Origin of the sequence: Sphingobacterium sp. BN32, from assembly GCF_030503615.1 — a bacterium.
Taxonomy (GTDB): Bacteria; Bacteroidota; Bacteroidia; order Sphingobacteriales; family Sphingobacteriaceae; genus Sphingobacterium.
Window position 1 is genome coordinate 3,863,990 of the sequence record NZ_CP129963.1, and the last position, 57,671, is coordinate 3,921,660.

The window sequence follows — 57,671 nt, forward strand, 5'->3', positions numbered from 1 at the left end:
TGGATGAGGAGGGGAACGGAATTGTCGGAGCATCTATTCGTTTAAAATCAGACGCAAGAAAAGCTTCATCAAGTGGTGAAAAGGGAGAGTTCGTCCTGCCAATAACCTCGCTGAATGAAATACTAGTGATTAGTTTTCTAGGGTATGAAACTCGCGAGGTGAAAGCTAGCCTAGATCGATCAAAGATGAACATTGTGCTTAGCAAACGTGAAAATACAGTAGACGAAGTGGTAGTTACGGGGATGATGACCTTTAAAAAGGAATCCTTCTCTGGTGCTTCTTCTGTTTATAAACAAGAGGAATTGAAACAGGTAGCAAATACCAACGTTGTCCAAGCGATAAAATCTCTGGATCCTTCATTCTTAGTGATGGAGAACAATTTATCGGGTGCCAATCCCAATATCCTTCCGAATATCGAGTTACGTGGTACAACCAGTATCTCTAGCGACAATCTTCGCGATGAGTTCACCGATGATCCTAACCAACCCTTATTTATCCTAGACGGTTTTCAGACTAAGCTCCGCAACATCCTTGATCTTGACATGAATAGAATTGCTTCAATTACCATATTGAAAGATGCAAGTTCTACTGCAATTTACGGTTCTAGAGCCTCCAATGGAGTTGTTGTAGTAGAGACTGTAAAGCCTTTACCTGGAGAGGTTCGTTTAAGTTATACAACGGATATGAACATGGATATAGCTGATTTAAGCAGCTATAATATGATGAATTCTTCCGAGATTTTGGAATTTGAAAAATTATCCGGCGCATACCAATCCGACATCGCACAACCGGAATTTCAATATACGCATTGGGATCCATTGTATAATAAAAGGCTACAGCAAGTGCAATCAGGAATCGATTCATATTGGTTAAAAGACCCTATCCGTACTGGTTTTGCACACCGTCACTCTCTTTATGCAGAAGGGGGATCAGAGAACCTAGTATTCAATATCGGTGGAAATTACAAGAAAAATAATGCTGTAATGAAAAACTCCGGTCGTGAAGAATGGGGCGGTCGTTTAAATCTGACTTACAGAAAAGATAAACTGAGTGTGAACAACAACTTGAGTATTCAAGGATATAAGGCTGACGAATCTAACTATGGAAGTTTTTCAACTTGGGTCAATACTAAACCATATTTTGAAAAGTATGACTCGTCAGAAAAATATTTAGAATATATTAAAGGAGATGGACTGACATCGATTGAAACAATTATCCCGAACCCTTTATATAATGCAGGTCTCAATAGTTTTGACGGACAGAAAAATTGGGGTATCACCAACAACTTACAGTTAATTTACGAATTAGATCAGTCATGGCGCTTTCAGGCCTCCATGCAAGTCAATAAAGAGGCAACCGACTTCGCTGCCTTTGTCTCTCCATTAGATAGCCAATTTGATAAGGTCAGTTCCTTAATAAAAGGGCGATATGATTCAAAGAAAAGAGATCAATTCTCTTACACGGCAAATGCTATGGCGACCTATTCGAAGACTTTCAATAAGCAAACCTTCACCGGGAACCTGCGTTTGGAAGTCGCAGAAAATAACAATACTTTATTAGGATTTACAGCAGTGGGATTCCCACTTTCTAGCGATGGTAACCCAGCATTTGCTTATGCTTATGAGCCAAATAAATCGCCAAAATCCTCAAAATCTGTGAGTCGTAGAAATTCGATAATTTCGGCGTTCAATTATAGTTACGACAATCGTTATAATGTGGATGCCTCGTTTAACTATGATGGGTCTACCTCTTTCGGACGTGCGAATTCATATTCTCCATTCTTTTCACTCGGTGGAAGCTGGAATATGCATAGAGAGTCGTTCTTAAAAGACAATCCACATGTAAACTTGTTGCGTCTTCGTGCAAACTACGGTGTCACCGGTAATCAAAACTTTAACTCGACAACATCGATTTCTACTTACAATTATATGTCAGCGTATAGTTATTTCGGACAGGGAGTTGCACTAGCGACTTTCGGTAATGAAAATCTGAAATGGCAGAAAACAAATCAGTTGAGCGCAGGGATCGATGCCACCCTTTTCGAAAACCGCTTCAATCTAACAATTAATGCTTATCGAAAAAAAACCAATGACTTGGCTGTACCTGCGGATCTTCCAGCATCGACAGGATTGTTATCCTATCCATTCAATGCTGGTGACCTAACGGTGGAAGGTTTTGAGTTGACTGCGAAATACAACGTAATACATCGCCCACAAGACCGTTTCGTTTGGAACATCGGAATTACCGGCGCTAAAAGTAAACAAACCTACAATAACTTCAACACCATACTAGAAGGACTAAATGCCTCCCTACAAAATTCAAAATCTTTGGAACGCTATCGCGATGGCTATTCGCCAAATGACCTTTGGGCTGTTCGTTCCTTAGGCATAGATCCAGCGACAGGCCGAGAAATCTTTATGAAAAAAGATGGTTCTCAAACATTCGATTATGATGCAAAGGATATTAAGGCTATGGGAAATGGAAACCCGAGGCTGCAAGGGGTATTAAGTACCAATCTGAACTATAAAGGTTTTACGCTATCGGCATACCTGCGCTACATTTGGGATCAGGACATCATGAACACCGCTTTGTTTAACAAAGTCGAGAATATCAGTCGTACAGACATTACGCAATTCAATCAAGACAAGCGTGCCTTGTATGATCGTTGGAAACAACCGGGAGATATTGCCCAATTCCGAGCAATTAGTTTCACCGATGTTACCCCAATATCTTCAAGATTTATACAACAAGAGAATTCCTTGTCGCTTGAATCGCTATCCTTAGCGTATGATTTTAGAGACTACGCATGGATCAATAAACTTGGTTTATCAGGCTTGCGCATATCGGGAATAACCAATGAGGTGTTCCGATGGTCTACTGTACGTCGCGAACGTGGTATCGACTATCCTTATGCCAAATCTTATTCTTTAACTATTAATGCAAGATTCTAAGATGAAAACAAGCAGAAAAAACAAATCACTTACTATTCTCCTAGCAATATTTGCTATAGCGCTTATGGCATCATGCCAGAAATGGTTAGATGTTAAGCCGGAAGATAAGTTTACGGAAGAACAAATTTATAAAACTCCTGAGGGCGTTGCTGAGGTAATGAACGGTATTTACTTGCGTTTGGGTGAAGAGAAAAGTTATGGATCCTACCTCACGATGACCATGATGGAAGTATTAGCACAGCGATATCGAGTAAACTCAGACACTAACCCTTTTTACTACTACAATAGCCGCAGCTATAATGAGAAAAAAGTAAGGGACGGATTAGCAGATATTTGGACACAAATGTATGTTACGATTGGTAACATCAATGACTTTATCCGAATCCTCCCCACTGTTGACAACGGGTTGACGCCGCAACAGAAGGATCAATATTTGGGTGAAGCAATTGGTCTTCGTGCCTTCCTACATTTCGATGTGTTGCGAATGTTCGGCAACTACTATGACGAGACTACGAAATTAGACCAAGCGATCCCATATTATCGCAACCTCTCTACTACTATTGAGCCGTTTTCTACCTCAGAGGAGGTAATTGCTTATATTTTGGAAGATATCGCACAAGCAGAGCAGTTATTATCAAAAGATCCGATTATCGGAGGAAGTAGTTTAGTCAACTATAATAACAATCGCTTCAATTTCTATGCGGCGAAAGCTTTGAAAGCAAGGGTATACCAATGGGCTGGCGATAAGGAAAAAGCATTTGCGGCAGCGAAAGAAGTAATCGACGCGCAGGATGTTTTCCCTTGGGTCAATCACGCTGCAATTACTATTGCTGGCAAAGACACCGATCGTAAATTCTTCTCGGAAATCATCTTCTCAGTTTTTAACCCCAACTTGTATACCATCTATCAAAATCATTTTGACGGAAATCTTTTAGAAGGGGAACTCTTAGCAACTGGTTCAGACAACTCAGTGAGCAAAGTCTTTGAGAACTACGAAGGAGACTATCGTTACACTTACCTATGGCCATATGCGACATCAGGTATTGGTTACCGAACTTTTGTGAAATATGTGGACTTAGTAAATAAAGATAACAAAAGCCGCTTCATGGTTCCGCTGATTCGCATGTCTGAGATGTACTACATTGCTGCAGAATCTGCAGCTGACCCCACCGAAGGTTTGGGCTATCTGAATACTGTAAGGCAGCATCGAAACATTATTACGGACATTTCGAATCCTGCAAATCTGAAAAATGAGATTACGAAAGAATATCGTAAAGAATTTTACGGAGAAGGGCAGCTTTGGTTCTACTACAAACGTAGTAAAATTACTAGCGTTATGAGCATGAACTCTAATGGTAGCAATACGACTATTCCATTGGTCGATTATCAATTCCCTATTCCACAAGTTGAATTAAATGGCCGATAAAAAAACAATTATGAAATTTATACCTATCTATATATTACTCGCTATCGTCTTTCTTTCTTCGTGTAAAGAAGAGGGCTTGATGACCTATGATGTAAAGGAGAGTGGCAGCAGCCTATATTTCACTGAAAAAATTGATAGAAAGTCGAAAGACACCTTAATGAAGGTTATTTCTCTCGGCAGAACGGCCGACGAATTGAAGGACAGCGTTATTACCATTCCTGTCAGTATTTCAGGACCGGCAATGAGCTTTGATCGTCCTATCAACATCGAGATCCCTGATACAGCAAGCATGAAATTGGGTGTACATTTTGATTATGTGACCCCTCCGATGATAAGAGCTGATCGTGTTACAGACCTGATCACCCTTGTATTACATCGTACGCCAGATTTAAAACAGGAGCGCGTATATCTTAAGTTGGATCTTAAAGCAAATGAGCATTTTAATCCACAAATCCCGATTAAAATAAACAGCAATATAAAACAAGATATAACGAGCTATTCGTTATCGTATGATGATATGTTCCCTGTTCCTCACTTATGGACAACGTTTCCCAACAAAACGGCTTTTATAGGTTATTTCGGACCTTATTCTAAAAGGAAAGTTGAATTGATTTTGGAAGTCTTACAACTCGATCCGGAGCTGTTGTATAATCCTTTGACTCCACCGGCAGTGGCACAACTGATTAATTGGTCAAGCTACATGAAATATTGGTTAAACAATCAAAAGGCCAATGGAAACACGCAGTATGACGAGAACAACAAGGAAATTGAAATGGGCCCTAACGCAAGATAAACACAATGAAACACATATTTTATACAAGCATATTTTTAATTATTACGCTTTTTTCAAGCTGTAATAAAGATCTAGGGCACTACGATTATGTGGATGCAGACTCGCTCCTTGTAACGAATTTAGAGGAATCAATGACAATAAAAATCGGTGATATCCTAAAGTTCAGTCCAGAACTTAAATCTACTGTCCGTACTCTAGATGAAAGTCAGCTTACTTTCGAGTGGTCGGTATTTGATCGTTCGAATCCCGATGCCAAACAGCGTCGAAAGATTATCAGTAGAGAACGAGATTTGAACGTTGTGCCTAAATTGGCAGTTGGCGACTATCCGGGTTATTTTACCATTCGTAATGAGGTAACTCAAAACATTTGGACTTATCGCTTTAAATTGAGTATTACGGGAGCATTTGGTAAATATGGATTCTTTGTTTTGAGTGATCAGGATGGGAATGCTCATTTGGATTACTTTCAGGATAACCCTGAGAAATGGAACAGCTTTCCAATTGCTTACCGAGATTTTAATCGATTATTACCAAATGAGATTGATGGAAAGACGCTAGAATTAGTGGGAAAACCAAAATCGCTAACAAGTGCCTCCAACCTGGATCAGGTAGTTCGGCTAGGTAAAAACTATCTATATGTAAATACAGAACAACATACATACAAGATCAATGTCTCCGACGGTATGCTATACAATACCATACTCTACAACTTCATCAATGAAACGGCAGCAGGGCTACCTTCCTCTGCGGATAAGGTTATCGGCGTCAGTTCTGGTCAAAGTTTCGCAATCAAGGATAACAACATTTACTCCTTGTACAATGTCATGCAGAAATTCTATAATGTTCCGATAAATAGCTATCCAAGCGGTGGCACTTTTAAGATGTCAGAGATGCTGGCGATGCCGATGGGCAATTCAGGAGGCAACATGATGGTATTCAATATGGATAAAAAAAGCCTGATGAAACTTAACCTCCTTGCGGCAAATGCAATTCCTTTAACATCGGAAGGTTCTGGAGTGGATGTATCCAATTTGCAGATGGATTTGGTTTGGTTAGGACAAACCTCCGCGTTTGGCGGACAGGCAATCGCAATCTTGAAAGATGAGTCCAAGTATCATTTGCTTCGCATGACTTTTACAGAGTCTGGAGGTTTTGTAGTAAACTCCATGACAGATATCACGGATACATTTACAGATATTGCGCAGGCGAAGCATTTTGCTGTAGACAACCTTTATGGTTATATTTTCTATGCAACGGACAACAAAATCTATCAATATGATATGGACTCCAAAGTATTTAAACTAGCGAAAGAATTCTCAGGAAGAAAGATCAGCCTTATCAAGTTCACAACTTTCTCTTCAAATTTGAAAGTAGGTGGAGTTGGCTTTAACCGACAATTGGAACGGTTGGAACCTGTGGCATACAGCTTGATTGTGGGCTCCTATCAGGAGAACAAGCCAAACGATTCAGGACGCGTAGATTTCCTTCGAGTAAACGGCTTAATGGGCGCTCTAACCGAGTCTATTAAACCTTTTGAGGGTATGGGAAAAGTTGTTGATGTTGTTTATACAGACATCATGTAATTTATGATATTTGCGGTCAAGTAAATTGACCGCAAATATTAATAATCATCACCCCCAAAATCACTATGAAATCAACTATTAATTTTTTAACACTTTCTACACTCCTTTTCGCTTTTCTTTCAACAAAAGCACAAGATAAACAGCTTGGCGATCTGCTGGGCGAACGATTCTCCATTGCCGGCTTTACTCATCAGGGCGCAGATTATTGCCTTGGCAAAATTCAGGATCAACGTGGCTATACCTTCGTTGAATTGAACAAGCTACCTGCTCAAAAAGCCAGCATTATCCTCAAAGACAATAAAGGCAGATTAGACACTTCTATCGCAAGACTAGACTCGCAAGGCAAGATTAAGCAGATCGACCTTTTCGACAGCTTATACGGCATTAAAAGAGCTTCCAATCCAAAGTTGATTGCCAAGATTCCTTTCGAAAACAAGAACGGGTCCATACTGCTCAAGCTTAGCATCAACGGTAGCAGCAAACCGCTCAATATGCTCTTTGATACCGGAGCCGACGGCATGGCACTTAGTGAAAAAAAAGCCAATGAAATAGGATTAAATGTAACGAGGGAAAACAATGCTTCCGTAGTTGGCGGGACGCAGCAAATCAAGGTGTCTGAAGGCAACTACATCGAGATCGGCACGCTCAAAATGGAAAACATGTCTATCGCTATCTTTCCAAATAGACCCGACGATCACTCGGACGGAATTATTGGCAACAGCATTCTGAGACGCTATATTACCCATATCGATTACGATAATAACGAGCTATCCCTTTACGAATTTGGCGATTTCAAATACCAAGGCGAAGGAAAGCTCATTCCGATCACTTTTCCACAGGGCGTTATTCATCTCCATGCGGACCTTTCGATAACGGGCGAAGCTCCTATCCGTGGAGATTTCGTTTTCGACACAGGTGCCGGCTATAACCTAATAGCCTTCCGACCGTTCGTGAAAGCGCATAAATTGCTAGTCTCAGGATTCAAATCCGAGGTCTCCTCAACGACCAGCAGCTTGGGAACAGTAACCCCAACCTTCACCGGACTAGCCAAATCTTTGGCCTTAGAAAACGTGGAACCGATGGTCAACTTCCCTGTTACCCTAATGGGTGGCAGTTCAGGCAATAAGGATTGGAACCCCGGAGCGGATGGATCCTTGGGCGTACGTGCAATTAGTCGATACAACCATACCATCAACCTGCTGGATGGCGAAATATTCCTGAGCAAAAACAAGCTTCATAGTTATCCTGCGGATTTCCTTATACGCGACTACCTTTTCGGATGGAACAACCAAGGAAAACTGATATTGCTTGAAAAAATAGGAACCGCAAATAGCCCCGAAAAAGGAAAAAGAGTAGCCGTGATAGATGGAACAGCCGATAGTAAACTGGCTAAAAACAGTAAATCCATCGAGAAATTAAGAGGGATCCCTAAGGATAAAAAAATAACCGTTTCGTTCGACGATGAAACAAAAATCACAATAGAATAGATATTCCCCAAAAAAACAACGCATATAATGAAAAAAACAATCTCTTTAATAGCAAGTTTGCTGATCAGCATCTTTGTATTTGCTCAAACAAAACCTGCCAATATCACCGGAACCGTCGATAAAAACGACATCGTCCGCGTATCTTTATTTAAAGTGCTCAACGGCCGCCTCGTAGAAGTGGCTTTGAGTATCCCTGATTCCGAAGGTCGCTTTGGTTTCCGATTTACACCAGAATATGAAGGTTTCTATGTAATCGGAAGCGGAACTAGCACAAGACCTCAAGGAAATTTTAAATTCTATTTCCGAGGCAATGAAGACCTTGTCATTAAGCTACAGCGCGATGATTACGAATTGATAAGCACAAATAGTAAAGAAATAAAAGCACTAAATCAGTGGGATGTAGCCGTGGCAGAAATCCAGGCAAAAGCCAACAGGTTGGGTGGACAGAGCACCTACGTCGATTTCTTCCCTCAGGTAGAAGAAATGTCCGCTAAATTGGCGCAATACAAAAAAGACCCAAAAACTGGCAATAAAAACTTTGATAAGCTCTTCCCTAGCTATGTAGATTACGACTTTGCTTATTATGCTATCAGCTATAACTATCTCCCGCGTTCAGCGCATCCGGATCAAGACGAGTTTACGCCATATTACCAAAACTTCAATGTCGATAACTACCTCAATGATTTCTTGCTGCAATTGCCCTATGGCGACCGCTTCTTTAGCAACCTCATTCTGCAGAAGAACAAAGGGAAAAACCTTGCTGACGAATCCTTATTGATCGCCAGTATACCTTCTGACGTCTTAAAAGGACAATTCATCGTGAGCAAAATGGAAAGAGCCCGTTCGATGGAAGAGTTCCTAATCTCGAAAGAAGCCTATAAACAATACATCACATTGCCAGAGCAAATTGCTCGTGTCGCAGCCGTAGAGTCAAAATTGGCAGAATCCAAAACGGGAGCAACGGCCGTTAGCTTCAGCTATCCTGACGTAACGGGCAAACAGACGGCCTTGAAAGATCTGCGCGGAAAAGTCGTGTTGATCGACATGTGGGCAACCTGGTGTGGTCCATGCCGTGCCGAAGAACCACATTGGGAAAAATTGAATGAAGAATTTGCAGGAAAAGACGTTGCTTTCGTAGGCGTATCGGTTGATAAGGAAAAAGACAAATGGGAAACTTACGTGAAAGAGAAAAAGCTGAAGGGTATACAACTGCATGCCGGACCAGGCAATATTCTATCTCAATCCTACAAAGTAGATGGTATCCCTAGATACATTTTAGTCGACAAGAAAGGAAATCTTATTGCAGCGGATAGTCCGCGTCCTTCTGACCCGAAACTGAAAGAAATGATCAGTAAAGCATTAGCGAATTAAACCATCGCCCTGTTTTACTAGGGAAAGGATGATACCTAAGATATAGGAAGCCCCTTTCATAACCACTATTAACCCCAATCATTCCCTATTCGAAAGGCTTTTGATAGGGGTTTGTATTGGGTTTGAAAGGGTTTTAAAAGGGTTATGAGTAAACCAAGTCTCAAAGGATGCTGCTTGTTGATAGGAAGAAACCCTCACAAAAAAAGCTGCCTTTCGGGCAGCTTCCTCATTCTTAACAATACGTTCTTAAAAAAACTTAGAAAACAGGTTGGGCTTCTTCCAACTGTTTTTATATTCCTTTGCCAATGCGGCCGGGTTATCGAATGAAAGCACATAGTTCAATGTTCTATGCGCTTCTTTCAGATTACCGGATTGGTATTGCGCATGCGCTTTTGCCAGGTATACATTCTCCGACAGTTCATCGTATCCCCATCCTTCCTGATCGTAGATTGCCTGAAACTGATCGCTGTACTGCTCCACAAGTTCCCTATTGCTCAGCTTATCCTGCAACTGAATACCATAGCTCAACCATAGCGTATATTCCGAGGCTTCCAGTGTCTGTCCTACGAACTGATTATACTCTTCGAACATAGCTGCACCTTCGCGATATTGAGCCAGTAGATAGTGGCTCTTAACGATCATATAAATTGTCTTCGCCTTATCAAAGTCATTCAACAAAAACGAACGCTTGTTCTCCATGTACAATCGCGCTGCTTTATTGACTTCAGCATAATTCTCCGCCTCGTTATTGATCTGCATCAATTGATATTGCGGATTTGCCTCGTCTGGGAAACGGCTTCCTAGTTCCGCATAATAGCGACGTCGAACCTCCGTAGGTTCATCCGCGAAATGATTATATAAAACGCCTTCGACTAGATTTTTGGCGTATTCAAAGTCCCGAAAATCATAGTCTGAGATATCAGGGTTCTCGTTGTAGTGCCCATAGATTTCGAACAGCAGCTCCTCAGCTTCTGTTTTGATATCCTCTGAAAGACCTAGCTTTTCATGCACGACGATTTGCGAGGCGCGATGCTGTATGTAGTTGTAATAATACACCATATCCTCGTTATAAACACTGAAGAAGTTATGAATCGCGACGTTTGCCCCCTCATAGTCCTCCCCTTTTATCAAAGAATCGACCAGGGTGTTGTGCAATTCGGGGAATTCCGAATACTGCAGGCCTTCCTGCGCAATCTCCGCCGCATCTTCATAACGTTGAAATGCCGCCAGAACAATCGCATAGTTATTGCAGTTCATCGCCATATTGTGGCGGTCGCCTAGCGTATCGCTATCAAATTCGCCATCATCAAAATAGCGATGGAATGCCTCATAAGCCTGTTTATAGATCGCTAGTTCGATCTTTCGAAATTCCATCTTCGTCTCCTCGTCCACGTTAAGTCCCACAATGAAATTCGCCATATCGACCCCAGCATTGTAAAGGTCTCGTGGTTTATCTGTAAAAGTGGGCACCGAAGAAGTGATAAGCTGATGTGCCAAAAACTTAGACTCTACCATACGACGCCAACTATAAACATTTAGATTTAACGTGCAGGCTTGGTCTAATAATTTAATTGCTTCGATATAGTCCCCATGCTCGTATAAGTAGGTGCCTGCAAAATGAAAGCTCCCATATTCCTTGGGGTTGCTCTGCATTAGAGCGCCGGCATGGCGAAAATAAAAATCCTCCTCCTTGCCGATCATATCTGCATAATTACGCTCAATAATCATCTGATAATAAAAAACATCAGGATTGCTATAGGATTGGTTGATCAAACCTTCAAATCGGTGATACCATTTAACCAGCCCTTCTTGTGTCGGCGTATCGGAATTGTCGCCCTCAATGAGCTTCATCATGATTTTTAGCGATAGGTCCACCGCCTGGTTTTCATAAGCAATCTCTGCCAGATCCAAATAGCTTTGGTTATTGTGGCTCACATAACGGTCGATTTGATCGGCTATCATCTTGATAATTTCAGCAACCGTCGCAAGTTTGGAATAATCAAGCACATATATTTTCTTCAACCAGAAGTAAGAAATATTCTTATCCAGTACATCCCGGTTATCAGCAAATCTTTCCTTAAAAAAGGCTATTCCGCGGTCAATCGTAGCTAAAAGATGCTCCGTCTCGGCTAGCGATTCGTATATCTTGATTAAAAAATCAAAGCCATAAGGTGCCGAATCATTATCTGCCAACAGTTTTTGTGCATAGGCAATAAACTCATCCTTATTCTCTTCGGTTATGTGCTTCTGCGGACGTGCAATCTGCCAAAGCACATATTGATTGTCCAAAGGATAATTCAATATATTATATAGCGCTTTATTGTTGGAAGGGTCTATCGTTAAAATTCTTCGTAGATAAGGTATAACCTGCTGTTGTATAGCCACGTAGGCCTCTTCGTGTCCTTCCCTATAGGCAAGATCATGGTGTGCAACAGCCATCAAAAATAACACATCCAAATCGTCCGGAGAGGAAGCAAGCGACTTCTCCCCCTCAGCGATACAGGTTTCTAATTCGTTGGCATAAAATAATTGTTCTAATTCTTCGTAGTTCATATTCATAAAAGAGTACGCTATATCTATAAAATTCGTATACGGAGCGATTAAAAAAAATGTCGGCCGCTACTTTTTGTGTAGCAAATTACACAATCTAAACTCAACAGTACATGGCCTATTTCAGGGATATTTAGGAATCAGGGAGAAAAATCTCATCTAAGGTTAAAATCAACGCAGCTATGGTAGATGTTCACTTACTAATCCTATCTTTATGGAAAGGTTCAATTTCAAAAATTTAAAGAGCAGGAAACTGAGATGAACAAAAGAGAAGAGATCATTCGTAATTACATTAGCGGTTACAACAATTTTGACATCCCTCGGATGTTGGCAGACTTTGCTGATGATATTCAATTCGAGAATATACAGAATAATGTAACCACAGATACGTTGGAAGGAAAGGATGCGTTCCGCGAACAGGCGGAAATGGCAATGGAATATTTTTCAGATCGCAAGCAGACCATTACTTCGATTCAACATTTCAGCGATTACTCCGAAATTGAAATTGACTATGAGGCTACCCTGGCGGTGGACTTCCCGGGCAGCGTAAAAAAGGGTGATAAGATTAAATTGAAAGGCAAGTCAATCTTTACCTTCACCGAAGACAATAAGATACAAAAACTACTGGATATCAGTTAATGTCCACCCTTATTGCTTCTGCTTTATCCTTATTCGCTTTAAAAAGCATCAACAACGGCACTCACAAACTCCAGTTCATCGGCCGATAAATTCAGGTCGATAGCCTTCGCATTTTGTACCGCTTGCTCCGCGTTTCTCGCTCCTGCCAAAGCTACCGTAATCCCAGCACGTTCGATAGTCCAGCGCAATACAAGTTGGCTAAGGCTAACCTTTTTATCATCAGCTAGTGGCTTTATACGCTCTAAAAGTATGTTTGCTTTTTCAATAAAGTCGGGTTGGAAATGTGGAAGACTAGCCCGATGGTCGCCTTCTTGGAAGGTATAGCCCGCATGGATCTTGCCGGTCAATAAACCACGCTCCAAAGGACTATATGCCAATACCGATTTACCGTGTTGAATACAATAAGGAACTGTCTCATCCTCCACAGCTCGGTTTACCATGCTAAATGGGATTTGGTTGGACACAAGGGGTATCGTGCGTTCTGCTTCTGCCATCTGCGCAGCATTGTAGTTGCATACGCCTACATAGCGAACCTTACCCTGCTCCACCAATCGCGATACCGCCTCGAATGTTTCATCAATCGGCGTCGTTACGTCGGGCCAGTGGATCTGATACAGATCGATATAGTCTGTGCCTAATCGTTTCAAACTTTGTTCGCATTCGTAGATTACCGAGTCTTTGCCGGCATATTTATAAATTTCGATTGGTTCACCATCGTTGTTTTTACTGTGAAATGCAAAATCACCCTGATCTGAATCCCAGCGCATTCCAAATTTCGTCAATAGTTGAACCTGATCGCGCGGCAGACCTTTGATGGCTTCGCCAACAATCTCTTCGGAGGTCCCCTGTCCATAGATTGGTGCAGTATCGATGGAAGTTACGCCTAAGTCATAGGATGCTCGAATGGCTTCGATTGCATCATTTCTGTCGGTTGAACCCCACATCCAGCCGCCCGCAGCCCACGCACCAAAGGTAATCGCAGACACGCTTAATTCGCTATTGCCTAATTTTCTGTATTCCATAAGTTCGTCGCTTTTATATTATTTAACGTTGATTGATGTTTTGTCTTATGCAAGTCGAGTATAAAGATGAGTATCGCCCATTGTTAGAACCTGAATTAGACTGTTTTTGTTTCACCTAACTCGATCAAAACAAGCTGATTACCCATCGTGTTGCTTAACAAATTTATTCAATAATAAATAGGAAAACAAAATTCTGTTTCGCATTGCCAGACCTCCCTCAGGAAAGCGAATTGAGATGGAAATCTTATATTTACATAGAATTTAGGAAAGGAATAACGATTATGAGAGCGATTTTAAAAACTTTAGCAGCTATGCTTTTAGTATTGGCATCCTGCAATAATCAGTCGAAAGAAAACCCAACAACAAATTCCGACAGCGTGGAAACAAAGCAGCCGCAAGCTCCGGCAAACAATGCGATTCCCTATGTCGTAGCGCAGAATTATTTTGTAAAAAATACCGTTGGGGAAGATCGAAATGGGATTCATAAGATAGAAACGCAAGCAGCTTTCGACGATCTGTTCTCGCCCGCAGCGAGCATGGGGAAGGACGGCAAACCGACGCCTATTGATTTCGATAAACAATATGTCATCGCTATTATTTCATCGACCTCCGATCTGACACCGACCATCGATAGTATCGCGGTGGAAAAGCAAGGTGAGGAAATTGCCGTAACCTACAAAGAAGTGCTAGGCGAAAAACAGAGCTTTACTGTTCGCCCGGTAGCCATATTGCTTGTCGACAAACAATATCAGGGCAAGTTGAAAACAGAAATACAGAAAGAGATTTAAGTTTTATTTCAGGTCTTTTTTATCGCTGTATATTTCATCGAGAAGCTCATACAACTCGGGATGATCTTCTTTTAATTGCTTGGGCTTTTGGAAGAAATACTCCGAAACTACCGCTAGGAACTCCGCCTGATTGGTTGCAGCATAATCGCGTATATCTGATTTATCTCTCCGTATGAGCGATATCGTTTCATGCATCTCCTTCAACCAGGGGTTGATCAGTTCTTTGGGGATCAAGTATTCCGGAACACCATCGACTTCGCCATCTGCTTTATCGATCAGATGCACAAACTCGTGAATAGCGGTGTTATTATTCGAATTCTGCTGAAAGCCGGCTAATAAAGCAGGAAGCGAAAGAATCATCTTGCGATGCATCGCACCATCCCCTACCATGCCCAGTATTTTGCGTTCGTCTTCCTGGGTATTATATTTTTCGTTAAAGACTTCCGGATAGATCAACACCTCATCTAAATTCTCATACGACCAGGAATTGAAGTGGAATAATGGAATGGTGGCACTGGCAGCAACCAATACCCGATGCTCATCTGTGATTTTAGCGCCCTTTTCCGCGCTTATCTTAGTCGTCTTAAGGAAATACTCCACCCTGTCGACAAAAGTGTTTTGCTGCTCCTGATTTAGCTTCGTAAAGAACTTCACATCCTCGGTCAATACCTTCAAGATGGTATCATGGGAGGGAATGACAGCATTGACAACCTTTTTGTTGCTAACATTGCGCCATACGAAATAAACGAGGATAAGTCCGAAGACGAAGATAAGAACGGTGACTAAGATAGGTGAGTATTCCATGCTGTTGATTGTGTTAAGCTAAAATAAGGGGATTCTTTAGCATTTCCTAAGCAAAAGATAGGGCTAAAAAAAAGCTGTCCTTTTGAGACAGCTTTTTTATATAGTATTTTGTTGGGCTTACATCATGCCGCCCATACCGCCACCCATTGGAGGTGCACCAGCACCGCCGATGTTTTCTTCAGGCTCGTCTGCCAATACACATTCTGTTGTCAATAACATTGACGCTACAGATGCTGCATTTTCTAAGGCTACACGAGATACTTTAGTTGGGTCGATAACACCCGCAGCGATTAAGTTTTCGTATTTGTCAGTGCGTGCATTGTAACCAAAGTCTGCTGATCCTTCTTTTACTTTTTGAACGATTACAGCACCTTCGATACCTGCGTTAGCACAGATTTGACGTAATGGCTCTTCGATCGCACGTTTGATAATGTCGATACCGATTTGCTCGTCTTCATTGTCTCCTTTAAGGTCGCTTAATGCTTCAGTCGCACGGATGAAAGCAACACCACCACCAGCAACAATACCTTCTTCTACTGCTGCGCGAGTAGCATGTAAAGCATCATCAACACGGTCTTTCTTCTCTTTCATTTCAACCTCAGTAGTTGCACCTACATATAATACCGCAACACCACCTGATAACTTAGCTAAACGCTCTTGTAGTTTCTCACGATCGTAGTCAGATGTAGTCGTCTCAATTTGAGAACGGATTTGTGCAACGCGTGCTTTGATATCTTCAGCAACACCAGAACCATTGATGATTGTTGTGTTATCTTTGTCGATAACCACTTTCTCAGCTTGTCCTAAGTAAGATAACTCGGCGTTTTCTAATTTATATCCTCTTTCTTCAGAGATAACAGTACCACCAGTTAAGATTGCGATATCTTCTAACATCGCTTTACGACGGTCACCGAATCCTGGAGCTTTAACAGCAGCAACTTTCAGTGATCCACGGATTTTGTTAACTACTAATGTAGCTAAGGCTTCACCGTCTAGATCTTCCGCAATAATTAATAATGGTTTTCCTGTTTGTACTTGTTTTTCCAAGATCGGCAACAATTCTTTCATGTTGCTGATTTTCTTGTCGTAGATTAAAATGTAAGGGCTATCTAATTCCGCTTCCATTTTATCAGAGTTTGTTACGAAGTATGGAGATAAGTATCCACGATCGAATTGCATACCTTCAACAGTTTTAACTTCTGTTTCTGTACCTTTTGCTTCTTCGACAGTGATAACACCATCATTTCCTACTTTTTCCATAGCTTCAGCAATTAATGAACCGATGATTTCGTCATTGTTTGCAGAGATGGAAGCAACTTGTTTGATTTTGTTGTTGTCAGCACCAACTACTTGAGATTGTGTTTTCAAGTTATTTACAACTGCAGCGACAGCTTTGTCGATACCACGTTTTAAATCCATTGGATTTGCACCTGCAGCAACCGATTTGATACCAGGAGCAACGATAGCTTGCGCTAATACCGTTGCAGTAGTTGTACCGTCACCCGCTTGATCAGCAGTTTTAGATGCAACTTCTTTCACCATTTGAGCACCCATGTTCTCTAAAGCATCTTTCAATTCGATTTCTTTAGCAACAGAAACACCATCTTTCGTGATTGCTGGTGATCCGAATTTCTTCTCGATAATTACGTTACGACCTTTAGGTCCTAAAGTTACTTTTACTGCGTTCGCTAAAGTATCAACACCTTTTTTCAGTGCGTCGCGCGCTTCAACGTTATATTTTACTTGTTTTGCCATTGTTATGAAAATTGTAGTCAGATAATAACAGCTGCCGATAAATCCTTCGCTGCTACTATTGTTAGATTGTTAATGTTTGATTGATTGAATTACAGAACTGCGTAAATATCAGCTTCACGCATAATTAAATATTCTTTACCTTCATAAGTAATTTCAGTACCAGCGTATTTACCGTACAATACTTTATCACCAACTTGTACAGTAAGAGGTTCTTCAGGTTTTCCAGTACCTACTGCAACGATCGTACCTTGAGATGGTTTTTCTTTCGCCGTGTCAGGGATGTAGATACCTGATGCTGTTTTTTCTTCTGCTGGAGCAGGCTCAACTACTACTCTGTCTCCGATAGGTTTAATACTTAAAGCCATAATTGTATATCAGTTTTTTATATTTTTAATTCACTTATTTGTACGTAGGGCATCAGTAACTATGCCAATCAAAAAAAGCACTTTCTTTTTGCCAATTTTTCCATTTTCAAGACAAATTACTGACATATGCGAAAATTAAGCCGTGTCAGGCTGTCAGAATGACCATCAGGAATATACTCTACCTTGTCATTAAGGCTATTTATTAGGCATAAGAAAAAACCCTGTCCGGATGGGCAGGGCTTGGTAAATATCTTTAGTAAGACTAAACTTATTTAGTAGAATCTGTAGCTGCTGGCGCCTGAGTTGCAGGTGCTGTAGTACCTGTTGCAGGAGCAGTAGGATTAGCGTTAGGATTCAAGTTAAGATTAGGACCTTGAGCAGGTGCTTCAATCTGATCACCTAAACCACCAGCATTTGATCCTGATGGACCCATAATGTTGATCGCTAAACTGAATACCATTAATGCAATGATTAAGATCCATGTACCTTTTTCTAAAATATCGCCGGTACGTTGAACCCCCATTAAATTAGCTCCGCCTGAAAATCCTGAGGATAAACCTCCACCTTTTGGATTCTGTATCAATACGAAAAACGATAATAATAAGCTCGCTAAAATGATAAGGATAATAAATAAGGTTGTCATTTTTATATTTCTATTTATAACTTTTGTTCTAATTCTTTAATTCGGGTCGCAAAGTACGATTTTTTTTCTGGATTCTCGGAAATTAATTTTTTAAATACCAAAATCGCTTTCTCGTACATTGCCTGTCCTTCGTAAATATTTGCTAATGTCTCTGTTACAACAGACAAGTGGTCTTCAGAGCTCTTTCTAGCTTTATTTTCGTTGTTGATTTCTTCCGCTTTCGGAGGCTGAATTTGTGGCTCTTCACGAATGAACTTCTCGATGACCTCATCTTTCACTTCCGCAGGATTAAACTCTACCGTGTCTTTCTGATATTTCTCGCTGAGCTTATCTTCCGGGTTTTGTAAATGGAAGATATTCTCACGGATTTGCTGATCTAAAATCGCCTCATCCAACTTCCGCGGATCAAACTGTCCCTTATGGGGTTTCGGGAATACCGGCTGTGCAAAAGGCTGATAAGTATCCGCATGCTCAAGACGAGTCTTGTATAACCACCAACGGAAGCTATACGGCATCAACTCATCATTATATAAGCTGATATCCTCTTCAGAACTAGCCACCTGTTCTTCTTCGACAGCTTCTAATGTTGCAGGCTCTTCCTCTTCGATTTCCTCCTCTACCTCCGCTTCCAGAGTGACTCTGCTAGTACTTCTTGGCTTTGCCCCTAGAACATACTTCTCATAATCGAAAAGCTGGCTTTCATCTATCTCCTCTTCGGTCTCCTCGTTCGCTGCATCATCCCCAACATCCTGTTTATCTTCAACGAAAGCATTTGCTGTAGAACTTTCCTCTACTGTTTCTTCCGCCTCAACTTCGATGTCCTCTTCCTCGGCAATTTCCTCTTGCAAGTTATCTTCAACTTCCGCATTATCTTCCATCCCCTCAGCAGGAATAGCAGGACTCTCTACCTCTTCAAAGCTAATGTAATCATCAGAATCTACTTCTAGCTCAGGGATATCCTTTACCGGTTTTTGCAGGTAATCCCGCAACCAGAAAGCATTATAGGCATACAACAAAGTCTTTTGCTTATCAACAGGCTGTTGTTCCAATTGCTTTCTACGTTCATTTGCAAAAACGATGGGTTGAGCATAAGGATATTTGGAAAGCAAGTACTGAAAATCCGCCTCACTAACTTCCAGGGGATTCTCCAATGCTTTTCTAAATATATTAAGTTGATCCATTGTATTCAATAAGTAGATTACCAGTTGTTAAAAGCCCTATTAAAGATGTCTTCGGTGAGCATCTTCACAATCTCTGCGGAAAGAGCATTCTCTTGATTGGTGAAATCGCCACGAAATTCTTTGAACTGTGTGAAAGACTCCTCGAAGTCGCTCTCACCCGTTTCGTCTTTCGAATTCTTGTAAGTCACTTTCACTGTCACCGTTAAACGGTTCAATGCTGCGAAATCCGTATTAGACTCTACCGCAGCCGCTGTAATCGCATAATTGGTGATGACGCCCTCAAAGACTGCATCGCCATCCTGATTCACTTGGCTTAAACGGGATTGTGTCCGGATGGTTTCCTTTAGTTTCTCCGTGAAGCTCTGACTGAAATTCGGATTCACAATAGGAGAAATATTCTCAAAGAATGCTACAGAATAAGTCTTCATGTTCTCTGGAATCGATCCTCCGGATAAACTATAACTGACTCCACAGCCTTGAATCAAGCAGACCATCATGATGGCTAATAAACTGCCAAAAGCGATTCCTCTTATCTTAAACATCAATTTGTTAGATTAGTCGAGATTTAAATCCTTAATTTTTCTATATAAGGTACGTTCTGAGATTCCTAACTCCTGAGCGGCCGCCTTCCTTTTCCCTTTATGCTTTCTCAGGGCCTTTTTAATCAAATCAGACTCCTTGTCTACCAAAGATAATGATTCTTCGACTTCCTCCACATCTTGTGTATCATAAGTTAAATAATCACTGTTATTGCCATTTGGCTGATTTGGATTATGGATCGTCAATGTAGGAGGCTGCGCAATCGCATAATCGTCATTAACGATATTATTCGCAGCAGGACGAACTTCCTGATATAATTGATTGATATATGGCGAGTTCTGCTCAATAGTGCCAGGATTGAAACCATTCTGTATCAATTCAACGACGAGCTTCTTCAAATCGACCATGTCTTTTCTCATATCGAAAAGCACTTTGTACAGCAGGTCTCTTTCTGAAAAATTCTCTTTATTCGCATCCTTTACCGGCATAGGTAAAGTCGTTTGAGATTCAATAGGAATATAGTTACTCAATATCTGAGCAGTCACGACGCGTTCTTTTTCCAATACAGCGATTTGCTCCGCGATATTCTTCAATTGGCGAACATTCCCCGGCCATGAGTAATTGGTCAATAAATCTTGTGCGTCCGGTGTTAGTTGAATACCCGGAGTTCTATATTTATCAGCAAAATCGACTACAAACTTCCGGAACAGCAGATAGATATCTTCCTTACGCTCGCGCAAAGAAGGGATACGCAATGGAACAGTATTCAAACGGTAATACAAGTCCTCACGGAACTTACCTTTCTTTACCGCCTCATACACATCCACATTCGTTGCAGCAACAACACGTACGTTTGTTTTCTGCACCTTAGACGATCCCACGCGGATATATTCTCCACTTTCCAATACACGAAGCAAACGAGCTTGCGTACCTAAAGGCAATTCGCCGACCTCATCTAAAAAGATTGTACCGCCATCGACCACTTCAAAGTACCCCTTACGGGCTTCATGAGCACCGGTAAATGAACCTTTCTCGTGACCAAAAAGCTCCGAATCGATAGTTCCCTCAGGAATGGCTCCACAGTTCACCGCGATAAACGGACCATGCTTGCGGCCGCTCAGCTGATGAATGATATGTGAAAAAACCTCCTTACCAGAACCACTCTCCCCTTGAATCAAAACCGATATATCGGTAGGTGCCACTTGGCGTGCAATATCAATTGCACGATTCAATAAGGGTGAATTTCCAATTATTCCAAACCTATTCTTTATATCCTGATGATCCATTTATAAGCTTCTATTTTGAAATATTAGTCTACGATCTTTCCGATCAATGTTGCTGATGTACAGCTTTCTCCTAATACATTAACGTAGTCCCCAACATTATAGCGTTCATCTACCGGGAAAACAACCATCGTATTCTGATCATTTCTACCGCAGTAGTCTTTATCTGAACGTTTTGAGAAACCCTCAATCAATACGCGGTGAACTTTGCCCACAAAGTTCTGTACGCGATATAAGCTATGCTCGCGCTGAAGATCGACAACTTCCGTCAAGCGGCGCTTCTTCACCTCTTCCGGGATATCGTCCTCATAACGTTTTGCTGCTAAGGTACCTGGTCTTTCTGAATAAGCGAACATATAAGCAAAGTCATATTTCACATATTCCATCATCGACAAAGTATCCTGATGTTCTTCTTCCGTCTCTGTGCAGAAACCCGTAATCACATCCGTAGAAATACCGCAGCTAGGAATGATACGACGAATTGCATCCACGCGCTCCATATACCATTCTCTATCGTAAGTTCTGTTCATCAGATCCAATACCCTAGAGTTGCCGGACTGAACTGGCAAGTGAATATACTTACAGATATTATCATAACGTGCCATCGTATGTAGCACCTCATCTGTAATATCTTTTGGATGCGACGTTGAGAATCTGATACGCAATTCTGGGCTCACCTCCGCAACCAAGGCAAGTAATTGCGCAAAGTTTACCGTAGGCTTAGCCTCTTCACCTTCCGCAACGGGAGGCGTATATTTATATGAGTCAACGTTCTGACCCAATAAGGTTACTTCTTTATAACCAGCGTCAAACAAACCTTGTGCTTCTCTGACGATAGATTCTGCATCTCTACTGCGCTCGCGACCTCTGGTAAAAGGCACCACACAGAAAGAACACATATTATCACAACCACGCATGATGGAAATGAAAGCCGAGATACCATTCGAGTTCAAGCGAACCGGGCTAATATCAGCGTAAGTTTCCTCACGTGACAATAAAACATTCACCGCACGACCGCCCTCGTCAACCTTATCAATCAAATTTGGAAGATCGCGATAAGCGTCAGGTCCCACAACGACGTCAACCAACTTCTCTTCTTCCAAGAATTTAGCTTTCAAACGCTCGGCCATACAACCTAGAACGCCTACAACCATCCCCGGATTCTTTGCCTTCGCCGACTCAAACTCCTTCAGACGATTACGAACGCGGGTTTCCGCATTCTCACGTATCGAACAAGTGTTGATAAACACCACGTCCGCATCCCTATAATCACGTGTTGTCTCATACCCTTTTTCCATTAGGATAGAAGCAACAATCTCGCTATCCGAAAAGTTCATCTGGCATCCGTAGCTCTCAATGTAAAGCTTACGACCATTGGACATTCCGGTAGGCACCAACTCCAAAGCCTCTCCTTGGCGCGTCTCATCGTGTGTTTTCGTTGTATGTGATAACTCTAGCATAGTCAATTTTCAAAGAGTACAAAGTTAGTAATAAAAACGAAAAGAAATGACAGTTTGTCAGCAGTTGACTAAAATTTAACAAAAAGTTTGATGTATCAATTTGAGACAAGAAAAGCGACGAAAAAGTTGTTAACTACCTTTGAAATTAATGACGTTCAGAATAATACAGCACAATAAAAAAGGCGTATCCAATGATACGCCTTTTCTATATATCAAGAGTTGACTCTTATTGACCAACTTCTTGCTTAGCCTCTTGTTGCATTTTCTTGCTCGCTACGATAACGATTTCCACGCGACGGTTTTCTGCTCTACCAGTTTCTGTATCGTTAGATGCAATTGGCTCTGAGTAGTTCTTACCTTCAGTTTTGATACGTCCGCTTGCTAGACCTTGTGATACAGCGTATGATTTTACAGATGCCGCACGGCCATCAGAAACCTTTTGGTTAGCCTGAAGCGTACCAACGTTGTCTGTATGTCCTAATACTAAGATTTCAGTATCAGGCTCTTTATTTAAAGTTTCTACTAATTTCGCAATGTTAGCTTTAGCGCTAGATTTCAAAGCAGTACTGTTGAAGTCGAATAAAATACCTGAGTCAAATTTAACCAAGATACCTTCACCAACTTGCTCTACTTCAGCACCAGCAACAGTGTTCTCGATTTCTTTCGCTTGCTTGTCCATTTTCTTACCGATCAAGGTACCTGCAGCACCACCGATAACAGCACCAGCGATAGCACCTACAGCCGTGTTACCAGCTTTACCCCCGATTAATGCTCCAATAGCACCACCAGCAGCAGTACCTACAACAGCACCTTTTGTTGTGCTACTTGTATTTTGAATAGTCGAACAGCTCGCAAACAACATCGCTGAAGTTGCAACTGTTAATCCGTATACCGCTAATCTTTTATTCATTTTCATAATCACAAATTTTATCTTAATACTTTTTAATTGTTTCAATAAGGAATGAATTTGCAAAGCCAATGCCAAAATGCATGGCAACAAAATCAACCAACCCCAATTTACTGAAAATCAATAGGTTATTTTTGTTGTTCTGGAATCTCTAATTTCGGTAGGCGTTGAGATTTTGGTCGCCCTTGTTCATCCCAAGACTTAAAAGACCTCGTAATGTAGCTCATAATATCATACTGTCCCCAGTATTGCGCAGTGCTATACGAAGGACGATAAAGATCCATAAAAGACTGTAATTCTTCGCCTTCCAACTTCGTTAACTGCGTCACCAAGGTTTTATTAAAAATCCGATCGACCTTCGTTGCTTCCAACTCTTGATTCATGTACTTCTCAAAACGCTTCGCATTCTTAGCCTCCTGACCAAATAGATTATAGAGTGCTGTGGCAGGGCTTGCCAGATAGGTCCCGAACTTATTCTGTCCATTGTTGTAAACACCTTTTTTTCTATACTCGTCCAAATAGCCACGCATTTCCGCTTCTCTTGAGCTACGTGTTACCACAACGGTTTCTATCGTCAAACCAGACTGCAAATCGACTAAAATATCTTCCAGAGTTCTAACGACAGTCTTTACCGGACCATATCCCACCTTATTGAAGGACAGGGTATCGCCGACCGATGCGAAAATGTTAAATACACCATAAACATTTGTACGAGCCGATTGACCATTCTTTAGGTTATTGATATTCACATCGCTAATTCGAGTACTCGTTCCTTTCTCCAACACTAAACCAGAAATAGACCCCGACTCCTGCGCATGTAACGAGAAAGCACAGCCAAGGCATAGCATTAGACTTAAAAGGAGTATATGTTTTGTTTTCTTATACATAGAATACGCTAAAGGTAGCAATAGTTTAGACTGGCAAATGTTAAAAAGTTTAAAATAGATCGGCTTAGTACGGATAGAAAACGAAGTTTGCCCCCTCAGGAACGATCACAAATAAACACATGTATTCATTTGCCGGTTTAAAACTCTTCTCAAAATAGCCCCGCTTTTCCTCTTCAATCAAACCCTTTTCAATAAACTCTTCCAAGGAGCTAGCGTGGATGGTCCAAGCGGTATTCAATTCCTGACGATCTAGAATTACCTCGCCCAAATCCACTTCATGCTGATGAGCCACAAAGATCGGGAACAACGTATATCCCTCTGCCATCAGCTCTACAGAAACCTCTTGAATCGCTTCCTTATAGAAATCTAAATCTGCTTTCAAACTAACTAGCGGGCTCTTTCCTTTCGGAGCTTCCCCCTCGCCTTCCGGCTTATTTAGTAAATCTTGTAAATCCATTATTTCTTCAGTTTTAATAAGACAACGTTCTCCACATGTTGTGTATGCGGGAACATATCTACAGGCTTTATTCTTGCCACTTCATATTTGCTTTGCAGCATTTCCAGATCGCGTGCCTGCGTAGCCGCATTACAACTTACATACACTACTTTCTCACTCTCCATCTCCAGGATGCGCTCTACCACATCGGCATGCATCCCAGCACGTGGAGGATCCGTAATCACCACATCCGGTTTACCATGCTCCTTTATGAAATCGCTTGTTAAAACGTCTTTCATATCGCCGGCATAGAACTTCGTATTGGCTATACCATTGATCGCCGAGTTCACTTTCGCATCCTCAATTGCCGTAGGCACATATTCAACACCTACTACTTCACGAGCAGTCTTTGCTACAAAGTTTGCGATGGTACCAGCGCCTGTATATAAATCGTAAACCAGCTCATCGCCTTTTAAGTCCGCAAACTCGCGCGTAATCTTATAAAGTTCATAAGCTTGACGCGAATTGGTCTGATAGAATGACTTCGGTCCTACTTTAAATTTCAAACCCTCCATTTCCTCATAGATAAAATCACGACCGGCATAGATATGAATATCCTGATCGAAGATCGTATCGTTGCGCTTCTGGTTGATAATATATAATAAGGAAGTAATCGTCGGGAATTTCTCTTGAATGAAAGACATCAACAAATCAACCTGTCCTTCTTCCGGATAAGCAAATACGACGATAACCATCAATTCTCCCGTTGAAGAAGTACGGATAATCAGGTTTCTTAATGCACCTTCATGTTGCTTCAGGTCGTAAAAAGAGATTTCATTGGCCTTAGCAAATTCAAAGATGCTATTGCGCAGATCGTTTGACGGATCCTGTTGTAGATAGCAATGGTCTACGGTTAAGATCTTATCAAATCTTCCCGGAACGTGGAACCCTAGAGCATCCATCGAATCGCCCGGCTGCACATCATCCAAATCCGTTAACCAACGTTTATTCGAAAAAGTATATTCTAATTTATTACGGTAGTAGCTCGTTTGCTCCGACGCCAAGATCGGCTCCATATCCGAAACATCAACCTTCCCGATACGCGAAAGTGCATTTCCAACATATTGCTCCTTAAACTTCAGTTGCGCCTCATAGGTCATATGCTGCCACTTACAGCCACCACAAACCCCAAAATGAGAGCAAAACGGCTCAACACGATATTCCGAAGCCTGCTTGATCGCTGTCACACGACCCTCAACAAAGCTTTTCTTCTTGCGCATCAACTCCACATCAACCACATCACCAGGCACAGCACGTTCGATAAAATAAACTAAATTATCCTGCTTAGCTACACCTTTCCCCTCTTCTGCAATGTCAATGATCGACAGATCGGAAATAAACTTTTTGTCTTGAGCAATTCTTCTTCCCATAGTGGGTGCAAAAATACGATTTAGATTAGATATTAGATGTCAGATTTTAGACATTAGAGTATGGCGGCTACTTTTTTATAGTATAGGATAGATGGAAAGGATGTTTTTGAAGAGGCAAAAAGGGGGTTTGTCTTTGAAGAAGGAAAGGTAGGGGCTTGTCTTTGAACTTGGAATAAGCGTTTCTACCCGATCCTGACAATCCTAAAATCCTTCCTTTCTTGGTTCAAGACAAATTCTCCTTCCTGATTAAACAAAGGTTCAAAACAACCTTTCCTTTCAAACCAAGTGTCTAAAATCTAATGTCTTATATCTTATATCTAACCTACAAAAGCGTTGCCTCCACCAAATAAGGAAGCATATCTTTTTGGAAGGAAATAAAGTTTTTGCGGACATCTGCAACGGAAACTGCCGTAAAGGCGAAGGAGAATACGATATTCTTGCTGCATTTAATTAGGAAGGTGAGGCGTTCTTCGGGGATGGTGGCGCTGATGGTTTCATTCTGCATAAAGGAACGCAGCAGCAGAAACTCCAAATCGTCCGAGAGTATCTTGAGGTACTCCTGCGCATTGGCAGACTCCCGGAGGAATTCCCAGCCGACAAACTCATTACAAACCGTATAGGTAACACGGCTGACTTTGAGGATGGTATTCGCCAGAAAGGTTGCCAAATCCTTTTCGTTGACATGCTTGTTCAGGATGTCCGACACATTCTCCTCGATGTAATCCATCAGGACGGCGTGCAGAATAAGTTCCTTGCTAGCAAAATGTTTGTAAAAGGTCGCTTTGGCGATTGAAGCGTTTTTGGCGAGTTCGTTGACACTAGTTTTGTTATAGCCATACTTTCTAAAAAGTTCGCGAGCAGACTTCTTAATTGCTATGACTATTTTATCTTCCATCAACTAGTTTAACGTTTATAAAGTTCTGCCGCCCAGGGTATGGGCAGCAGAAGGTTTGATTTTCTTTTTATTAAATGATCTCTGTTTCAAATTGAGACAAGAAACGAACATCATTTTCCGAGAATAGCCTTAAGTCGCGAATCTCATATTTCAAGTTGGTGATACGTTCGATACCCATACCGAATGCATAACCCGAATATTTCTTGCTGTCGATACCACAGTTCTCCAATACATTTGGATCCACCATACCACAGCCTAAGATTTCTACCCAACCCGATTGCTTACACATCTGGCAGCCGGCACCTTTACAGATCGTACAAGAGATATCCATCTCTGCCGAAGGCTCGGTAAAAGGGAAATAAGAAGGACGGAAACGCACTTTCGTATCATCGCCATACAACTCTTTCACAAAGTGATATAAGGTCTGCTTTAAATCTGCAAATGAAACTTCCTCGTCTACATACAAACCTTCCACCTGATGGAAGAAACAGTGTGCACGAGCAGAAATAGCTTCATTACGATAAACACGCCCAGGCATAATCGCGCGGAATGGAGGTTGTCCATTTTCCATCAATCGAACCTGTACCGAAGAAGTATGCGTACGCAATACCACATCATTACCATCTTGTTTCTTCACAAAGAAAGTATCCTGCATATCACGCGCCGGGTGCTCCGGAGCAAAATTTAATGCCGAGAAGTTATGCCAATCATCTTCAATATCATTACCTTCGGCAACAACGAAACCTAATTTCTTAAAGATCTCCACGATTTCTTTGCGCACTAAGGATAATGGATGTCTTGAACCAAGTTGGAAACCCTCGCCCGGTAAGGTAAGATCGCCTTCCTTTTTACTCTGACCGCTATCCGCTGCATTCTCAAATTGCTCTGAAGCTTCCTTAAATTTGTTTTCAGCTAATTGTTTGAATTCATTCAATACTTTACCCAAAACGCGCTTCTCTTCTGATGAAACGGTTTTGAACTCTTCGAATAAACTCTTTACGATGCCTTTCGACACTAAAAACTTAAGACGGAATGCCTCCACATCTTGCGCCGAATTTGGAGCAAATGCTTCAATCTCTTGGGTATACTGCGTTATTTTATCTTGCAACATGCGCCAAAGATACAGCAATTTTTAAAAAGTTTATGATATGCTCAGGTAATTAATTAGGCAAATGTTAAAATGGCAAGCCATCATTATCATCATTATTCTCCGTAAAATCAACAGATTGTTCTTTTTCAGCTTCAGTGGTAGATGTAGCGGTAGACGATCCTTGTGGATTTTGCGGTTCGAAGTCTGATCGACGTCCTAATAGGTTAAAGCTCTCGGCAACAATTTCGGTCGTATACCGACGGATACCTTCTTTATCTTCATAGGAACGGGTTCTTAATTTCCCCTCGATATAAACCAATTTACCCTTGCTTAGGTACTTTACCGCAACGTCTGCAAGGCCACGCCATAGAACGATATTATGCCACTCCGTTTGCTCAATACGCTTCCCGTCTTTACTAAAGGTCTCGGAAGTTGCCAAGGGAAAACTCGCCACGCTTACATTACCTTCTAAATAACGGATCTCAGGGTCTTTACCTAGATGCCCTACTAAAATTACTTTGTTTACACCAGACATACAATAATCAATAATTTAGGATTAGTTAGCACTAAAAATATCGCTCAACGAAGGAGCTAATCAGTTTATGTTTAGCTAATTTATCTAAATTTTCCAACAAATAATAATTCCAATTGCTTTTTTTCGCTATATCTGTATCGATATTTCCCAACTTATAAAAGCGGGCATAAATATTCTGATGACTAAGGACATGCTTCTGTACCCCCTCTATGGGGATGAGCTGTGCATCACCAAAAATATCACGAAAAGCAGTGGATGCTTGCAATTCGTCAAGCGAGAGCATCGCACTCGTTTCTAACATCGGAAACTCGAAAAGGTTTGTCCAAACATCGCCCTCCGGACGCTGCGACATGAGGATGGCTCCATCACGCTCCGCTAAGAAATAATGGAAATAACGATCGCGACTTTTTTTTCCTTTCAGTTTCTTAGGAAGTTCCCCTTGTAATCCTTGAGCAAACGCAACACAATCGACCTGCAATGGACAAATACTGCAGTCTGGGTTCTTAGGCTTGCATTGCATTGCGCCAAAATCCATCATCGCCTGATTATATTCACCGGGATGCTCCCGATCCAGCATCTCATCAGCAAGCTTGGAAAATAACTTCTTCCCTGCGGTCGAATTGATAGGCTCTTCAATTCCGAAATAACGTGATAAAACCCGGAAAACATTGCCATCTAACACGGCATGTGGGTGATTTTCAGCGAATGAAGCGATCGCTGCAGCAGTATATTCGCCCACTCCGGGCAGCGACAAAAGCTCGATATAATGGGTCGGAAAAACCCCGGCATACAAATCAACAACCTGTTTAGCAGCCTTATGCATATTTCGAGCGCGCGAGTAGTACCCCAAACCCTGCCATAGTCGAAGGATGTTCTCCTCCTCGGCGGCAGCAAATTTTGTTACATTTGGATATTCCTCTACAAATTTAAAAAAATATGGTGTCCCCTGCTCGACTCTCGTCTGCTGGAGGATGATTTCTGAAAGCCAAATAATGTAAGGATTCTTTGTTTCCCGCCATGGTAGTGCTCTTTTATGGTCTTGATACCAATCGAGTATACGTGCTGAAAATGACATAATGCAAAGATGAAAATTATTCTAAGAAACGTTAAGTCTAAAGTTATTAAATGTTAAAAAATCCTTAAATATTTAGGAGTTGCTATAAATTAGCAATTCGACTAGCAGTATTTAGAGAAGTAAAAAGTATGATTAAACAAAAGACTTCCGTTGTTATTCTAGATGCCAACGGAGATTCTGATCGCAAGATCCAGGTTCCTACTTTTATAGTAAAAAACTGGAAAAGAGTTCTTGGCTTGGGCGTTCTATTGATTTGCCTCGCCTGCGGAACTATCGTTTACCTCGCTACGAAAAACACAAGCGAGCGTTACGAAAAAGAGTTAACTCAAAAAGTGAAAGCCCTTGAGGCTGCAAAACAATCGCTAGCAACGGAGGAAGCCTCAAATCAAATGAGTATGGAGCAAGTCCAGAAATCATTTGACGCTATCGATAGTACTCTTAACCAAATTAATGCCAAAATGCGTAAAAGGGGATTAAAAGATATTGCCCCTAAGATAAAAAACGTCGGAGGACCTGTAGAGGAGGAAATAAACTTGGAAGAATTAACCAAGTTTTACAAGAAAGAGTTAAAGAATTTAGACAAGAAATTAGAGGGTATTCCCCTAGGAATTCCTCACCACGGCAAGATTACATCGCGCTTTGGATACCGTCGCAACCCTTTTACCAATAAAGGTAGAGAGATGCACTCGGGCATCGACATCAAAGGAAGATCGGGCGAACCGATTAAAGCGACCGCTGCAGGCAAGGTAGTGCATGCAGGCTACAAAGGCCAGTACGGACGTGTAGTGATTATAGAACACAGCAACGGATGGGAAACAAGATATGCACACCTTTCCAGAACAAATGTTCGCGTAGGACAACGTGTTGAAGCCGGACAAACAATCGGTGGTTTAGGCAATACCGGCCGCTCAACAGGTCCGCATCTGCATTATGAATTGCTAAGCCACGGCACAAAACTGAACCCCGAGAAAACATTAAGATTTTAAGTTAGTCGAAGAATACTAACCACCTATCATAATTTATCAAAAGTAAAAAGCATTGGACAGTAAGTTCAATGCTTTTTTTGTGAATTTACAAGGTCTTTACTCACCTTATCCGCTATCTAGAAATTCGCTCTCACTGAGGTTTCATTATAGAGCCCAAAAATGCCATCTGCTCCAATAATATTGGAATAGAGCGGGCGTACCGTCTGAAATATGGCCTCTCCGAGGGAGCCCAGTTGATCTATTTCCTTTTTAAATCTGGCCAAATCAGGCGACAGATAAGCAAGTGTTACATCTACTTCTTTTGCAAGTTCGGTGGATCCGTCAGCTTTTTTTATCTGTCGATCAAAGCGTTTACTCCCGGTTCTCCCATGCAACGGCTTTCCGTCCGTAAATCTGAATTCTGGAGAAAGAAAGTATGCCGAAAGCCCCTGTTTTGTAGTCTTAACTCCTTTTTCAGCAATCAAGAACGGGTATAGTGCAGTCGCACCAATCCCTTCCTTGGCTGCTCCTTGCGACCAATTCAATGTATACAAAGATGGCAGATTCGGGTTTAATTCTATATTTACATCCGTCAAGACCGGCTTCTCTGGCAAATAACATTTTTCGGAGGTGATCCTTTCCGCCTTTTCTTCCATCAGTATCTCTATGGAGTAAGCAATTCCAAGCTTGGGACTGATGTCTTCTGGGTTAATGACAAAATATCCAACAGAATCGGGGACTTCATTGAATTTGATGATGCGCTCACCTTCTTCCAATAAGAAAACGGAAAGCTTGGGCAGTGCCGGTACAACACCTGGCTGACCTCGCAATGGCCTACTCCACGATACAACAGCCTCTCCTCCCGAAATAGTTCCTACAGACGACAATACGATCAGGCGAGGACTATATGCAGGGAACTCAAACGGAATAGTCGTTTTATGGTCTGTACATCCAACGAATGAAACCGCTACGCCTATGACGATCCATATATCTCTACAAAACTTTCGTAGCATCATAGTTCAGTTATTGTATTAAAGTTCAAATCCGATATTGAAGGAAGGCATGATAGGGAACATCCCTGTGACTTCCAACTTTCCGGGAATATCCGAAGGCTGTGCGAAGAAGGGATTTACCCGATTATAGACATTATAAAGACCTATCCCAAACCATCTTGTATTCCCCTTTCTAGTCTTCCATTTCCGTTCAATATTGACATCCAGCCGATGGAAGGCCGGCAGGCGCATATTGTTAAGATTCCCCATAATAGGAAAGCCCGATCTCCATTCTTCTATTTCGGTCATACTTGTAGGCATTGTGAATGGTCTTCCCGTCTTATAGGTCCAGCTTCCTGAGAGCCTGTAACCCTTTCCAAAATTGTACATCATCAGAAAGTTAACATAGTTCCTAAAATCAAAATCCGAATTGAACCAATTTCCTTGATTCAGTGACCCGAACATAGACTGGGACTTGGCATAGGTATAGGATAATGAACCGTGCAGCTTTCCTGTAGTCTTCTGCAAAAGAACTTCTACCCCATAGGTCCTCATTCTTCCACCCCGATGAAGGAAGTCATTATATTCTACCACATCTTTCTCAAAATCAGTAGAGGGTGCAAATTTGACAACATCGGACTGATCCTTAAGGAAGAGTTCGATGGACATGTTGTCCAATAAGCCTTTTGGATTACGAAAATATCCGATTGACCATTGCTTGGACAATGACGGAGCTAAGATACCGTCATTTGCTATATAAAACTCCCTAAAACGCCCCATATCGTCCGTAAAGCCTAACAGCATAGCGCTCTGACGCTGCATATTAAAAGCGGCGTTAATTGTCGACCTATCATCGAGCTCATAGGTCAGAAGGATCTTCGGTTCCGATAGCCAAGTGCCAGACCGTTCATGCCCATATCTGGAAATCCTGATGCCTGAATTGACTCGGAACCGCTCAGTCATTCTGTACGAAAAATCTGCCGACAGCGCTGTATTGTCAACATCGCGCGTATCCATATCCCGGTAATAATCACTGATTATCCCTCCGTCAACTGCTTCCCCCCGCCTCAGGTAGATCCCGTATTGAAATTCTTCCCGCTCTATACCGTAATTTAAGTCTAGCGCGTCACTAACCTGTGTCTTCCCATGGATATTAAATTTGATGGAACGGACACTGTTACCGGATATACTGGAAACCTCGATGCTATTTTTGTCCATTCCGCCGAAGTCCGACCCATCATTGGTTTTCGAATAGATATCGTAGAAGTGTCTATAATTGGAATAACTGGCATGTGCATTCAGCGAAGTGGTCGGTACGAGATTAATCCTGTAATTTAGTGCGAGAAGCTCATTTTTGACACCATATTTATCTTCTGATAGCTCATTGTACGATGGATAGTTTTCTAAAAAAGAATGTCTATCGCGTCCAAGCAGTGCGGTGAGGGAAATATGCTGTTTATCAGACAAACGGCCATCCAGTCGCATGGTCAAGTCCTGCGAGACAAGATTTCCAATATCACCAGTACGGTCGCCTCTTCGTATTTTCCTTGCTATAGCGCCGGTTGCCAGATCAACAATTGTTCTGCGCATCCCTACGTGATAGCTCAATCGATCCTTAATCAGGGGTCCGCTAGCACTGAACTTGGGCGAAATCAGGCTAAACTGAAAAGATTGATGATGCTCTTTGTAATTTCCTTCCTTCGTCCGTATGTCCAGCACGGAAGATAGGCGGCCTCCAAATTTGGATGGCCAGTAGTTCTTATAAAAATCTACCCCTCCGACGAGCTCTGGCTGAAACATAGAAATATATCCGCCGATATGGTTCACGTTCAACATCGTAGCTCCATCAAGCAGGATCTGGTTCTGGTCCTGCTCGCCTCCGCGCACAAAGAGATGCGAATATCCCTCCTTTCCATCTGTAACGCCCGGCAGGAACGTTAAGCCTTTTAATATGTCAGGTTCCCCCAGAAAAGATGGGGTAGCCGTTAAAAAAGGGAGTGAAACGCGGTTTACACCAAGAGCAGCTTTTTTATTAAACGGTTGGTCAGCATAGACCTCAACTATATTTAGCTCCAATGAGGACAGTCTCACATATATCTGCTTGTGATCCGCAGACACTTCAATAATCGTATCCCGATATGAAACATGCGAGATGGAAAGCCGTGTTTTATCGGAAACCGTAGTCAAGCAATTTCCACCGACATCCGTTGTCCGGGTTATACCTGTTTCCAGGTTAGTCACATTTGCGTTTTCGATCGGAACTCCGCTACGGGTGTCGCTCACATTAATAACAATCTTAACTTGGGCTCTAAGCTTAGGCGGATTAATAAAAAATAATATAGCAAGGAAGGATGCTATAAAAAAGAAGTGCCCAGATCTTATCATTTTAGATAATAACGTGTATTCAGCCTGACACCCATTTCCCTGAATTTAAAATCATCCTTTGAGGTGGCAGGATTAATATTCAATCTCGGGGTTATGTCCGTAAAGGCGTCCAGGTCTATCCTCAACTGCTCATTGATAGGTGCAAATACACCGATATGGGCGCCGAGCTGAAACGGATGTTGATATTTTGCTGTATAATAAGATAGACCCATTGCCCTACCCAAACTTCCATAAGGAAACTCGCTATCGGTGATATTCGAGGAGAACTGATAATACAGGTCAGCCCCAACTTTAAACCCTATGTATTCGAATGGGAGGTAAGTAATAGATACTGGCATATGAAGTGCCCAATACCGAAAATTCTTTGTTTTTCCGAATTCGGGCAACATATCCCGATAAAAACTGGAAAGCTCCCCCTTACGGTCAAGCAATTCCGCCGTCAACCCGAAACCTGCACTTTGCACGTTTAAGCCCACATCCCATCCAATGATACCATCTTGCTCAAATGTCCCCGAAAGTCCGGCTCCCCCGTTGATCAGAATACCGGGCTTACTGTTCAGCTGATAATCGATTGAAGCATCAGCTTCCCTGACACTATATTGGAGATCAGCAAATGACGTATTAAAACCCCGAACTGTGGTTGCTCCAGCACCGGCACTTACATAACATTTAGGTTTATTTTGGGCTGATGCTAAGTTGCAAAACAGTAGACCAATTGCTGATAAGAATAAAACTAATGAGCGGCTATTTTCCATAATCACACTGTTATCTAAACGTTAATTAAACTAATTAATTATTACGCATATCAAAACTAACTAAATAGCTTCTATTAGCAAAATATTTTTTCTCTATTTTGGGAAATAACCTTAATCCAAACGAAAAGACATCTTCTTCCATCCAAGAGTTTTCAAGAACTCAGTATTATTTGATTCAACAGAAAGATGAAACTTCTACACCCCTTCTTCAACACAGTCCCCTTTTAAACCCAATGATAACCCAATACAAACCCAAATCAAACCCCATTTGAAAGGGCTTTGATATGGGTTTGATACGAGTTTGATTAAAGCAACATCAGAACAAGATTTATACTGAATACAATAAATCTTTACACAGGGTTTGCTTTAAAAAAGAAAATCATGAGGGCTTTAATCGGCTTAGCCTCGCATTGTTAATAAATAATGAATTATCCCTTTTGAAGAATCAAAAAAAACAGGGATTTTTGAAAAATAATTCACAACAACATGAAATTAGCTACAGTTTTCACCTTGCTATGTCTAATCGGACATTTAGCTTTCGCTCAAGAAGAAGAAACCATTTCCATTGACGAATTAGAAGTAACGAACGACATCGAGCTCGGTGCTGGCTATATTGCTTATCATGACTCCACGAACTTCAGTTATGGTCTAAAAACAGAGGACGGCCGTGTGTTGACTCAGCCTATTTACTCGTCTGTTGGAGAGTACATCGATGGAACATTCATCGTTGTTACCGAAGACTACAAATATGGCATCATCGATACGACAGCAAATTTCACGGTTCCCTTGGAATATGATGAATTACAATTCGACCCCGCTGTCAATGCTTACATATATGCTAAGGATGGTCAATCGGGCTTGATGGATAAGCAGGGCAAGAAACTATGGAAGGTCAGCTATACGTCGCTTTCACCTTTCATTGATGCATATGCCGTGTATTCAGAGGGCGACAAATTTGGCTTGGTGGATCAGTCTGGTAAAGTCGTCGTTCCTGCTGCTTATGAAAGTATTATGCAGTTTGACCCCAAATACTATGTTGTATTAGCTGGCTCAGACATGCAGGTCTATACGATCAAAGATCAGAAGCTTCTTGTAGGGGGCTTCCAATACCTATTCCTTGCCGATGTAGACGATCTATTTGTTGCTAGCCGAGATGGCCTGAGCTACGGATATATCAATGGTAAAGGAGAGACAGTCATTCCATTTAATTACAGCTTTGCGGGGCAATTTGTTGACGGTTATGCTAATGTGGTTAAAACGGGAGAAGACGAGATGATCTACATCAACCAAAAAGGTGAGGAAGTGAAGCCTGATGTGAACTACTAAGTCGGATGGAATATAAGATTCACACCCTACACCGAGGTAAGTTTATCTGGATACTCCTTGGCGGACTATTCGCCGCAGGCTACATCCTGTCTTTCTTCGAACTGCGCGAGCTGATCAAGATTATTGCATTGTTATTCTGTATCCCCGCCATTATGTTTCTGGGTGCAAAGCTCAGCTATCAAAATTCTACATGGACGATCGATGGCAACCGCCTGATCATTGAGAAGGCTGGTAAGACTTCGGAAGTGGCGATAGACCAAATCGAATACATCAAAAATCATATGCGCTCGGGCGGCAATCTATTAGCGATTTACCGCAAGGGCAAATCCACTCCGATGCGGGTTTGGAGAAACAAATTATTCGTCAATACCGATCAGTTCGACGAACTTACGGCTCGCCTTCGCGAGCTGGGCATCGAGTTTGTCATTGCCTAAACTTAAAGGTATCGGGATTGCTACATGGATAGCTAATTAATCAATCAAACATTTTTGTATTTTTGGGGTTATGAAACTTAAATTTTCGATAACCCTTCTATTCTTAACGGTAGTATCGCTTGTTGGATTTGCACAGCGTAAAGGCTACTGGCAACAAGGCGTTGACTATACAATGGATATTGATGTCAATGAAAAGACTTTTCAGTATGATGGAAAGATGACCTTGAAATACAGCAATAACTCCGGTCAGTCCTTAAACAAAGTGTATTTCCATCTTTATTTTAATGCCTTCCAACCGGGGAGCATGATGGACGAGCGCTTAAAGGTGATTCCTGATCCGGATCGTCGGATGATGCAGAATATCGGCAGCAAAGAGAAACCGCAGCTACAAAGCAGAATATCGACTTTAAAACCTAACCAGATCGGTTACCAGAAAATCAAAACTGTAAAGTTCAACGGTCAGGACGCGACCTTCAAAGAAGACGGTACGATTCTGGAAGTGACGCTTCCATCCGCAATTGCCGACAACAGCACTGCAACATTCGAGCTGACATGGGAGGCGCAGGTGCCTGAGCAAATCCGCCGTAGCGGACGTAACTCGGCTGAGGGCGTTGCTTTCTCCATGACCCAATGGTATCCTAAGATGGCACATTTTGACGAGTTCGGATGGCATTTGGACGAGTATATAGGTCGCGAATTCGTTGCTCCCTTCGGGAAATTCGATGTAACCATCCACATCAATAAAGACTATGTAATCGGTTCATCCGGCAAATTGCAGAACCCATCGGAAGTGAAGGGCTATGTAAAGAATGCCAAAGTAAAAACAAAGAACAATAAAGCTTCATGGCATTATAAAGCGGAGAACATCCATGATTTCGCCTGGGCTGCAGATACTAAGTTTGTGGTAGACTCGGCGAAGTCCAAAGCTGGTATCACGGTTTACACCGTATTCTTACCTACGGATGCGACCATCGTTTCGAATTGGAAAACAGCATTAGGTATGGCGACAGATTTCTTTGATTTCACAGGCACAAAATTCGGCGCCTATCCATGGCCTACTTATACCATAGTTCAAGGTGGCGATGGCGGAATGGAATATGGAACCGCGACCCTGGTTACAGGGGGCAGAGATTTGAAAGGCTTAGTGGGCGTTATTTTCCATGAGGCGGCACACTCCTGGTATCAGCATTTGTTCGGCATCAACGAAACCGTAGACGAGTGGTTTGATGAAGGTTTCACCAGCTATATAGAAGACCTGGCCTATCAGGAATTATTCTTGAGACCAACAGCAAAAGCGCTTAATCCAATTGGTGCGGCATATAACTCGTATTATAGACTTGCACTTTCGGGCAAAGAAGAACCCATGAGCCTACTGGCCGATTATTACAATACGAACTTTGCATACAGTACCCAAGCTTACAGTAAAGGGGCGGTATTGGCAGAGCAATTAGGCTATATCATCGGGAAAGAAAACTTGCACAAGACTTTTCTTGCCTTCTACGACAAATGGAAGTTCAAGCATCCGACGCCAAATGATTTCAAGCGCACGGCAGAAGAGATTTCTGGTATCAATCTAAAATGGTATTTCAACTTATTCTTAAATACAACGCGCAAGATAGACTACGGTATTTCGAATGTCTCAGATAATGCGGTAACCATCCGTAATAACTCTGATTTTGCGATGCCTATTGATGTGTTGGTGACTTATACCGACGGTAGCAAAGAGCTTTTCTACATTCCGCTACGCGAAATGCGCGGCGAGAAACCTGCGGAAGAATCATACGATATTTACCAAGGCGTTAAACGCACCGTATTGACCGACTGGTTCTGGACAAAACCAAGCTACACAATCTCACTTCCGAAGAAAGCAAAAGAGGTAGTAATCGATCCTACGCAGCGCCTGGCTGATGTAAAACAAGATGATAACGTGTATAAGCCCTAACAGGCCTACGATATAAATATTCCAATATAAAAAGGCTGCTAGATTTAAAATCTGGCAGCCTTTGTTGTAAAATGCTGATGGCTTTTTGTTCGCCCTATCCTTCAGATGCGAAGGGAAGCGATCCTTGCTGTTTGCCCTATTCGACTGCGAAGAAGGCATTCAATTCGTTCAGTGTTTCGGGTGTTTTTGGGGAGTCTTTGACCAGCACACCCTTGTTTAATGCGATAATGCGATCGGCAGTATCCACCGTATGGGACAAGTCGTGGCTAGAGATCAATAGCGTCACTTTATGTTCTTGTTTCAATTTATTCAGGAGGTTCTTCAAACGGAACTGCGTTGTTGGGTCTAAGTTGGCGAAGGGCTCATCTAAAATTACTAATTCAGGTTCACCGATCAAGGCGCCGATAATTCCTACTTTCTTTTGATTTCCTTTGGAAAGGTCTCGAATGAAAACCTTTTTGTTTAAGACTTCACCATTAAAGAATTCCTCAAACTGTGATACGAAGGCATCGACATCAACTTTGTTCATGCCCCGAAGCTCCCCCAGAAAATAGAAATACTCGTTGGGGCTCAGGTACCCAATCAGGAAGCTCTCATCGATAAATGCGGTACTAAACTTTTTCCATGCCCCATTTCCCTGTACTTGCTCTCCCTTCAGCTTCACAAAACCCGAATCGGGTTGTATCAGATCCAATATCAAACTAAATAACGTAGTTTTCCCAGCCCCGTTATTCCCTACTAATCCTATGCTTTCCCCTTCCTTGATATATAATTGCGGAATATTTAAAACCTGTACTCCGTTGTAATGCTTGCTTAAATTTTGTATTTCGATCATAACCTGATGTTGTTATCAATTTTATTGTTAATTATTTACTTCTCTAAATCCCTTTAACATGTCGTACTTCTTGGTTTCATAGCGCTGCGAAATGCTGTTCAGCAATTGATTTTTCAATGCAAAGCCAATGATGCCGACAATCGCAAGGACGACATTCGCCATCTGAATACCTAACGTCATTTTGGCGATGCCCCATATCAGGATTGGGATAGCCAACAGGGGTATTCCGACTAACCACTGTGCCGCGCCAATCCCTTGATAATTCAAGAAACTCGCGTTATCCAAATCGATGCGTTTTCTGTTCATGGAACCGAAATACAATATAAGCGGCACGTTGATGCCGAGATTGTAAACCGCACATGCTATATTGGTCCAAAGGATATTCCATCCGAAATATAGATAGGGCGTGCTTAACATGGTCAGGATACCCACCGACAGGTACATGAGGATGGCTTTGGACTCCAGGTATTGTTTCATCGTAATGTTCTGGCTCATCAATAAGGGATAGTAAGAGCTATCCCAGGCGGGAATAAATTGTCCAAAGTTGATGATGAAAATACCAGAGAGAAATATTCCGACAAATGAAATCATACTGGAATCGATAAGCTTTGGGTTGGTATAAAAGAATAGTCCGTAGGCGAGGAATAAGACACAGACGAGCAGTACATTTCTGGCGCGTTTTGCTCGCCACAGCAGTTTTAGATCTAATTGTAGGTAGGGCGCGAGTTCTCCGAAACGGCTTGTCCAAGATAAATCGGATGATTTGAATTCGGTTTTTGTCTGCTGTAAGTAGGCATCCAAATACATATTCTGCTTAATATTGTTAAAGAGCAGGCGGTAAACAATTGCGACAAGAACAATCGGGATGATGGCAAGGATTGGCAGGCTCAACACTTGGTTTAAGAAGTACCCAAATAAATCGCTAATGGAAAAAATCTTAAAGTAATCTAACGCCACCAAGATTAAAATAATCAGGATGAACGGCAAAACCCTTTTAAAATTAGCGTTGAAGTTCTTGCTAATATACAGGGCTAAGAAATTGATCAGGTATTCCAAGGCGACTACAGCAATGAACCAACCAATCATTTGCAGTGGAGCAAACACAGCTAAGTTCAGCGTGAACAAGGTATAGGGTATGATTGCCGCAAGAAAAAGTAGATTCCAGAAGGAATAGATGGTTTTCATCAACGAATAATGCACCACCGTTCCTCGATTAATATCGAGCAATAAAAGCGGCTTCACATTCAATAGCGGTAAATTTTGAAATATGATACGCATAATAAAACTTAAGCAGTACCATACTAAAATAAACTTATTGACCATGTGGATCGGTTCGTCTTCTGGGAATGCTTCCTTCAATAGTGGGTGAAGTGCAGCACCAAAAACAAAGAAGGAGGAAAGAAAGTAGAGGGCGAGAAATCCGAGGAATAGTTTAATGGCAAGGCCCTTTCCAAACCCCGCAGACCGGAAAAATGACTTCCACTCTAGTGCTAGTAGTCTTGTGAACATATAATTGATTAATGCTTAATTACACGGAATAGTCAGTATCGGTAAATCATACTGATGCTTTCTAATGTGGAAAATAAGAAAAAACTTTTGTTTTTGGATGTACTGTTTTTTATCCGATCAGTTGCTAAATGGGGAGGTATTAATTTTCTAAAGCTATTTTCAAGAGGTCATATTCTGCTTGCCAAATATCTTTTCTTGCCTGATTATAACTTGCATGGGCTTGCATAAGCTCTGTTAATAAGAGGCGACCCGCGTGAAACGCCTTTTCTTTGGTCTCTTTGTTTTCCAATGCTAATTGGTCGATACGCTGATAAGCGGCTAATTTCTTTTCCGCCGCCTGCACTTTTACGGCCTTTTGCTGGCTTTGAATGTTATCGTTCAATTGTTCTTCTTCTAATTGAAGGCTGGTCAATTGCTGCTGCAGGATATTCTTCTTTAGGCTCGGTTGCATCGTAAAGTAGCTGCTCAGTGGAATGCGCAAAGCGAGGTTTACAAAACTATTTCCAAACCAGTCGGAGCCCCGGTCGAGACGGAATTCGTTGCTATAGAGCTGCTCGCCTAAATAGGCATTGAGCTTAAGTGTAGGCAAAAGCTCTTTTTTTAGCGACCGCTGCTGCAACTCATTCATCTGCTGGTCGAGCTTCAACGTTTCAAGATCGTAATTGTAAAGTTGTAAAGCTTGGATAAACTGTCGGATATCCTGCATATTTGAACTCAGCACCTTCGTCGTGTCCAGATCTTGATATCGCCCTAGCTCTAAATCAGAGTCCAGCAGGACTGACCATGCTTCATAAAGCGCTATTCGCTTGCGCTCGAGTTCTTGTTGTGCCTGTACGTATTCAGATGTCCCTTCTCTCCCCTCCTCGTATCTGGATTTAACTACGGCGAGTATCTTCTGATAGGCGATGGAATCTTCTACGGCTAATGCATATTGTTCGCTGGCCAGTACGACTGCAGCATAAGCTAAGGTTGCATTCTTTTTCCATTGTTCAGTCTGTCGTGCCTGTTCTATCGTCGATTTGTTGATTTCTATTTGTTTTTGTTGCTCCGCGACGCTACGCTTAGGGTCGAAAATATCCCATTCCATCTGTACACCGACCTTCGAAGACCATTTGGTTGCGAACTTAAGCGGGATAATGGCGCCGTCAGGCGCTGTTGGATCGAAAGCTATTGCCGGGACAGGCGTTGTCGGGATAATGATATTATGCTGCAGATTGGCATCAATATAGAATACAGGTATGCGCGTTCTTTTCTGTTCGCTTAATTCTTCTTGTTTAATGGCTGTTTCAACTTGTCGTTGCTGCAAGCCCTTGTTCTTGCTCATCTCGCCCCACAACTGTTCGATGCTCAAGGATTGTGCAGCGACCCAAACAGGTAAAATCAGCAATATGATAGATACAATCTTCTTCATGTTAGAATACAGAGGCCGGTTCGAGTTTGGAAATCTTCCGCACAGCGAACAGTGAACCTCCAATGGAAATAATCAGGGTTATAAATAATAAAAATAAGGCAAAGCCGGGACTGATTTGGATGACCAATCCGGAATTGGCGACGCCAAACTTAAAACCGAACAATAAAAACATGGCAATGCAATAACCGATAACCGCGTATAGAAATGCCTGTGCTACGATTAATTTATTGACATATCCTTTTTTCGCGCCAATGGCTTTTAGTGTTCCATAGTCTTTGATACGGTCTAACGCCGAAGAGTATAGGGTCAGCCCAATGATGAAGAATCCACTGATCATGGCAAACAGCACTAGAGTGCCAAAGCTCATGCCCATATTGGAGGTGATCAGGATTTCGCGAACGGTAGAACTTTCCAATTTTTTTGGGTCCCAAGCCTGCAATTGTGGAAAGAGTTGTCCGATGTCCTGTGCAATCTGTTCTTTATCTGCCCCTTCGTTGAGCTTGGCTACAATAAGGCTTACTTTGCTCGGGTCGGCATTGCCTAGCAATCGCGCATTTTCAAGGGAGGTGTACATCAGGCTAGCACCAAAGGCCTGTGCGTTCTTTGTTAACACCGTAATCATCGCTCGCTTCCCATTAATTTCAATGGGTTTATCGAGATGTAGCTCGGTATTCCAGGTCTTTGCACTAAAGGTTTCCGCGGATACGGCATTGGGGTCTATGAGCGAGCTGACGTCTCCTTCTGCAATCCGATTAGGAATTGGCCCCATGATAAACTCCGGAACGGGAGAGCCGACGAGAGTTACAGCAGCTGTTTTTCCATCGAGGAAGGTAGCTTGCGCAGGTGCCAAGACCACCGGATAAGCGATATCCACCGCAGGGAGGCTACCGATTTGTTGCACCAAACGCTGATCGATGCTATTCACCGAGTTGATGTTATTGCTTTGCGCTTCGATGATCCATATCTCATTTTCCTGCACCGGCGCATTGCCAACCAAGTTGCCCATCAATCCCATCAGAAAGAACAATAACCCCAGCTGTTGACCGATCAAGAAGATGCTGATCACAATAGCGATGATAATACCTACGCTTTTGGCGCGGTCATACCGAATAAACTTAAACGCTAATTTCAACATCTATCTAATCCTTATCGTACAATCAACTTTCGAGTTAATGGTTAATACATTATTTCCCTCAATTTCTATCTTTATTTTTCTGACGCGGCGATCCTGTCCCTCATTTGCCGTTTCGTATAAAATAGACTTCTCGGATAGAATCGGACTCAGGTAGGTTATCCGCCCATTGGCAGCCTGATCTTTGCGGCCTACGGGAAAAATCAGAACCGATTGCCCGATTTTGACATCATTCACAAAAAGCTCATCGACCTCAGCTTCAACCATAGGATGCTCAACATCGATAATCTTCCCTAATTCCATAGCAACTTGCACGCTCTGCCCTACCTTTGCTACAAGATCTGTAATAACTCCGGAGGAGGCTGCGACGATTTGAAAATCCGATCTTGTGTTTTCGGTTTTCTGAATTTCAAGCTGCTGTTCGTAGGCTGAGGCTTGCTGCGCTTGTTGCTTTTGTTGCAATCCCCTTAGCGTAAGCTCCTGTTGTTGCCAATTCGAGTAGTCTGTACTCATCTTTTCTTTCGTCTCCGCATCCTGTTCGAACAGACGTTTGGAAGTCTCGTACTTGGCTTTCAGTTCATCCGCATAAACTTTCGCCTTGCGGATATCTTCTGTAATGGTTTTGTTTTCTTTGTTAAGGCTATTGAGCTGAGCTTTAGCTTGCTGCACATCCAGGTCAGTATTACCCGCTTCTAACTGCATCAGCAATTGTCCTTTGCTTACGGAGTCTCCATCCTTTACCAGCAATTGTTTGATGCGCGCGGAAGTATTGGAAGAAATGATGGTCCAGTCTTTTGCACTGACAACCTTTCCAACAGCCTTAATCTCCTTGATCTCCTGGAGTATCTCTTTATTGGATTGTTGTTTTTCCTCCTTTTTGTTGCCACAGGAAGAAAGGGCTACGAAAAGTATCGAGGTGAACAGGATATAAAATATTCTATTTGTAGTCATCTTCATTTTTTATGGTATTCGACACGACACCTTCTTCCACATAGATTACACGATCAGCAAATTTGCGAAGGCGTAGATCGTGCGTCACGATAATTACAGCTTTACCGGATTCTGCGAGCGACTTGAGCTCATTCATAATCATCTCGGCGCTTTTAGCATCTAAAGACGCTGTTGGTTCGTCACATAGAATCATCGATGGCTCAGTTACTAATGCTCTGGCAATAGAAACCCGTTGCTTCTGCCCGCCGCTTAGCTTCTTGGGCAGGTTTTTGATGCGATCTCCCAACCCGACTTCCTCGAGTGCCCTCTTTGCCTTCTCCGAAGCCTTTCCGGAATTCATACCCTGAAGAATAAGCGGTTGCATCACATTTTCTAAGGCATTTAACGGTTCAATAAGGTTAAAATGCTGAAAGACGAATCCGATTTCTTTAAGCCGCAAATCGGCCAGCGCATTCTCCTTCAACTTAGTTACCTCTTGACCTTTGTAGAAAACGCGTCCGGAAGTAGGATAAATTACAAAACCTAGGATAGATAACAGCGTGGTTTTCCCGCTTCCTGAAGGTCCCATGATCAGCGTAAGTTCGCCGCTATTAAAACCTATATCCGTCGTATCTAAAGCAGTGATGCTGGTATCCCCGGTTTTATAGATTTTATTAACAGCTTCCAGCTTGACGATCTCTTCTTTCATAGCGTATTATAATATAACACCGATCTGTTTCTAAAAGTTTGTATACTTCACGAATATCGATAAAAATCGGCATTTTTTCTAGGCGCTATAGATTTCCTCCATATTAACTGTTTATCTAGATTTAACAAAAACTCCTTGAATATTTAACAATTGGTTAAACACTTGTTAAAAGCACTTCCCTTGTTTTGCATCAAATTCCGAGAACAGGAACACACATTATTAATCTGATTATTTTTTATGAATTTATTTCTACTCCGTAATTACCGGAACTGCACTAAGCTAGGTCTTACCCTGGTCTTAAGTTCTTTTCTGGGTAGCTCGAATGCATCAACGCCCGTTGATAGCCATTCAACCAACCCGATTTACTCCATCGATGTAACCTACTCGAATGGCTCCATTAAAAATGAGAACAACGAAGCCGTTGTAGGTGCTACCATTCGAAACTTAACGAATAAAGCCGTTACTGGAAGTAAGCTAGATGGTAGTTTTCAAATTGAAGCGAATCCCGGCGATGTGCTGGAGATAAGCTCTCTGGGCTATGTGACACAACGTGTCACATTCAACAACTCTCCAATTGACATCATTCTCTTAAAGGAAGAGTCTGCAATCGAAGAGGTGGTTGTGACCGCGATGGGTATTAAACAACAAAAGAGAAAGATTGGATATGCTACTCAAGAAGTAAAGACTGAAGTTTTAGATCAATCTAAAACAATGAATATCGGTAATGCTCTGTCTGGTCAAGTGGCCGGATTAAACGTTACGAATCCGACGGGTATTTTCCAAAAGCCTAACTTCTCCCTTCGTGGAAAGAAGCCTATTATCGTGATTGACGGTATTGTAGTTGAAACTGACTTCTTTGATGTCCCGAGTGAAAACATTGCGAACATCAACGTATTGAAAGGAACAGCAGCTTCGACACTATATGGTTCACGCGGTAAAGACGGTGCTATCTTGATTACAACAAAATCCGCTAAATCTGAGAATCTGGAAGTCAACTTTACAACAACCAATATGGTTACCGCAGGATTTACCGTTTTCCCGGAGACACAGAATGAGTATGGCTCAGGATCTAATGGTATGTATGAGTTCTGGGATGGTGCCGATGGCGGTATATCCGATGGCGACATGACCTGGGGACCGAAACTTGATGCCGGTATCAAAGTACCTCAATGGAATAGTCCTATTAGAAATAAGAAAACTGGCGAAATCATTCCTTGGTGGGGAGATGTTAGAGGGACAATTTATGATGACCGTGCTTTATATGAGCGCGTACCGACAGACTTCGTTTCGCATAACAATTTGAAGGATTTCTTGCGCATGGGTTTTGTAAATGACAACAACGTGAGTTTGGCCTATAAAGGTGAAAAAGCCGCTGTATTCTTTACTGGAAAATATGCGATCCAACAAGGTCAGGTTCCTAACTCGCAGTTACAATCAGGAGGTGCAACTTTGAACACATCGTATATGTTCAACCCCTCTCTGAAGTTAGATGTGAATTTATCGTACAATAAAGTTTATTCGCCAAACTACCCTCGTTATGGCTATGGCCCTAAGAACCACATGTACACCATCTTATTGTGGATGGGTAATGATGTGAATGGCAAGGAGCTAAGCGAGCATTTATATATCCCTGGACAAGAAGGCTTCCGCCAAGCGAATTACAACTACGCATGGTACAACAATCCATACTTCGCTGCGGAGGAGTTAAACCAACAACATAACCGCGATGTATTGCATGGTCAGTCTACATTGAACTGGCAGATATCACCAAAGTTCTCCTTGCAAGGGCGTGCTTCCGCAAGACAAAATATGACTTTTGAAGACATGCAAAGTCCGAAGTCTTACATGAACTATGGCGACTCCAGAAACGGAGATTATAAAGTTTGGAACAACAAACGCCTTGATTTCGATGCGGACGTGTTAGCAACATATCAAGAGAACTTCGGCGAGAACTTCGGCATCAACATCAATGCTGGTTCTTCGACTTACCAAAGAAAGTTCAACAACTTCTACTCAGCTACCGATGGTTTGATCGTGCCGCAGCTTTATGCGTTGGGAAATACGCAAGGGCCTTCGACTTCAACGTCGTTCCTTTCAGAGAAAGTTATTCGCTCGGTATATGGATCGGTTAGCTTTGATATCTTGAGATCTACATACTTAAACTTCTCCGCTAGAAATGACTGGTCTTCTACATTGCCACAGGGACAGAATTCGTACTTCTATCCGGCGGTTTCGTTGAGTTCTGTTTTATCTGATTACTTCAAATTACCGGCAGGAATCGATTACCTAAAAGTGTACTCTTCTTTAGCCCAGGTTTCAAGTGATTTAGATCCATATAGCACCTATTTAACTTATGCGAAGAGCTTGACTTACGGCGCAACACCATCGGTAAGCTATCCGGAGACACTTGCAAACCCGAATATTAACCCTGAGCGCTCCACTTCTTTTGAGGCTGGTTTTGCCCTATCATTCTTAAATAATAAAGTAAGTGCAGAAGCGACCTATTACAATGTAGGGGATGAATTCCAAATACAAAACTTACCTACCTCAGCAGCATCTGCTTTCAACTACAAGAAGTCGAATGTTATCGACTATAGAACGCATGGTGTGGAGGTTATGCTAAACATCAACCCTATAAAGCGAGAGAACTTCAGCTGGGACTTCGGAGTAAACTGGAGCCGCCAGATCAAGAAGGTTGAGAATATTGAAGGAGCCAAGAAATTTGGTGAGTTAAAGGTTGGCGACCGTGCAGATTCATTCTATGCGACGGTTTGGCAGAAATCTGCGGATGGTCAGGTGATCTTAAATCCAAATACGCGTATGCCTATCCCTGATAGCTATGCAAAAAACATCGGTCATTTGGAACCGAACTGGAGATTTGGTTTCCAGAACAGATTCAACATTCATGATGTTACAGTAAATCTAGATATCGATGGTTCTATTGGTGGGGTGATTAATTCTATAACTCATGAGAAGATGTGGTGGGGAGGAAAGCATCCATCATCGACACAATATCGTGAAGCAGAATATAGCGCAGGCAAATATGTGTATGTACCAGAGGGGGTTATTATAACCGGTGGTGAATTGAAGAGAGATGTTGATGGTAATGTAATCTCAGATACACGTCAATATGAGAAGAATACACAGGCAGTTAGCTGGCAGACTTGGAGTCAGATATATCCATATCGCGCGCGCGTAACGGAGGATGAAAATAAATTCTTTGCGAATGTATTTGACCGCTCTTTTGTGAAATTAAGACGTCTGTCTGTAGGATATGATATCAATAAATTTATCAAAACAGACAAGGTCAAAGCAATCAATGCATCGGTATTTGGTTATAATTTATTGATGTGGCAAAACATCCCTTTCCTAGATCCTGACTTTGGTGATGACAACAACTTACAAGATCCTTCATCCCGTTACATCGGTGTATCCTTAAACTTTAAATTCTAAACAATGAAAATCAATTCATATATTCTATTGGCGCTTGCTTTGATTTTAGCCTTTACGAATAGCTCATGTCGTAAACTGTCGGAGATCAATGATAATCCCAACGAATCCAAAACAACCCACCCACAGTTTTTATTAACAAAGATTGAATGGGATGCCTTCAACACATTTAAAGGTACTGGTCCTTTATATGCCTTAAAAATGATTGTACAAACGGACGGCGAAAACTCGAATCAGATCTATGCATGGCAACGTAGCGACTTTGGCGCATATACCAATTTAAGAAATGTAACGAAGATGATCGAAGAGGGCGAGCGTATGGCTCTTCCTGAATATGTTGCTATCGGTAAATTCATTCGTGCCTATTACTTTTACAATCTGACCTTAAATTTTGGAGACATCCCTTACAGTGAAGCGTTAAAAGGTGAAAGCGCTGGACTGCTAACGCCTAAGTATGATAGCCAAAAAGACGTTTTCTTAGGCATTTTAAAAGAATTGGAAGAAGCGAACACCTTATTATCGAAAGTGGAGGCGAAGATCAATGGAGATATTATCTATAATGGGTCGGCATCACAATGGAGAAAGATGGTAAATGCATACCGCTTGAAAGTGTTGATGACGCTATCATTGAAGGAAGCTGATGCGAGTATCGCGCCTAAGCAAGCCTTCGCAAATATTGTGAGCTCGCAACCCCTGTTTACCGGATCTGCCGACGATGGAAAGTTAATGTATTTAGATCAGGCGGGTAACCGATATCCAGAGTTCAACTCTAGTAGTTATGGTTCGGGGATGTATGTAGATTCTACATACGTCAAAAGACTTCAGGACTTAAAGGATGCTCGTTTATTTGTGCTATTTACGAGAACTCCGCAGGCAGCGAAAGCAGGTAAACCGGTAAATGATTTCACGGCTTATGAAGGTGGCGACCCGGTACAACCTTATGGGAAGGTGAATGAGAAAGCGACTAACGGTTTAGTATCTAAAGTTGCAGACCGTTTCACGAAAGATGCGACGAACGAGCCTTCAATTTTGATAGGATATGCAGAACAGCAGTTCCTATTAGCGGAAGCTGTAATTAGAGGATGGGTAAGCGGCGATGCCAATGCTTACTATGAAGCGGGAATCAAATCGGGCTTTAAGTTCTACGAAAACTACGCTAAGAATATGGCGAGCTATGTCAATGAGTCTGTAGCCAACGCCTATATTGAGCAGCCTACCGTTAAATTAAGTTTGGCAGCAACAAAAGAAGCCAAGCTTGAGCGCATCATGATGCAAAAGTATCTACGTTCGTTCCATCAGGGAGGCTGGTCAGCATATTTTGATCACTTAAGAACTGGATATCCTGAATTTGCAAAATCAAATAAAAACCATGTTGCTTACCGTTGGATGTACCCTTCGGGCGAGTACAATAACAACTCAGCAAATGTGTCTGCAGCAATTGCTAGTCAGTTCTCCGGATCCGATGTCACCACGGTGAAAACTTGGTGGTTAAAGTAAGAAAAAGTAATATCAATTCATGTAAATATAAAGGGCCGTCCAAGTTGGACAGGCCCTTTGTTATTTAAGATTGGTTGGTATCTTTTGCATGTGCTCTAAACGCTTTCCAAGCAAAGTCTTCTCCCCTACTACCTCAAAGCCTAAACGTTCATAAAGCTTCTTCGCATTGGGATTGATTTCATCGACTAAGAGTCCCAGTGTAATTCCTCGTTTCTCTATATATTCCTCGATCAGGAAATTCAGTATTTTCGTACCGATCCCCTTTCCTTGTTGGCTTGGGTTCACACCTATGCAATCTATGTAATATTCGCCAGCCTGAGTCTCTGCTTCGGGGTTAAAATCCAGGTCGTAAGCTTCATGCAGCAAATTAGCAACAGGTGTCCGGAGCTGTTCCAGATGGGCACCATCGTAAACCAATGCCGTTGCAACGATCTGACCGTCCTGTTCTACTACCCAATTATGATGGTAGGAATACTGATTGCCTTCGTGTTCGGCGAGCGTGGAAATAAAACGGAAAGCTTCATCATAATTTCTTTCTCCAATGAATAGATAAACGATATCTTCCATTGCCAACAACAAATGTTCGGCGATAGCGGCCGCGTCTTTCTTCTCTCCTTTTCGTATCTGTATCATAAAATTTATTATCTATTATCCTGCTTTGCGCTATTTAAAAGCTAACCATAATCAATTTAAATCCTTCGTCCGTCCGAAGGAAATGCATGTGCGTTTGAGGTCGCACACTCCCTTCTGAATTGTCCAAAACGAGGTTAACTGTCGGATATTTCCAGTCGTTGGAGAAGCCACAGTTATCAAAGTATTTCGAATATAGTGCCGTTTCGAAGATAAAAGGATTCAATCCATCGAGGCTAAAAAAGAAACTACTCGATTTCCTATTTAGCTTTTCTAAATTTTCTTTTATCGGAAGGTAAAACTGCTTTACGAATTCTTTCTTGGGGAGCGGAAGCCAACCGGCATCCTTATCCCAATAGATTACTTCCTCAAAACAAAGCTCCTCAAGCCCTTCAGGTGTCACAGCATCTTTCAAATACCTGCGGATAACCTGCTCCGCTTCCTTCTCATAATTAATGAAGCTATAGAATTTTCCATTGACTCCTTTAAAGGACTCTCGAATACTGTCTATGCTAGGCTTGTCGGCGATTTCAAGGCTATAATAGTTCAGTTTATCATTATATGGAAAGTTTTCAATAATCAGATTATTGAGGGTATCGATCAAAACCTCCTTTCCGTTCTCCCAACGATAATGTTCATCTATCGTATTCCCTTCCGCGTCTTTAAAGTAGACTTTGTTCGCTCCCTTGAGTCCGACGATTAGACCGTTGCGTACTTTGCTGAGCCCATTATATTCAGCTGGAACTGAAATATCACCATTGGCATTGAATACGCCTATCTTTTCTGTGCTATTATCTTTAAAACGAATGAAACCTTCATTTTCGCAATCCGGTGTATTATCGAAAAAATAGAGACTATCCCTTCCCACCACACGGCCTTGCTTTGTCAGGTAATAAGTTATCCATCGATCGTCTTTCTCTTCTACCGCAGCGATAATTTTATCGAATTCGTCTGCAATAGTCATTGCAGGTAGATAATTGGTATCAACCATCAGCTTTCCACTCTTCGATTTGAACCCGACGAGCGTACTATCCGCATTATAACAACGCAGCCAAGTCTCAGCGCTGCCCTGTGCATAAGCAGTTTGTGCAAGAATAAACAGCGCAAAAAGAAGGAAATAAAACTTTTTCATAACATGCTCCTCCGAATATAAGGAAAACAATTTAATCGATAATAAAACGCGCAGATTTCGATTCATCGTGTAGCAGTAGAAAAAAAACGCGATACATCCGTTTAAAATGGTCAATTACAGAAAAAAGCCAAATCAAATGGTTTGATTTGGCTTTTCTAATCTTTCCGAAACGGCTTTATAATTACTTTTTCTTTTTAGACTTTTTCTTCTCGAGGGATTCTATCCTGTTTGTAAGCGCGTTGATTGTTATTTCCTGCGATTGTATAGTTGTTTGTTGAGCAGAAATAACCTTTTCTAAGGCTTCGATCACCGCATTTGTTTGATCGACATCGTCTATTTTGGAAGGTAATGTCAGCGCCTGATGATCAGATCCGTTGATATTTCCTCTAAACATTCCACCAGCGCCATTCAGCAACCATTCCGGATCGATATCCGAATGGGAAGCTAAAATAGTAGCCACAGCATCTGACCCTAAGGCTGAAGTTTTCTGCACGCCTTTAAAATTTGCATAAGATAAACCCAGGTCTTTAAAGAAATCGATTTTAGAAATACCTTTTACCTCTGCAATGTGCAGTACACGTTCTTTGATATTGGTCATTATGTTGCGCATTTAGTCTGTAGGATAAAATTAAGACTTATTATTGAATTTAAATACAAGTTTTATACTTCTAACAAAAACTTAATATAAAATAACAAAATAATTGGGTAGGGAAAGGCATCTATTCGCTATGCTTTCGTTAATATCATCATCAAAAACTGATTAATGACGGTGTTTTATTATTAAATCTATAGCCAATTCCTAACATGAGATAGTTAGGGTCTCTGAAATCTTTTACATTGTAGCCAATATGCAGGAAGGCACTCCTGCTCATTTTCGTTTTTAAGGCTAGGCTTTGATAGGTACCCGAAAAATCCCCGCCTTTGTGTAAGAAATGGGTTCCAATTCCCATGCTGATCGTAAAGATGGGCATTGTAAAATCAGCACGAGCAGAAAGTCCTAAGGCCAACTGTTGATCCCAGTTCGGTTTGATAAAAGGTTGGTCTGTCCCTATGATATGGTCTTTTGTGTAGACATTACCGCTGCCATCGTAAAGCCCATCCAGCGATACGCCCGTTCGGAATCTGTAGTTCAGGTTATACATAGGTGCGAAATAGGCGCCCAGCACCGGATATTTATCGGGAGAGGCGACCTGTGTATTTCCAAATTCGATTCCTTTTCTTCGCCAAGACCCGAAAAGCACAAGATCATAGCTAAGGTGCCTTTTTAAGGCGGGAATATTCACCACTTGCTCTGCTTCGGATTTTTCTTGTTTATCATTGGCGAGGTTGTACAGCAGTCCGAGTTTCGCGCCGACCATGTTCAACCCTGCATTTGGATATTCAGTATTACCATTAGAAAAATGAGTAAGTTCTGCTCCGGTGGTTAACCAGTAGCGATCAGCGATTTCCCACTTTAAGAAAAGCCCCAGATTGATATAGGCATTGAGTTTCGATCCAATGATCATGTTACCAGGGTTGTTTACAGGATCATAGGGTCGCCATCCGGTTGATAAGCCAAAGTTCCACTCGTAGTTGAGGGAAGCGACTTCGCTGAGTTTCGAGAGCTGCGCCGTTTGGAAGAGATAACTTGCAATGGGCGTTCCTAATTCTTTATGATTACCAAAATCGAAGACAGCTATACCTATTCCTTGTTGTGTTTTCGAAAAGACCTGCTTGCCAAGACTTCCCTTTGGCAAGGAAAATGAATATTTAATATGTCCGGAAACTGCTCTTTTGCTAAGCTGCTCATTGGCGACTTCGGTTTTGTAGAATGGCGAAGTGGGAAACACATAGGATGGTCTAATTTCTGCAGCGATATGGTGCGAGAAATTCGATATAAAGACTTTAGCAGTATCAACTCGACTATTATCAGTTTTTTGTTGAGCATTCAGCAGAAAACCATAAAAAAAATAGAGACTAAGTAACAGAAAGCGAATGCTATTTTGAGTCGTATAGATTAAGTATTGGTCGGAACTACGCATTAAAATATTCAAGAAAGTTTGCCATCCCCCGATAAACAATAAAATTAATAAAAACATGGAGGATTCTCAAATTAGAATAAAAGGAAATTGATAGGAGGCTGCTTTTAGTCAATCACAAACTAAAGCCCTTATTAACCCAATACAAACCCCTTTGGAAAGGGGTTTGTATTGGGTTATCATTGGGTTTGTATTGGGTTAATAAGGGGAGATACTAGTAGTTAGTAGTTAGTACTCTCGAAGAGACTTAACAGTATACATAACAAGTTTATTTTGTAGGCTATCGGTTAGCTTTTCATTCTTCAATTTGTTGAGGGCAACTTCATATACGTAGCCTTTTTCCAGAGGTTCAAGTTGTAGCTGTAATTGCTTTCTGCCTCTTGTCCAGTCTGCTTTGTTTATTTTAATGTTTTTGACATCTATTTGTTCAGAGCCGTACTTTTTATGGTAATGGTATCGATATCGGCGAACATGAACGAGGCTATCGATGGGTTCATTTTCTGTGTTGGCCACCTCGTCGGTAAAGTTCAGTTCGAATCCTCTCTTCGTGATTTTCATATCCTTGACATCGAAGGGAGTTTTTCCAGTGAAACGGATTCGTTGTATTCCGCGATCGCCGAGCCATCCATGGTCGGCTTGTCCGACCCATAGGTCGCCGTTAGGTGAAAATACTAGCCTGTTGTTTCCTTTGCGGAGGCCTTGCCCTTGAATGAATACCGTTGCAGCGCCCTGCATGACGCCATTTACCTCTTCGAGCATCACGCGCACAAGACGCTCGCTACTCATTTCGCCGATGATAAACTGTCCGTCAAATGCTTTCAGTTTTTTGTTGTCTTTGATCAGAATCGGCTGGGTTGGCGAATTAGCTAGCAGATCGTGTGGGAAGATCACAGTTGGTTTTTCGCGCATCTTATCTAAGGTCTCAACCGGCAAGTCGAACGGATTTCCTTTATTCCAACCTTTCGTCCATACGATACTGGCAGGATGTCCGTAGTGTTTTCCTTCCTCGACATGGTATAGGGGGCTGGTTCCGACCCAGTCACCTTGATTTTCGGTTACATAGAGTCGATCTTTTGCATCTAAGGCAATGCCATTGGGCGAACGGAAACCAGAAGCGAAGGGCGTTACTTTAAAGTTTTTATCGATTTTCATGACCCAACCTCGATAAGGCACCACGGAGAACATGGCATTTCCGTCTCTCATTTTGCCTATCATGAGCGTATCGCCCCTTAGTTCATCAGACATTCCTCCACCTGAGGATGAGGAATTGAGGGCGATATATAGGTTCCCATTTTTATCTTGTACCGGCCCGTAGGTGAATTCATGATAATTCCCCGTCATTCCGAAACCATCATATATGGTTTCAAAAAGGTCGGCTTCGCCATCGTTATCGGTATCTGTAATTCGTGTCAGCTCGGGCAATTGCATGACAAGCATTTCTTTATCAGATATTGCTTTTATTCCGAGGGGTTCGTGCAGTCCGCTGGCAAAAAGCTTCCATTCCTTGGTTTCCGGATTGTAGATCATGACCTCCCCTCGCATAAAGGTCGCAACTATACGCCCATCGGGCAAGGCGTCTAATGCGGCAACTTCTGCCGTCAATCCCTCTGGAGTCGCAATAGAATCGATATAGAAAGCATGTTTCTCATCGGACTGATGATCGGAACATGCAAGTAATGTAGCTGTGCAGGCTAAAAGTATATAGAACAATGATTTCATTTACTTATCTATTTTGTATTCCAAGGTAAATTCTTTGGCCTCCGCAGGGCTCAGTTTTATGGTTGGGTTTGTGAGCTCAGCGCCTTTATACCATGTTTTCATTCCGGGTGTATGCGTATGTTGGAACCTAAGGTCGGTATTCAGTTTTGACATCTTAAACGTGCGCATGATCCCCTTTCTATCCTCCGTTTCTTTAATCGTTTCGTAGACATCCATCTTGTCGATTTGATAGTGAAACTCCAGATATTTGTCTTTCAATATTTTATAGCCTTTGAACTGCTTTTTGTTTGGGCTATTTGCCGATGTTATCGCGATGGATGGGAGAATTGCTTGTTTGTAGAAGATATCGCCCAATACTTTAGCTTTCGCATCTTTATGTCCTTTCCAAATAGCGGTATTGTCGAGGAATTCACCTTGCCAGATATAGCGCAGATCGCATACGGCCGCATCCCAGCAATAGGATATTTGGCCCGGCAGATTTACCGCGAAGGCAGCAGGGCTAGCGCCCTCCATATAAATCCTGTAATAATATGGCGGCTGAGGTTCGTAGGGATGGTTCTTTTGGTGATGGTGTTGATGTTCGGACTGCTTACTTAATGCTGGCAAATGAGGATCCTGCGCTAGCTCGGGCATCTTTCCAGATTTGTTGACATATATTGCTCCATACATCACATGTCCGTGTCCGGGGAAGGTGCAGACATAGGGGTAAATGCCTTCAGCCGTCGGAGCAGTGAAACTGAGGTTCTCTTTTTGTCCGGCATGCAGAATCTTGGTATGCCAAAGAATGTCTTTGCTTTCGGGGATATAAGATTTTGCCATTCCCTGCGCCCCTAGTTTGCTCGCTAGGTTGACGATTTTTTCTCTTGTACCCGGCTTTATTATCAGCAGGTTATGGTCCATGTCGTCGGTATTTTCGAATTCAATGATTACTTTCTCTCCGGGTTGCACATGGAACCTTGGGACATCAAAGCGTAGTCCCGGCAGCACCGACATTTTCAGCTTTTTGACTGGTGGATCCAGGTCTACGAGCGCGGTATTACTCGTTAAAAAGAGAAGCAGAACGCTTAGTAAACTTAATAAAACAGGTTTTTTATTCATGGCTTGGGTGGCGCTAGTAGATCTTAATTGCTAAATGATTTGCAACAGCTTTTGATAGTGCGGCGAAGTCGTTAGGATTCCTCCCATTTTTTCAAAGAAATCATCATTTAAATGGAACGTTCCGTTCTGTACTTTTGTCCAGCTGGCATTTGGAAATGGATGTCGTAGCTTCATTTCTTGCCATTTTACGTAGTTCATATCGCCGTTTGTTTCCATTAAGCCCATGTTAACCACCGGGAAAGGTGAAAGGCTTGCGGCAATAATCTTGTTCCATTCCATCAACACCGGATTTACGGTCAAATCCGAACACAGGCAAGGAATGTTATTTTCATGGGCTATTTTCGCAATTTTTATGGTTAGACTAAGGGTTTTGGCGATTCCTTTCAAAATAAAAGCCTTATACCCGAGTTCTATTTTTTTATAGGCGTCTGCCTCGCTGTGAATGCTTTCATCTGCGCCGATCAGCACAGGTAGATCGTCTACTCTCTCTTGATTTGCTTCTACAAAGGGTTCCTCGTAGAGCAGGATGCGTTCGAAGGCCCCTATTTTTTTCGCGTAATCTAAGTAGTTTTGCAAATCTGCTTTTCGCTCGTACCGACCATTTGCATCCATGGTGTAGTAGATGGATTGATCGATGCCTCGTGCAGTTAATCGCTCGTTTATACAGTCATGAATTTCTTTCAACCGATCCTTGTCCTGTTGCAACATGGTTTGTTGATCGCCCGGGCTGCCCGTTTTAATCTTAAAGACAAAATATCCTTGATCTACCGCTGCAGCAATATCTTCTAGCGGCATACTATACGATATTTGGAACATGACGGCAACCTGTTTGTTTTTGTTTTGAAACGCCGGTCGGTAGGCCTCGGGGATCATCTGCTGGAAGCTTTCTACCTTATTCGTCTTACC

The 57,671-nt window shown here is 42.0% G+C and carries 48 protein-coding genes (2 of these 48 running past the window's edge); 14 read left to right on the forward strand and 34 right to left on the reverse strand.

The window, feature by feature from the left end; translation table 11 throughout:
- From QYC40_RS16390 to QYC40_RS16415, 6 genes are all read left to right on the forward strand, one after another.
- Positions 1-2,951: the 3' portion of a SusC/RagA family TonB-linked outer membrane protein gene (locus tag QYC40_RS16390; RefSeq protein ID WP_301991262.1), read on the forward strand. It extends 391 nt beyond the left edge of the window; only the last 2,951 of its 3,342 coding nucleotides appear in the window; its start codon lies off the left edge, out of view; its stop codon occupies positions 2,949-2,951.
- Between the two features lies 1 nt (position 2,952).
- A complete protein-coding gene (locus tag QYC40_RS16395; RefSeq protein WP_301991263.1) occupies positions 2,953-4,377 on the forward strand; it encodes a RagB/SusD family nutrient uptake outer membrane protein in 1,425 nt (474 codons plus the stop codon).
- 10 nt (positions 4,378-4,387) lie between these two features.
- Positions 4,388-5,170 carry a DUF4843 domain-containing protein gene (locus tag QYC40_RS16400; RefSeq protein ID WP_301991265.1) on the forward strand — a complete coding sequence of 261 codons (783 nt, stop codon included), beginning with the start codon at positions 4,388-4,390 and terminating at the stop codon, positions 5,168-5,170.
- 5 nt (positions 5,171-5,175) lie between these two features.
- Complete coding sequence (locus QYC40_RS16405) at positions 5,176-6,753, forward strand: PKD-like family lipoprotein (RefSeq protein ID WP_301991266.1); 1,578 nt, start codon at positions 5,176-5,178, stop codon at positions 6,751-6,753.
- A gap of 65 nt (positions 6,754-6,818) precedes the next feature.
- Positions 6,819-8,240 carry a retropepsin-like aspartic protease gene (locus QYC40_RS16410; protein WP_301991267.1) on the forward strand — a complete coding sequence of 474 codons (1,422 nt, stop codon included), beginning with the start codon at positions 6,819-6,821 and terminating at the stop codon, positions 8,238-8,240.
- A gap of 27 nt (positions 8,241-8,267) precedes the next feature.
- Complete coding sequence (locus tag QYC40_RS16415; protein ID WP_301991268.1) at positions 8,268-9,611, forward strand: TlpA disulfide reductase family protein; 1,344 nt, start codon at positions 8,268-8,270, stop codon at positions 9,609-9,611.
- Between the two features lie 246 nt (positions 9,612-9,857).
- On the opposite strand, the gene QYC40_RS16420 is transcribed toward QYC40_RS16415, so the two are convergent.
- Positions 9,858-12,170 carry a hypothetical protein gene (locus QYC40_RS16420; protein ID WP_301991269.1) on the reverse strand — a complete coding sequence of 771 codons (2,313 nt, stop codon included), beginning with the start codon at positions 12,168-12,170 and terminating at the stop codon, positions 9,858-9,860.
- Positions 12,171-12,419: 249 nt separating this feature from the next.
- Here QYC40_RS16420 and QYC40_RS16425 point away from each other — a divergent pair, with 249 nt between their 5' ends.
- Positions 12,420-12,800, forward strand: coding sequence for a nuclear transport factor 2 family protein (locus QYC40_RS16425; protein WP_301991270.1), 381 nt, complete (start codon positions 12,420-12,422; stop codon positions 12,798-12,800).
- A gap of 38 nt (positions 12,801-12,838) precedes the next feature.
- On the opposite strand, the gene QYC40_RS16430 is transcribed toward QYC40_RS16425, so the two are convergent.
- Complete coding sequence (locus tag QYC40_RS16430; RefSeq protein WP_301991271.1) at positions 12,839-13,822, reverse strand: aldo/keto reductase; 984 nt, start codon at positions 13,820-13,822, stop codon at positions 12,839-12,841.
- Positions 13,823-14,103: 281 nt separating this feature from the next.
- Here QYC40_RS16430 and QYC40_RS16435 point away from each other — a divergent pair, with 281 nt between their 5' ends.
- Positions 14,104-14,610 (forward strand): hypothetical protein, encoded by a 507-nt coding sequence (locus QYC40_RS16435; protein WP_301991272.1) that lies wholly within the window; start codon positions 14,104-14,106, stop codon positions 14,608-14,610.
- A gap of 3 nt (positions 14,611-14,613) precedes the next feature.
- Here QYC40_RS16435 and QYC40_RS16440 read toward each other — a convergent pair whose 3' ends face one another.
- The 16 genes from QYC40_RS16440 to mutY form a co-directional block, all read right to left on the reverse strand.
- Positions 14,614-15,414, reverse strand: a complete 801-nt coding sequence (locus QYC40_RS16440) for a zinc-dependent peptidase (RefSeq protein WP_301991273.1) — start codon at positions 15,412-15,414, stop codon at positions 14,614-14,616.
- Between the two features lie 117 nt (positions 15,415-15,531).
- On the reverse strand, positions 15,532-17,169 hold the full coding sequence (gene groL / locus QYC40_RS16445; protein ID WP_301991274.1) for a chaperonin GroEL: 1,638 nt from the start codon (positions 17,167-17,169) through the stop codon (positions 15,532-15,534).
- An 89-nt stretch (positions 17,170-17,258) separates the two neighbouring features.
- Positions 17,259-17,534, reverse strand: coding sequence for a co-chaperone GroES (gene groES / locus QYC40_RS16450; protein ID WP_153512622.1), 276 nt, complete (start codon positions 17,532-17,534; stop codon positions 17,259-17,261).
- A gap of 268 nt (positions 17,535-17,802) precedes the next feature.
- Positions 17,803-18,177: a preprotein translocase subunit SecG gene (gene secG, locus QYC40_RS16455; protein WP_301991276.1), complete on the reverse strand. Its 375-nt coding sequence runs from the start codon at positions 18,175-18,177 to the stop codon at positions 17,803-17,805.
- Between the two features lie 14 nt (positions 18,178-18,191).
- A complete protein-coding gene (locus QYC40_RS16460; protein WP_301991278.1) occupies positions 18,192-19,358 on the reverse strand; it encodes a hypothetical protein in 1,167 nt (388 codons plus the stop codon).
- A 17-nt stretch (positions 19,359-19,375) separates the two neighbouring features.
- A complete protein-coding gene (locus QYC40_RS16465; RefSeq protein WP_301991279.1) occupies positions 19,376-19,900 on the reverse strand; it encodes an LptE family protein in 525 nt (174 codons plus the stop codon).
- Between the two features lie 12 nt (positions 19,901-19,912).
- A complete protein-coding gene (locus QYC40_RS16470) occupies positions 19,913-21,184 on the reverse strand; it encodes a sigma-54-dependent Fis family transcriptional regulator (RefSeq protein ID WP_301991280.1) in 1,272 nt (423 codons plus the stop codon).
- A 23-nt stretch (positions 21,185-21,207) separates the two neighbouring features.
- The gene (gene miaB / locus QYC40_RS16475) at positions 21,208-22,641 is read right to left on the reverse strand and encodes a tRNA (N6-isopentenyl adenosine(37)-C2)-methylthiotransferase MiaB (protein ID WP_301991281.1); all 1,434 of its coding nucleotides are present in this window, start codon (positions 22,639-22,641) and stop codon (positions 21,208-21,210) included.
- Positions 22,642-22,867: 226 nt separating this feature from the next.
- On the reverse strand, positions 22,868-23,563 hold the full coding sequence (locus QYC40_RS16480; RefSeq protein WP_301991283.1) for an OmpA family protein: 696 nt from the start codon (positions 23,561-23,563) through the stop codon (positions 22,868-22,870).
- Positions 23,564-23,676: 113 nt separating this feature from the next.
- Entirely contained in the window at positions 23,677-24,435 is a 759-nt protein-coding gene (locus tag QYC40_RS16485) for a hypothetical protein (protein WP_301991284.1), read from the reverse strand.
- Positions 24,436-24,499: 64 nt separating this feature from the next.
- Complete coding sequence (locus QYC40_RS16490) at positions 24,500-24,892, reverse strand: hypothetical protein (protein WP_301991285.1); 393 nt, start codon at positions 24,890-24,892, stop codon at positions 24,500-24,502.
- On the reverse strand, positions 24,892-26,301 hold the full coding sequence (gene rlmD / locus QYC40_RS16495; protein ID WP_301991286.1) for a 23S rRNA (uracil(1939)-C(5))-methyltransferase RlmD: 1,410 nt from the start codon (positions 26,299-26,301) through the stop codon (positions 24,892-24,894). Before rlmD ends, QYC40_RS16490 begins: the two co-directional genes overlap by 1 nt.
- 322 nt (positions 26,302-26,623) lie before the next feature.
- Positions 26,624-27,199: a TetR/AcrR family transcriptional regulator gene (locus QYC40_RS16500; RefSeq protein WP_260041017.1), complete on the reverse strand. Its 576-nt coding sequence runs from the start codon at positions 27,197-27,199 to the stop codon at positions 26,624-26,626.
- A 67-nt stretch (positions 27,200-27,266) separates the two neighbouring features.
- Complete coding sequence (gene pheS / locus QYC40_RS16505) at positions 27,267-28,307, reverse strand: phenylalanine--tRNA ligase subunit alpha (RefSeq protein WP_301991287.1); 1,041 nt, start codon at positions 28,305-28,307, stop codon at positions 27,267-27,269.
- 64 nt (positions 28,308-28,371) lie between these two features.
- Positions 28,372-28,821 (reverse strand): single-stranded DNA-binding protein, encoded by a 450-nt coding sequence (locus QYC40_RS16510; RefSeq protein ID WP_301991288.1) that lies wholly within the window; start codon positions 28,819-28,821, stop codon positions 28,372-28,374.
- A gap of 31 nt (positions 28,822-28,852) precedes the next feature.
- Positions 28,853-29,896, reverse strand: a complete 1,044-nt coding sequence (gene mutY / locus QYC40_RS16515) for an A/G-specific adenine glycosylase (RefSeq protein WP_301991289.1) — start codon at positions 29,894-29,896, stop codon at positions 28,853-28,855.
- A 128-nt stretch (positions 29,897-30,024) separates the two neighbouring features.
- Here mutY and QYC40_RS16520 point away from each other — a divergent pair, with 128 nt between their 5' ends.
- Complete coding sequence (locus QYC40_RS16520) at positions 30,025-30,882, forward strand: M23 family metallopeptidase (protein WP_301991290.1); 858 nt, start codon at positions 30,025-30,027, stop codon at positions 30,880-30,882.
- Positions 30,883-30,998: 116 nt separating this feature from the next.
- Here the strand turns inward: QYC40_RS16520 and QYC40_RS16525 are convergent, their stop codons facing one another.
- The 3 genes from QYC40_RS16525 to QYC40_RS16535 form a co-directional block, all read right to left on the reverse strand.
- Positions 30,999-31,877, reverse strand: coding sequence for a DUF4249 family protein (locus tag QYC40_RS16525; protein WP_301991291.1), 879 nt, complete (start codon positions 31,875-31,877; stop codon positions 30,999-31,001).
- Positions 31,878-31,892: 15 nt separating this feature from the next.
- A complete protein-coding gene (locus QYC40_RS16530; RefSeq protein WP_301991292.1) occupies positions 31,893-34,136 on the reverse strand; it encodes a TonB-dependent siderophore receptor in 2,244 nt (747 codons plus the stop codon).
- Between the two features lie 98 nt (positions 34,137-34,234).
- Positions 34,235-34,993 (reverse strand): hypothetical protein, encoded by a 759-nt coding sequence (locus tag QYC40_RS16535; RefSeq protein ID WP_301991293.1) that lies wholly within the window; start codon positions 34,991-34,993, stop codon positions 34,235-34,237.
- A gap of 486 nt (positions 34,994-35,479) precedes the next feature.
- On the opposite strand from QYC40_RS16535, the gene QYC40_RS16540 reads away from it, so the two are divergent.
- The 3 genes from QYC40_RS16540 (at position 35,480) to QYC40_RS16550 (ending at position 38,695) form a co-directional block, all read left to right on the forward strand.
- Complete coding sequence (locus tag QYC40_RS16540) at positions 35,480-36,319, forward strand: WG repeat-containing protein (protein ID WP_301991294.1); 840 nt, start codon at positions 35,480-35,482, stop codon at positions 36,317-36,319.
- Between the two features lie 5 nt (positions 36,320-36,324).
- Positions 36,325-36,753: a hypothetical protein gene (locus tag QYC40_RS16545; protein WP_301991295.1), complete on the forward strand. Its 429-nt coding sequence runs from the start codon at positions 36,325-36,327 to the stop codon at positions 36,751-36,753.
- 70 nt (positions 36,754-36,823) lie between these two features.
- Positions 36,824-38,695 carry a M1 family metallopeptidase gene (locus tag QYC40_RS16550; protein ID WP_301991296.1) on the forward strand — a complete coding sequence of 624 codons (1,872 nt, stop codon included), beginning with the start codon at positions 36,824-36,826 and terminating at the stop codon, positions 38,693-38,695.
- A gap of 136 nt (positions 38,696-38,831) precedes the next feature.
- Here the strand turns inward: QYC40_RS16550 and QYC40_RS16555 are convergent, their stop codons facing one another.
- The 6 genes from QYC40_RS16555 to QYC40_RS16580 form a co-directional block, all read right to left on the reverse strand.
- A complete protein-coding gene (locus QYC40_RS16555) occupies positions 38,832-39,530 on the reverse strand; it encodes an ABC transporter ATP-binding protein (RefSeq protein WP_301991297.1) in 699 nt (232 codons plus the stop codon).
- A gap of 27 nt (positions 39,531-39,557) precedes the next feature.
- Positions 39,558-41,039: a DUF5687 family protein gene (locus QYC40_RS16560; protein WP_301991298.1), complete on the reverse strand. Its 1,482-nt coding sequence runs from the start codon at positions 41,037-41,039 to the stop codon at positions 39,558-39,560.
- Between the two features lie 139 nt (positions 41,040-41,178).
- The gene (locus QYC40_RS16565) at positions 41,179-42,450 is read right to left on the reverse strand and encodes a TolC family protein (protein ID WP_301991300.1); all 1,272 of its coding nucleotides are present in this window, start codon (positions 42,448-42,450) and stop codon (positions 41,179-41,181) included.
- 1 nt (position 42,451) lies between these two features.
- On the reverse strand, positions 42,452-43,585 hold the full coding sequence (locus tag QYC40_RS16570) for an ABC transporter permease (RefSeq protein WP_301991301.1): 1,134 nt from the start codon (positions 43,583-43,585) through the stop codon (positions 42,452-42,454).
- On the reverse strand, positions 43,586-44,539 hold the full coding sequence (locus QYC40_RS16575) for an efflux RND transporter periplasmic adaptor subunit (RefSeq protein ID WP_301991302.1): 954 nt from the start codon (positions 44,537-44,539) through the stop codon (positions 43,586-43,588).
- On the reverse strand, positions 44,520-45,221 hold the full coding sequence (locus QYC40_RS16580) for an ABC transporter ATP-binding protein (RefSeq protein WP_301991303.1): 702 nt from the start codon (positions 45,219-45,221) through the stop codon (positions 44,520-44,522). Before QYC40_RS16580 ends, QYC40_RS16575 begins: the two co-directional genes overlap by 20 nt.
- A gap of 237 nt (positions 45,222-45,458) precedes the next feature.
- On the opposite strand from QYC40_RS16580, the gene QYC40_RS16585 reads away from it, so the two are divergent.
- Both QYC40_RS16585 and QYC40_RS16590 read left to right on the forward strand, forming a co-directional pair.
- Positions 45,459-48,674 (forward strand): SusC/RagA family TonB-linked outer membrane protein, encoded by a 3,216-nt coding sequence (locus tag QYC40_RS16585; RefSeq protein WP_301991310.1) that lies wholly within the window; start codon positions 45,459-45,461, stop codon positions 48,672-48,674.
- A 3-nt stretch (positions 48,675-48,677) separates the two neighbouring features.
- Positions 48,678-50,168 carry a SusD/RagB family nutrient-binding outer membrane lipoprotein gene (locus tag QYC40_RS16590; protein ID WP_301991311.1) on the forward strand — a complete coding sequence of 497 codons (1,491 nt, stop codon included), beginning with the start codon at positions 48,678-48,680 and terminating at the stop codon, positions 50,166-50,168.
- A 60-nt stretch (positions 50,169-50,228) separates the two neighbouring features.
- Here QYC40_RS16590 and QYC40_RS16595 read toward each other — a convergent pair whose 3' ends face one another.
- The 7 genes from QYC40_RS16595 to QYC40_RS16625 form a co-directional block, all read right to left on the reverse strand.
- Positions 50,229-50,801, reverse strand: coding sequence for a GNAT family N-acetyltransferase (locus QYC40_RS16595; protein WP_301991312.1), 573 nt, complete (start codon positions 50,799-50,801; stop codon positions 50,229-50,231).
- Positions 50,802-50,835: 34 nt separating this feature from the next.
- Positions 50,836-51,930 (reverse strand): hypothetical protein, encoded by a 1,095-nt coding sequence (locus QYC40_RS16600; RefSeq protein ID WP_301991314.1) that lies wholly within the window; start codon positions 51,928-51,930, stop codon positions 50,836-50,838.
- 181 nt (positions 51,931-52,111) lie between these two features.
- Positions 52,112-52,528, reverse strand: coding sequence for a hypothetical protein (locus QYC40_RS16605; protein WP_301991315.1), 417 nt, complete (start codon positions 52,526-52,528; stop codon positions 52,112-52,114).
- A 151-nt stretch (positions 52,529-52,679) separates the two neighbouring features.
- The gene (locus tag QYC40_RS16610; RefSeq protein ID WP_301991317.1) at positions 52,680-54,008 is read right to left on the reverse strand and encodes an acyloxyacyl hydrolase; all 1,329 of its coding nucleotides are present in this window, start codon (positions 54,006-54,008) and stop codon (positions 52,680-52,682) included.
- 168 nt (positions 54,009-54,176) lie between these two features.
- Positions 54,177-55,667, reverse strand: a complete 1,491-nt coding sequence (locus tag QYC40_RS16615) for a sorbosone dehydrogenase family protein (protein WP_301991318.1) — start codon at positions 55,665-55,667, stop codon at positions 54,177-54,179.
- Positions 55,668-56,765 (reverse strand): plastocyanin/azurin family copper-binding protein, encoded by a 1,098-nt coding sequence (locus QYC40_RS16620; RefSeq protein WP_301991320.1) that lies wholly within the window; start codon positions 56,763-56,765, stop codon positions 55,668-55,670.
- A 30-nt stretch (positions 56,766-56,795) separates the two neighbouring features.
- A protein-coding gene (locus QYC40_RS16625; RefSeq protein ID WP_301991321.1) for a mandelate racemase/muconate lactonizing enzyme family protein crosses the window boundary here: on the reverse strand, positions 56,796-57,671 show its 3' portion. It continues 510 nt past the right edge of the window; only the last 876 of its 1,386 coding nucleotides appear in the window; the start codon falls outside the window, past its right edge; the stop codon is at positions 56,796-56,798.

Bases quoted from the DNA above. Each gene is read 5' to 3' on its own strand.
- QYC40_RS16470 (WP_301991280.1), bottom strand. From the start codon at position 21,184: ATGGATCATCAGGATATAAAGAATAGGTTTGGAATAATTGGAAATTCA.
- groES (WP_153512622.1), bottom strand. From the start codon at position 17,534: ATGGCTTTAAGTATTAAACCTATCGGAGACAGAGTAGTAGTTGAGCCT.
- QYC40_RS16610 (WP_301991317.1), bottom strand. From the start codon at position 54,008: ATGTTTTTATTAATTTTATTGTTTATCGGGGGATGGCAAACTTTCTTG.
- QYC40_RS16465 (WP_301991279.1), bottom strand. From the start codon at position 19,900: ATGTTTAAGATAAGAGGAATCGCTTTTGGCAGTTTATTAGCCATCATG.
- QYC40_RS16440 (WP_301991273.1), bottom strand. From the start codon at position 15,414: ATGGAATACTCACCTATCTTAGTCACCGTTCTTATCTTCGTCTTCGGA.
- QYC40_RS16425 (WP_301991270.1), top strand. From the start codon at position 12,420: ATGAACAAAAGAGAAGAGATCATTCGTAATTACATTAGCGGTTACAAC.
- QYC40_RS16420 (WP_301991269.1), bottom strand. From the start codon at position 12,170: ATGAATATGAACTACGAAGAATTAGAACAATTATTTTATGCCAACGAA.
- QYC40_RS16540 (WP_301991294.1), top strand. From the start codon at position 35,480: ATGAAATTAGCTACAGTTTTCACCTTGCTATGTCTAATCGGACATTTA.
- groL (WP_301991274.1), bottom strand. From the start codon at position 17,169: ATGGCAAAACAAGTAAAATATAACGTTGAAGCGCGCGACGCACTGAAA.
- QYC40_RS16565 (WP_301991300.1), bottom strand. From the start codon at position 42,450: ATGAAGAAGATTGTATCTATCATATTGCTGATTTTACCTGTTTGGGTC.
- QYC40_RS16580 (WP_301991303.1), bottom strand. From the start codon at position 45,221: ATGAAAGAAGAGATCGTCAAGCTGGAAGCTGTTAATAAAATCTATAAA.
- pheS (WP_301991287.1), bottom strand. From the start codon at position 28,307: ATGTTGCAAGATAAAATAACGCAGTATACCCAAGAGATTGAAGCATTT.
- miaB (WP_301991281.1), bottom strand. From the start codon at position 22,641: ATGCTAGAGTTATCACATACAACGAAAACACACGATGAGACGCGCCAA.
- QYC40_RS16415 (WP_301991268.1), top strand. From the start codon at position 8,268: ATGAAAAAAACAATCTCTTTAATAGCAAGTTTGCTGATCAGCATCTTT.
- QYC40_RS16595 (WP_301991312.1), bottom strand. From the start codon at position 50,801: ATGATACAGATACGAAAAGGAGAGAAGAAAGACGCGGCCGCTATCGCC.
- QYC40_RS16575 (WP_301991302.1), bottom strand. From the start codon at position 44,539: ATGAAGATGACTACAAATAGAATATTTTATATCCTGTTCACCTCGATA.
- QYC40_RS16550 (WP_301991296.1), top strand. From the start codon at position 36,824: ATGAAACTTAAATTTTCGATAACCCTTCTATTCTTAACGGTAGTATCG.
- QYC40_RS16490 (WP_301991285.1), bottom strand. From the start codon at position 24,892: ATGGATTTACAAGATTTACTAAATAAGCCGGAAGGCGAGGGGGAAGCT.
- QYC40_RS16430 (WP_301991271.1), bottom strand. From the start codon at position 13,822: ATGGAATACAGAAAATTAGGCAATAGCGAATTAAGCGTGTCTGCGATT.
- QYC40_RS16555 (WP_301991297.1), bottom strand. From the start codon at position 39,530: ATGATCGAAATACAAAATTTAAGCAAGCATTACAACGGAGTACAGGTT.
- QYC40_RS16585 (WP_301991310.1), top strand. From the start codon at position 45,459: ATGAATTTATTTCTACTCCGTAATTACCGGAACTGCACTAAGCTAGGT.
- QYC40_RS16435 (WP_301991272.1), top strand. From the start codon at position 14,104: ATGAGAGCGATTTTAAAAACTTTAGCAGCTATGCTTTTAGTATTGGCA.
- QYC40_RS16485 (WP_301991284.1), bottom strand. From the start codon at position 24,435: ATGTATAAGAAAACAAAACATATACTCCTTTTAAGTCTAATGCTATGC.
- QYC40_RS16410 (WP_301991267.1), top strand. From the start codon at position 6,819: ATGAAATCAACTATTAATTTTTTAACACTTTCTACACTCCTTTTCGCT.
- QYC40_RS16570 (WP_301991301.1), bottom strand. From the start codon at position 43,585: ATGTTGAAATTAGCGTTTAAGTTTATTCGGTATGACCGCGCCAAAAGC.
- mutY (WP_301991289.1), bottom strand. From the start codon at position 29,896: ATGTCATTTTCAGCACGTATACTCGATTGGTATCAAGACCATAAAAGA.
- QYC40_RS16395 (WP_301991263.1), top strand. From the start codon at position 2,953: ATGAAAACAAGCAGAAAAAACAAATCACTTACTATTCTCCTAGCAATA.
- secG (WP_301991276.1), bottom strand. From the start codon at position 18,177: ATGACAACCTTATTTATTATCCTTATCATTTTAGCGAGCTTATTATTA.
- QYC40_RS16560 (WP_301991298.1), bottom strand. From the start codon at position 41,039: ATGTTCACAAGACTACTAGCACTAGAGTGGAAGTCATTTTTCCGGTCT.
- QYC40_RS16615 (WP_301991318.1), bottom strand. From the start codon at position 55,667: ATGAAATCATTGTTCTATATACTTTTAGCCTGCACAGCTACATTACTT.
- QYC40_RS16460 (WP_301991278.1), bottom strand. From the start codon at position 19,358: ATGGATCAACTTAATATATTTAGAAAAGCATTGGAGAATCCCCTGGAA.
- rlmD (WP_301991286.1), bottom strand. From the start codon at position 26,301: ATGGGAAGAAGAATTGCTCAAGACAAAAAGTTTATTTCCGATCTGTCG.
- QYC40_RS16510 (WP_301991288.1), bottom strand. From the start codon at position 28,821: ATGTCTGGTGTAAACAAAGTAATTTTAGTAGGGCATCTAGGTAAAGAC.
- QYC40_RS16520 (WP_301991290.1), top strand. From the start codon at position 30,025: ATGATTAAACAAAAGACTTCCGTTGTTATTCTAGATGCCAACGGAGAT.
- QYC40_RS16400 (WP_301991265.1), top strand. From the start codon at position 4,388: ATGAAATTTATACCTATCTATATATTACTCGCTATCGTCTTTCTTTCT.
- QYC40_RS16620 (WP_301991320.1), bottom strand. From the start codon at position 56,765: ATGAATAAAAAACCTGTTTTATTAAGTTTACTAAGCGTTCTGCTTCTC.
- QYC40_RS16590 (WP_301991311.1), top strand. From the start codon at position 48,678: ATGAAAATCAATTCATATATTCTATTGGCGCTTGCTTTGATTTTAGCC.
- QYC40_RS16525 (WP_301991291.1), bottom strand. From the start codon at position 31,877: ATGATGCTACGAAAGTTTTGTAGAGATATATGGATCGTCATAGGCGTA.
- QYC40_RS16535 (WP_301991293.1), bottom strand. From the start codon at position 34,993: ATGGAAAATAGCCGCTCATTAGTTTTATTCTTATCAGCAATTGGTCTA.
- QYC40_RS16605 (WP_301991315.1), bottom strand. From the start codon at position 52,528: ATGACCAATATCAAAGAACGTGTACTGCACATTGCAGAGGTAAAAGGT.
- QYC40_RS16545 (WP_301991295.1), top strand. From the start codon at position 36,325: ATGGAATATAAGATTCACACCCTACACCGAGGTAAGTTTATCTGGATA.
- QYC40_RS16600 (WP_301991314.1), bottom strand. From the start codon at position 51,930: ATGAAAAAGTTTTATTTCCTTCTTTTTGCGCTGTTTATTCTTGCACAA.
- QYC40_RS16405 (WP_301991266.1), top strand. From the start codon at position 5,176: ATGAAACACATATTTTATACAAGCATATTTTTAATTATTACGCTTTTT.